The sequence below is a fragment of the Enterococcus florum genome (assembly GCF_004309355.1).
Classification (GTDB): domain Bacteria; phylum Bacillota; class Bacilli; order Lactobacillales; family Enterococcaceae; genus Enterococcus_A; species Enterococcus_A florum.
Genome location: NZ_BJCC01000021.1, coordinates 1 through 57,671, shown reverse-complemented (window position 1 = coordinate 57,671; position 57,671 = coordinate 1). Strand labels below are relative to the sequence as shown.

The 57,671-nt window shown below is 43.0% G+C and carries 52 protein-coding genes, 1 tRNA gene and 1 pseudogene (1 of these 54 running past the window's edge); 24 read left to right on the top strand and 30 right to left on the bottom strand.

Annotated elements, in window-relative coordinates; genetic code table 11:
* From NRIC_RS12575 to NRIC_RS12560, 5 genes and pseudogenes are all read left to right on the top strand, one after another.
* Positions 1 to 446 carry the 3' end of a GntR family transcriptional regulator gene (locus NRIC_RS12575; RefSeq protein ID WP_146623052.1) on the top strand. It extends 586 nt beyond the left edge of the window, so the window shows 446 of its 1,032 coding nt (coding positions 587-1,032); the start codon falls outside the window, past its left edge; the stop codon is at positions 444 to 446.
* Positions 447 to 515: 69 nt separating this feature from the next.
* Positions 516 to 1,625, top strand: coding sequence for an ABC transporter ATP-binding protein (locus NRIC_RS12570; protein WP_146623051.1), 1,110 nt, complete (start codon positions 516 to 518; stop codon positions 1,623 to 1,625).
* A gap of 106 nt (positions 1,626 to 1,731) precedes the next feature.
* Positions 1,732 to 1,884 (top strand): annotated as a pseudogene (locus NRIC_RS19870) (DUF5960 family protein); the annotation flags it as partial.
* Positions 1,885 to 2,012: 128 nt separating this feature from the next.
* A complete protein-coding gene (locus tag NRIC_RS12565; protein ID WP_146623050.1) occupies positions 2,013 to 3,188 on the top strand; it encodes an MFS transporter in 1,176 nt (391 codons plus the stop codon).
* Positions 3,189 to 3,412: 224 nt separating this feature from the next.
* Positions 3,413 to 3,739: a serine aminopeptidase domain-containing protein gene (locus NRIC_RS12560; protein ID WP_227873797.1), complete on the top strand. Its 327-nt coding sequence runs from the start codon at positions 3,413 to 3,415 to the stop codon at positions 3,737 to 3,739.
* 187 nt (positions 3,740 to 3,926) lie between these two features.
* On the opposite strand, the gene NRIC_RS19310 is transcribed toward NRIC_RS12560, so the two are convergent.
* The gene (locus NRIC_RS19310) at positions 3,927 to 4,148 is read right to left on the bottom strand and encodes an Rpn/YhgA-type helix-turn-helix domain-containing protein (RefSeq protein ID WP_175580082.1); all 222 of its coding nucleotides are present in this window, start codon (positions 4,146 to 4,148) and stop codon (positions 3,927 to 3,929) included.
* 191 nt (positions 4,149 to 4,339) lie between these two features.
* Positions 4,340 to 4,645, bottom strand: a complete 306-nt coding sequence (locus NRIC_RS19305; RefSeq protein WP_175580081.1) for a PD-(D/E)XK nuclease family transposase — start codon at positions 4,643 to 4,645, stop codon at positions 4,340 to 4,342.
* Between the two features lie 204 nt (positions 4,646 to 4,849).
* On the opposite strand from NRIC_RS19305, the gene NRIC_RS12550 reads away from it, so the two are divergent.
* From NRIC_RS12550 to NRIC_RS12535, 4 genes are read left to right on the top strand one after another with little or no spacing between them, the layout of a single operon-like run.
* Entirely contained in the window at positions 4,850 to 5,560 is a 711-nt protein-coding gene (locus NRIC_RS12550) for an ABC transporter ATP-binding protein (RefSeq protein ID WP_175580080.1), read from the top strand.
* 18 nt (positions 5,561 to 5,578) lie between these two features.
* Positions 5,579 to 6,358, top strand: coding sequence for a DUF2705 family protein (locus tag NRIC_RS12545; protein WP_146623047.1), 780 nt, complete (start codon positions 5,579 to 5,581; stop codon positions 6,356 to 6,358).
* Positions 6,359 to 6,408: 50 nt separating this feature from the next.
* Entirely contained in the window at positions 6,409 to 7,098 is a 690-nt protein-coding gene (locus tag NRIC_RS12540; protein WP_146623046.1) for a response regulator transcription factor, read from the top strand.
* Positions 7,095 to 8,549, top strand: coding sequence for a sensor histidine kinase (locus NRIC_RS12535; protein WP_146623045.1), 1,455 nt, complete (start codon positions 7,095 to 7,097; stop codon positions 8,547 to 8,549). Before NRIC_RS12540 ends, NRIC_RS12535 begins: the two co-directional genes overlap by 4 nt.
* An 87-nt stretch (positions 8,550 to 8,636) precedes the next feature.
* On the opposite strand, the gene NRIC_RS12530 is transcribed toward NRIC_RS12535, so the two are convergent.
* From NRIC_RS12530 to NRIC_RS12490, 9 genes are all read right to left on the bottom strand, one after another.
* Positions 8,637 to 8,909, bottom strand: coding sequence for a hypothetical protein (locus tag NRIC_RS12530; RefSeq protein ID WP_227873796.1), 273 nt, complete (start codon positions 8,907 to 8,909; stop codon positions 8,637 to 8,639).
* A 93-nt stretch (positions 8,910 to 9,002) separates the two neighbouring features.
* Positions 9,003 to 10,259 carry an RbtT/DalT/CsbX family MFS transporter gene (locus tag NRIC_RS12525; RefSeq protein ID WP_146623044.1) on the bottom strand — a complete coding sequence of 419 codons (1,257 nt, stop codon included), beginning with the start codon at positions 10,257 to 10,259 and terminating at the stop codon, positions 9,003 to 9,005.
* Positions 10,260 to 10,316: 57 nt separating this feature from the next.
* Complete coding sequence (locus NRIC_RS12520) at positions 10,317 to 12,914, bottom strand: alpha-mannosidase (protein ID WP_146623063.1); 2,598 nt, start codon at positions 12,912 to 12,914, stop codon at positions 10,317 to 10,319.
* Positions 12,914 to 14,029, bottom strand: coding sequence for a PTS fructose transporter subunit IIC (locus NRIC_RS12515; RefSeq protein ID WP_146623043.1), 1,116 nt, complete (start codon positions 14,027 to 14,029; stop codon positions 12,914 to 12,916). Before NRIC_RS12515 ends, NRIC_RS12520 begins: the two co-directional genes overlap by 1 nt.
* 12 nt (positions 14,030 to 14,041) lie before the next feature.
* A complete protein-coding gene (locus tag NRIC_RS12510) occupies positions 14,042 to 14,368 on the bottom strand; it encodes a PTS fructose transporter subunit IIB (protein WP_146623042.1) in 327 nt (108 codons plus the stop codon).
* 15 nt (positions 14,369 to 14,383) lie between these two features.
* Positions 14,384 to 14,830 (bottom strand): PTS sugar transporter subunit IIA, encoded by a 447-nt coding sequence (locus NRIC_RS12505; protein ID WP_146623041.1) that lies wholly within the window; start codon positions 14,828 to 14,830, stop codon positions 14,384 to 14,386.
* Entirely contained in the window at positions 14,831 to 16,738 is a 1,908-nt protein-coding gene (locus NRIC_RS12500) for a BglG family transcription antiterminator (RefSeq protein ID WP_146623040.1), read from the bottom strand.
* Positions 16,739 to 17,111: 373 nt separating this feature from the next.
* Entirely contained in the window at positions 17,112 to 17,723 is a 612-nt protein-coding gene (locus NRIC_RS12495) for a PepSY domain-containing protein (protein ID WP_146623039.1), read from the bottom strand.
* A gap of 179 nt (positions 17,724 to 17,902) precedes the next feature.
* Complete coding sequence (locus NRIC_RS12490) at positions 17,903 to 19,603, bottom strand: metallophosphoesterase family protein (protein WP_146623038.1); 1,701 nt, start codon at positions 19,601 to 19,603, stop codon at positions 17,903 to 17,905.
* Positions 19,604 to 19,816: 213 nt separating this feature from the next.
* On the opposite strand from NRIC_RS12490, the gene NRIC_RS12485 reads away from it, so the two are divergent.
* Positions 19,817 to 20,452 carry a hypothetical protein gene (locus NRIC_RS12485; RefSeq protein WP_146623037.1) on the top strand — a complete coding sequence of 212 codons (636 nt, stop codon included), beginning with the start codon at positions 19,817 to 19,819 and terminating at the stop codon, positions 20,450 to 20,452.
* A gap of 843 nt (positions 20,453 to 21,295) precedes the next feature.
* Here the strand turns inward: NRIC_RS12485 and NRIC_RS12480 are convergent.
* The 4 genes from NRIC_RS12480 to NRIC_RS12465 all read right to left on the bottom strand — a co-directional run bounded on the left by NRIC_RS12480 (position 21,296) and on the right by NRIC_RS12465 (position 24,729).
* Complete coding sequence (locus NRIC_RS12480) at positions 21,296 to 22,363, bottom strand: Fic family protein (RefSeq protein WP_175580079.1); 1,068 nt, start codon at positions 22,361 to 22,363, stop codon at positions 21,296 to 21,298.
* A gap of 191 nt (positions 22,364 to 22,554) precedes the next feature.
* The gene (gene hxlA / locus NRIC_RS12475; protein WP_146623035.1) at positions 22,555 to 23,184 is read right to left on the bottom strand and encodes a 3-hexulose-6-phosphate synthase; all 630 of its coding nucleotides are present in this window, start codon (positions 23,182 to 23,184) and stop codon (positions 22,555 to 22,557) included.
* A 10-nt stretch (positions 23,185 to 23,194) separates the two neighbouring features.
* Entirely contained in the window at positions 23,195 to 23,758 is a 564-nt protein-coding gene (gene hxlB, locus NRIC_RS12470; protein ID WP_146623034.1) for a 6-phospho-3-hexuloisomerase, read from the bottom strand.
* Positions 23,759 to 23,781: 23 nt separating this feature from the next.
* Positions 23,782 to 24,729, bottom strand: a complete 948-nt coding sequence (locus tag NRIC_RS12465; protein ID WP_146623033.1) for a class I mannose-6-phosphate isomerase — start codon at positions 24,727 to 24,729, stop codon at positions 23,782 to 23,784.
* A gap of 163 nt (positions 24,730 to 24,892) precedes the next feature.
* Here NRIC_RS12465 and NRIC_RS12460 point away from each other — a divergent pair, with 163 nt between their 5' ends.
* The gene (locus NRIC_RS12460; protein WP_146623032.1) at positions 24,893 to 25,654 is read left to right on the top strand and encodes a DeoR/GlpR family DNA-binding transcription regulator; all 762 of its coding nucleotides are present in this window, start codon (positions 24,893 to 24,895) and stop codon (positions 25,652 to 25,654) included.
* Positions 25,655 to 25,749: 95 nt separating this feature from the next.
* Here the strand turns inward: NRIC_RS12460 and NRIC_RS12455 are convergent, their stop codons facing one another.
* Positions 25,750 to 26,571: a helix-turn-helix domain-containing protein gene (locus NRIC_RS12455; RefSeq protein WP_227873795.1), complete on the bottom strand. Its 822-nt coding sequence runs from the start codon at positions 26,569 to 26,571 to the stop codon at positions 25,750 to 25,752.
* A gap of 218 nt (positions 26,572 to 26,789) precedes the next feature.
* On the opposite strand from NRIC_RS12455, the gene NRIC_RS12450 reads away from it, so the two are divergent.
* Both NRIC_RS12450 and NRIC_RS12445 read left to right on the top strand, forming a co-directional pair.
* Positions 26,790 to 27,080: a helix-turn-helix domain-containing protein gene (locus NRIC_RS12450; protein ID WP_146623031.1), complete on the top strand. Its 291-nt coding sequence runs from the start codon at positions 26,790 to 26,792 to the stop codon at positions 27,078 to 27,080.
* A gap of 119 nt (positions 27,081 to 27,199) precedes the next feature.
* Positions 27,200 to 28,315, top strand: coding sequence for a tyrosine-type recombinase/integrase (locus tag NRIC_RS12445; protein ID WP_227873794.1), 1,116 nt, complete (start codon positions 27,200 to 27,202; stop codon positions 28,313 to 28,315).
* 91 nt (positions 28,316 to 28,406) lie between these two features.
* Here NRIC_RS12445 and rpsI read toward each other — a convergent pair whose 3' ends face one another.
* Positions 28,407 to 28,799: a 30S ribosomal protein S9 gene (gene rpsI / locus NRIC_RS12440; RefSeq protein ID WP_146623029.1), complete on the bottom strand. Its 393-nt coding sequence runs from the start codon at positions 28,797 to 28,799 to the stop codon at positions 28,407 to 28,409.
* 13 nt (positions 28,800 to 28,812) lie between these two features.
* Entirely contained in the window at positions 28,813 to 29,259 is a 447-nt protein-coding gene (rplM, locus tag NRIC_RS12435) for a 50S ribosomal protein L13 (protein ID WP_307720543.1), read from the bottom strand.
* 312 nt (positions 29,260 to 29,571) lie between these two features.
* Between rplM and NRIC_RS12430 the strand changes: the two genes are divergently transcribed.
* Together NRIC_RS12430 and argH are read left to right on the top strand one after the other, a co-directional pair.
* The gene (locus NRIC_RS12430; RefSeq protein WP_146623027.1) at positions 29,572 to 30,780 is read left to right on the top strand and encodes an argininosuccinate synthase; all 1,209 of its coding nucleotides are present in this window, start codon (positions 29,572 to 29,574) and stop codon (positions 30,778 to 30,780) included.
* Positions 30,781 to 31,039: 259 nt separating this feature from the next.
* Complete coding sequence (gene argH / locus NRIC_RS12425; protein WP_146623061.1) at positions 31,040 to 32,419, top strand: argininosuccinate lyase; 1,380 nt, start codon at positions 31,040 to 31,042, stop codon at positions 32,417 to 32,419.
* An 18-nt stretch (positions 32,420 to 32,437) separates the two neighbouring features.
* Here the strand turns inward: argH and NRIC_RS12420 are convergent, their stop codons facing one another.
* Positions 32,438 to 32,905: a Dps family protein gene (locus NRIC_RS12420; protein WP_146623026.1), complete on the bottom strand. Its 468-nt coding sequence runs from the start codon at positions 32,903 to 32,905 to the stop codon at positions 32,438 to 32,440.
* A 116-nt stretch (positions 32,906 to 33,021) separates the two neighbouring features.
* On the opposite strand from NRIC_RS12420, the gene NRIC_RS12415 reads away from it, so the two are divergent.
* The gene (locus NRIC_RS12415) at positions 33,022 to 33,717 is read left to right on the top strand and encodes a prepilin peptidase (RefSeq protein WP_146623025.1); all 696 of its coding nucleotides are present in this window, start codon (positions 33,022 to 33,024) and stop codon (positions 33,715 to 33,717) included.
* A 24-nt stretch (positions 33,718 to 33,741) separates the two neighbouring features.
* Here the strand turns inward: NRIC_RS12415 and msrA are convergent, their stop codons facing one another.
* The 3 genes from msrA to rpoB form a co-directional block, all read right to left on the bottom strand.
* Positions 33,742 to 34,260: a peptide-methionine (S)-S-oxide reductase MsrA gene (gene msrA / locus NRIC_RS12410; protein WP_146623024.1), complete on the bottom strand. Its 519-nt coding sequence runs from the start codon at positions 34,258 to 34,260 to the stop codon at positions 33,742 to 33,744.
* 188 nt (positions 34,261 to 34,448) lie between these two features.
* Positions 34,449 to 38,105 carry a DNA-directed RNA polymerase subunit beta' gene (gene rpoC / locus NRIC_RS12405; protein ID WP_146623023.1) on the bottom strand — a complete coding sequence of 1,219 codons (3,657 nt, stop codon included), beginning with the start codon at positions 38,103 to 38,105 and terminating at the stop codon, positions 34,449 to 34,451.
* Between the two features lie 69 nt (positions 38,106 to 38,174).
* Positions 38,175 to 41,786: a DNA-directed RNA polymerase subunit beta gene (gene rpoB, locus NRIC_RS12400; protein WP_175580077.1), complete on the bottom strand. Its 3,612-nt coding sequence runs from the start codon at positions 41,784 to 41,786 to the stop codon at positions 38,175 to 38,177.
* Positions 41,787 to 42,483: 697 nt separating this feature from the next.
* Between rpoB and NRIC_RS12390 the strand changes: the two genes are divergently transcribed.
* From NRIC_RS12390 to NRIC_RS12375, 4 genes are all read left to right on the top strand, one after another.
* Positions 42,484 to 43,473 carry an ABC transporter substrate-binding protein gene (locus NRIC_RS12390; RefSeq protein WP_146623021.1) on the top strand — a complete coding sequence of 330 codons (990 nt, stop codon included), beginning with the start codon at positions 42,484 to 42,486 and terminating at the stop codon, positions 43,471 to 43,473.
* A gap of 31 nt (positions 43,474 to 43,504) precedes the next feature.
* On the top strand, positions 43,505 to 44,440 hold the full coding sequence (locus tag NRIC_RS12385) for an ABC transporter permease (protein ID WP_146623020.1): 936 nt from the start codon (positions 43,505 to 43,507) through the stop codon (positions 44,438 to 44,440).
* Positions 44,415 to 45,218 (top strand): ABC transporter ATP-binding protein, encoded by an 804-nt coding sequence (locus NRIC_RS12380; RefSeq protein WP_146623019.1) that lies wholly within the window; start codon positions 44,415 to 44,417, stop codon positions 45,216 to 45,218. Before NRIC_RS12385 ends, NRIC_RS12380 begins: the two co-directional genes overlap by 26 nt.
* Positions 45,219 to 45,318: 100 nt before the next feature.
* On the top strand, positions 45,319 to 46,275 hold the full coding sequence (locus NRIC_RS12375; protein ID WP_146623018.1) for a biotin--[acetyl-CoA-carboxylase] ligase: 957 nt from the start codon (positions 45,319 to 45,321) through the stop codon (positions 46,273 to 46,275).
* 45 nt (positions 46,276 to 46,320) lie between these two features.
* Here NRIC_RS12375 and NRIC_RS12370 read toward each other — a convergent pair whose 3' ends face one another.
* The gene (locus tag NRIC_RS12370; protein ID WP_146623017.1) at positions 46,321 to 47,511 is read right to left on the bottom strand and encodes an amidohydrolase family protein; all 1,191 of its coding nucleotides are present in this window, start codon (positions 47,509 to 47,511) and stop codon (positions 46,321 to 46,323) included.
* Between the two features lie 309 nt (positions 47,512 to 47,820).
* Here NRIC_RS12370 and NRIC_RS12365 point away from each other — a divergent pair, with 309 nt between their 5' ends.
* Both NRIC_RS12365 and NRIC_RS12360 read left to right on the top strand, forming a co-directional pair.
* Positions 47,821 to 48,339 carry a DUF2975 domain-containing protein gene (locus NRIC_RS12365; RefSeq protein WP_146623016.1) on the top strand — a complete coding sequence of 173 codons (519 nt, stop codon included), beginning with the start codon at positions 47,821 to 47,823 and terminating at the stop codon, positions 48,337 to 48,339.
* Between the two features lie 20 nt (positions 48,340 to 48,359).
* Positions 48,360 to 48,563: a helix-turn-helix domain-containing protein gene (locus NRIC_RS12360; protein ID WP_146623015.1), complete on the top strand. Its 204-nt coding sequence runs from the start codon at positions 48,360 to 48,362 to the stop codon at positions 48,561 to 48,563.
* A gap of 88 nt (positions 48,564 to 48,651) precedes the next feature.
* Here NRIC_RS12360 and NRIC_RS12355 read toward each other — a convergent pair whose 3' ends face one another.
* Positions 48,652 to 49,644 carry an FAD:protein FMN transferase gene (locus NRIC_RS12355; RefSeq protein ID WP_146623014.1) on the bottom strand — a complete coding sequence of 331 codons (993 nt, stop codon included), beginning with the start codon at positions 49,642 to 49,644 and terminating at the stop codon, positions 48,652 to 48,654.
* Between the two features lie 66 nt (positions 49,645 to 49,710).
* Between NRIC_RS12355 and NRIC_RS12350 the strand changes: the two genes are divergently transcribed.
* Together NRIC_RS12350 and NRIC_RS12345 are read left to right on the top strand one after the other, a co-directional pair.
* The gene (locus tag NRIC_RS12350; RefSeq protein WP_146623013.1) at positions 49,711 to 50,100 is read left to right on the top strand and encodes a NusG domain II-containing protein; all 390 of its coding nucleotides are present in this window, start codon (positions 49,711 to 49,713) and stop codon (positions 50,098 to 50,100) included.
* Positions 50,090 to 50,650, top strand: a complete 561-nt coding sequence (locus NRIC_RS12345) for a Gx transporter family protein (protein WP_146623012.1) — start codon at positions 50,090 to 50,092, stop codon at positions 50,648 to 50,650. Before NRIC_RS12350 ends, NRIC_RS12345 begins: the two co-directional genes overlap by 11 nt.
* Positions 50,651 to 50,684: 34 nt before the next feature.
* Here the strand turns inward: NRIC_RS12345 and gor are convergent, their stop codons facing one another.
* The 6 genes from gor to NRIC_RS12315 all read right to left on the bottom strand — a co-directional run bounded on the left by gor (position 50,685) and on the right by NRIC_RS12315 (position 57,600).
* Positions 50,685 to 52,034, bottom strand: a complete 1,350-nt coding sequence (gene gor / locus NRIC_RS12340) for a glutathione-disulfide reductase (protein WP_146623011.1) — start codon at positions 52,032 to 52,034, stop codon at positions 50,685 to 50,687.
* A gap of 61 nt (positions 52,035 to 52,095) precedes the next feature.
* The gene (locus NRIC_RS12335; protein WP_146623010.1) at positions 52,096 to 53,337 is read right to left on the bottom strand and encodes a peptidase U32 family protein; all 1,242 of its coding nucleotides are present in this window, start codon (positions 53,335 to 53,337) and stop codon (positions 52,096 to 52,098) included.
* A gap of 17 nt (positions 53,338 to 53,354) precedes the next feature.
* Complete coding sequence (locus NRIC_RS12330; RefSeq protein ID WP_146623009.1) at positions 53,355 to 54,275, bottom strand: peptidase U32 family protein; 921 nt, start codon at positions 54,273 to 54,275, stop codon at positions 53,355 to 53,357.
* A 157-nt stretch (positions 54,276 to 54,432) separates the two neighbouring features.
* The gene (locus tag NRIC_RS12325) at positions 54,433 to 56,922 is read right to left on the bottom strand and encodes an ATP-dependent Clp protease ATP-binding subunit (protein ID WP_146623008.1); all 2,490 of its coding nucleotides are present in this window, start codon (positions 56,920 to 56,922) and stop codon (positions 54,433 to 54,435) included.
* Between the two features lie 6 nt (positions 56,923 to 56,928).
* On the bottom strand, positions 56,929 to 57,393 hold the full coding sequence (locus NRIC_RS12320) for a CtsR family transcriptional regulator (RefSeq protein WP_146623007.1): 465 nt from the start codon (positions 57,391 to 57,393) through the stop codon (positions 56,929 to 56,931).
* Between the two features lie 133 nt (positions 57,394 to 57,526).
* A tRNA-Pro gene (locus tag NRIC_RS12315) sits at positions 57,527 to 57,600 on the bottom strand.
* Positions 57,601 to 57,671: the final 71 nt, after the last annotated feature.

The following is a 57,671-nucleotide window of genomic DNA, read 5'->3' as shown; positions in this document are numbered from 1 at the left end:
AGCAATTCAAGAAATTCGTTTTCATCACTACAATAGAAGAAAACTCTGCAACGATTGATCGAACGAAGGGAATTGAACACGCTTTCGTAACTAATCAAATTCCAATCGATAAAAATTTGTGGCTCTCTGTTCCTTCTACGATTGAATCCAATAGAACAATCATTGATTTTCTAGAGGAGCATCAGCCAGATGTCGTGATTACGGTAAATGCTCATCTGTCGAACCTGATCCATGAATATACAGCAGCAAATGATATTTTTCAGCTTTCCTTTGATAAGCCTTCTGGCTGTAATTTCTACATTGAACAAGATGTAGAAGAAATTGCCCGGCTAGTGGTCCACAATTTAAAAAGACTGTTAGACAAAAAAACTTGCGATCCTGTTATTACGTTTGTCCCGACCATGCTCTCAGCAGGTTCTCGAACGTTGAAAGAAAATACAGAATAGCTTCCTTTCTTCACCCAGAACAAAAGAATTTTTTATAAAAACAGAAAATGTAGGAAAAGAGGAAAAAACATGGCGGAATTAGCTTTACAGAACGTGTACAAAAAATATGATAACAGTGCGCACTACTCAGTGACTGACTTTAACCTGCAAATTAAAGACAAGGAATTTATCGTGTTCGTGGGACCGTCAGGGTGTGGTAAGTCAACCACTTTGCGAATGATTGCTGGCTTAGAAGATATTTCTGAAGGAGAATTTTTGATTGATGGAAAAGTGATGAATGATGTTGCTCCAAAAGACCGCGACATCGCGATGGTATTCCAAAACTACGCCCTTTATCCTCATATGACCGTTTTTGACAATATGGCTTTTGGACTGAAATTACGGAAGCTTGATCAGAGTGAGATCAGACAGCGCGTTGATCATGCTGCAGAGATACTAGGTCTTACAGAATTTCTAACACGCAAACCTGCGGCACTATCTGGCGGTCAAAGACAACGGGTCGCATTGGGTCGTGCAATCGTCAGAGATGCCAAAGTCTTTCTTATGGATGAACCCCTCTCAAACTTAGATGCCAAGCTGCGGGTAGCGATGCGAGCAGAGATCGCTAAGCTCCATCAACGTCTGGAAACAACGACGATCTACGTTACTCACGACCAGACAGAAGCGATGACGATGGCTGATCGTATCGTGATCATGAAGGATGGCATTGTCCAACAAATTGGGACACCGCATGAAGTCTATAATTCTCCGAAAAATATTTTTGTAGCGAGTTTTATTGGCTCACCCGCCATGAACTTTTTCAAAGTCACGCTCTCCAACGGGTACCTGATAAACGATTATGGCATCAAGCTAAAGGTACCAGACGGAAAAAATAGAAAACTCCTTGATAAAGGCTACGGAAATAAAGAATTTGTCTTTGGTATCCGCCCAGAGGATATTCATGCTGAGCAGGTTTTCCTTGATGCCACACCAGAATCAACGATCAAGGCAGAAGTTTTAGTTTCTGAATTGCTAGGAGCCGAAACGATGCTGTATGCACGCTCTGGTGATTCAGAATTTGTATCTAAAGTAGATGCTCGTGACTTCCATAAGCCAGGTTCAATCGTAGAATTAGGATTAGACCTAAATAATAGTCACTTTTTTGATAGTAAGAGTGAAGAGCTTATTCAACTGACTTAAACATGTTAGGGCTGATAGAAACTTCCTATCAGCCCTTTTACTATAAGTGATTCTAACAAAAATGAGCATCAATACAGCATTGGATTAGCCTACCGAAAACACTGAAAAAGTTACAAAAAACTTTTTAAACTATATTGTAGCCGATAGTCCGTTCTTTGCTGTTCAACCTGAACTACTATATATGATGCACCGACGAGAAAACACTCATTATGGAATACTGTCTATGGACAAGCAAGAGCATTCCTTTTCTAGTTGTTAAATACCCCCAACCGTGTCCGTAAAATCACCCTAACACCAGCAATTCACCCATACCGTCATCAAAATCATATATCCCTTCCCTTCTTTTTAGAGTACTATAAATTGACTGACTTCCAAGGAGGGCAAACAGTGAACCACTTTCATAAGTTAAGAACCAAACTGGCGATATTATCGGTCTCCTTAATCCTAACCAGTGCACCAGTAATCAATGGTGTTTTACCTAGTATGAAAAATGACTTGAACCTTACGCAGGCGCAAACGGAAATCTTAAGTACCTTGCCTAACCTATTTGTCGTGATTTCCATTTTGTTGTCTAGTTTTATGGCGGACAAAATTGGGATGAAGAGGACGGTTTCTTTGGGCTTATTGTTAGTGGGTATTGGCGGTAGTCTGCCGATCCTTATCAGTAGTTATCCGGCTGTCATTCTTTCTCGATTGATTTTAGGGGCTGGGTTAGGACTCTTTAATTCGCTGGCGATTAGTTTCATTAGTATTTTTTATGCGAGCCATGAGCGGGCTTCGCTGCTGGGGATTCGCAATGCGTTTGAGAATATTGGTCAGGCTTGCTTAACCTTGTTGGCAGGTTTGCTTTTAACCTTTGCCTGGCGCTATTCGTTCGCTGTTTACCTGCTGGCTTTTCCGTTGATCCTTATCCTTAATCTTTTTGTTCCTGAAACTAAGGGGCAAACGGTCGCCGCTGAGAAAGTAAAACCGCGTGCAGTTAAAGAGAAAATTGATCCTTCTATTTATGGCATCTTTTTGTTTGGGATTTTGATGATGATGAGTAATTCTGCTATTCTCGTTCGGTTTCCTTCGATGGCTGTATTGATTGAAGGGAATGCTGTGAATGCCAGTATCTATTTGGCGCTGATGCCGCTGTTTGGGATTATTGCCGGCCTGCTGTTCGGCACGGTCAATCGCATTTTTAGGAGTAAAACAATTTATCTGTATCTTACCTTGCTGCTTGTAGTGAATCTGCTGGTGAGCTTAGCGGCGAATCACTTTGTATTGCTGGTTTTAGCCTTATTTTTATCGGGAGTTCCCATAGCTTGGATGGTTCCTCATATTTTTAATTGTCTTGGCAATCTTTCTAAAACCGGGACTCAGTTGAACGTTTCGACTTCTTTAATGGTCGTGGGCTTTAATTTAGGCGGACTGCTGGCACCTTCCGGGATGCAGTTCCTTCAATTTGTTGCCGGGAGTAAAAGTTTGGCTGCGCCTTTTCCTTTCTTTACGATTCTCTATGGGTTACTTCTGGCAATCTTGGTGATTAGAAATGGGAAGGATTCGCATAACCAGACATGAATCTCCCCTTGACCTAGAATGCGTTCCAGAGGGTATCATTGTCTTATACATCTAAAGAAGTGAACAAAATGAGCGTGAAAATGATTACGGTAGATTCTGTATGCGAAGTTTTTTCTTGTATTTCATAAATTAGAATAAGATACATCCTCTCCAACGAGATAGCTTCAATAGTTTTAACGGAACTTACGCATTAGATTTTTTGGTAGCAGTTAGATCAGTTGACGATGCATACCTTTGCTGGGATTGAGCATTTCTATTTGTATAATTTCTTGAATAAGTTTAACGTGGAAACCTTGGATGAAGCGGCGGAAATTTCTCATCGGATGAATTTGGATGACGTCCTGAAAAATATCACCTGTCCTGTCTTGGTGGAGCATACTGAGGAAGATCCAGTGATCGGTGTGGGGGGTGCGAAGACGATTTATCGCAATGCTTCCAGCACCGACAAGGAATACTATGAGATTAAGGGCAATGTGCATTGTGGCAATAATGAAGCACAAAAGACGTGTACTTATGGTGTGGATTGGCTACTGGATCGTATGATGAAGTAGATCATTTTATAACAATCGAGAGAACAAAACCGTGTAACCCGTTGGGCAATTACACAGTTTTGTTTTTAATTTGAAATTATTCCACCGCCAGAACGATCCTTGTCCCGTTAGTTAACAATCGAATATGCAAACTTTCGAGGATTAAAATAACCCAGATGATAAGCCTCTGGGCATGAATATAGAAAGATTATTCTTGCAGATTTTTTATTTCTTGAAGGGTCAATCCAGTGATTTCAGAAATGAGATCATGGGGAAGTTCTTTTTCCAGCATGTTTCGCGCAAGTTCAATTGTTTTTTGTTTTGAACCAATTCCAATCCCTTTTGCGGTCCCAATACTGATTCCACGTCTTTCAGCGGTTGAAAGCTTGGCTTCATACGTGTCACGGTCTTTTGCCATTTGATCTAGCATTTCTTTCTCCTCCCTTTCCAGGTTTTGATAAGCTATGATTTCTGCTGCTTCCTGGATATAGTAAGGAGCACCAGGAAGGGCTTTGCCGGTTTTGAAAAACTGTTGCCAGTAATAAATCGGTGTTTTCTGCTCAATATTTTGATTCGATAAACTCAAAAAGATTAAGCGCAGCAGTTCTTCTCCACGATCGTTCAGAAAAGCTTCATTCGTTTGCTTGTCCAGTAATCCAAATTCTTTGAACGCAGCACTGTCTGCATCTCGATCGTTGTCATCAATCCATCTGCCGTTGTAGCTAGAATATCGACTTCGGTTCGTTGCAATTTGCCTTTTTTGAATGACTTTTGGTATTTTTTTATGTGGTAGTGTTCCTTGGGTATCAGCGTCCGAAAGCGTTGGCCTAAGAAATCTTCGATAAAGTGCTGCAGCAGATGTTTTGAGGCGGGTGATGTAAAAATCTTGCGAAAAAGCAGGTCGTTGGTTGGTAAATATCGTGTCATTTTTCTCCTCGTTTCCTGGATATATCTGACTCGATATACCCAAATTATAGCATGAAAGCCTATGTTCATCTATTGCATAGCTAAACGACGCATTTCTATACGAAAGCAGGAGAGAAAAATTGTAAGGTTATTTTAAGATTAACCCCGTTTCCCTTCAAGCTTAGCTTTCTATACTGTAGCCATACAGAACGAGGAGGAGAAATCATGACAGCGACTATTTTAACCATTAACGACCTGCGGAAAAGCTACGGCAGAACTGAAATATTAAAGGGTATTGATCTGGAGCTGCTCCCGGGCAAAATCACTGGCTTATTGGGGCGCAACGGCGCTGGGAAAACGACGTTGATGAAATGTGTGTTGGGCTTGACCAGCCATTATCAAGGGAGGCTGATTTTCTGCGGAAGTCCACTGGATACTTCGGACACGGCTTCTAAAAACAGAATCGGTTCGTTGGTAGATGTGCAGTTTTACGAAGACTTGAATGCCTATGACAACCTGATGCTCTCGATCCGTTTGATTCCTTCGATCCCGAAAAAAGAGCGGAAACGCAGAATCAAGGAGAGCTTGGCCTTCGTGGAATTGAGCAATGCCGCACGGAAAAAGGTCAAAAACTTTTCCTTTGGTATGAAGCAGCGGCTGGCTTTAGCCTTGGCATTGATTACAGAGCCGGAGCTGTTGATCTTGGATGAACCGTTTGTTGGGCTCGATCCGATCGGAGTGGAAGAGGTCAAGGAGCTGCTGAAAAAATTATGTCGGGAACGCGGAACAGCAATCTTGTTTTCCAGCCATCAGATGCAAGAGGTCTGCGACTTAACGGACCATATTCTGGTATTGAGCAACGGGGTCATCAGCTATGCGGATCAGAACTCGCATGTTGACGATCAGCAGGCGCAATTAATCGAATTAATGAAATAGAAAATGGAGGGGTTCATCATGGAAGTATGGGCAATTTATAAAATGGAATGGATTAAAACCTTGAAGCGGAAAAACAGTATGATTTTATTGATCCCTTCGATTCTAGCGGCGATCATGACGTTTGCGATCTCAACTGGCGGCTTGACGTTGTCAGGGGATGGGTTGGCCGACGGTGGAACACTTTCCTGCATGGAATTTGTGATGGCGTTGTGGGGCTTTTTCAGTGGACTGGGTATATGGGGTATTTTGCTGATTTTAGTGGCGGCATTCCAATTTTCCGGGGAAATCGCTGGCGGTCAGATCAAGATGACCCTGCTGCGGATCGGAAAAAGAGGACGGATCGTCCTAGCCAAGTTTTTGGCCCTGCTGACTTTGTGCCTTGGTGCATTTGGGCTGTTCAGTCTCGTTGTCGGCGGGAGCTACTATTTATTTTTAACGAATTCGAGTATTGGGAATGGGCAGTTTTCCGCGCCGGGATTTGAACTAGCCGATGCCATGCTGTTTATCCTGTTGATTTTTCTGCATCTGGCACTTTTTATGGCACTCACCTTTTTTGTAGGATTATTTTTATCTCCGTTCATCTCTTTCATCGCTGCTTTGGTAGGGCTGTTCGTCGTGAATTATTTGATTGGATCGGGCACCTTTTCGTTCTTGAAATATTCTGCGCTTTCTGTCAGCAATCACCTATTGGCTGGTGAGACAAAGCATTTGATTCCCGCACTGTTGTCTTCGGTCCTGCTGATTGCACTTGTTTTAGGTGCGGCTTCTCAGCTTTTTAAAAAGGTGGATATAAAATAGCTTGGCCTCGCGGTATAATAGGAAGAAATGAGTGCAAGGGGTGTTAACGCATGGGGTTTTCAATCTTGGTGGCAGACGATGAACAAGGCATCGTGGATTTTGTGAAACTGTATTTGGAAAAGGACGGCTATCAGGTGTTCACTGCTGCCGATGGCGAAGCGGCTTGGCATTGTCTCCAGCAGGAACAGATCGATCTGGCTATTTTAGATATCATGATGCCAAAGCTGGATGGGTATCAGCTAATCAAAAAGATTCGGACAGAGAAAAATATACCGATTATCTTTCTAACCGCTAAAGATACAAGTGCAGACAAAGTGCTGGGGCTGGGGGTTGGTGCAGATGATTATGTGACCAAGCCTTTTGATCCTTTGGAGCTGGTCGCTCGAGTAGAGGCTCAGCTGCGGCGTTTTTATTCCTTAGGTGCTCAGGAAATCGCTGAACCCGAGACGTTGGCCCTTCATGACCTGACGTTGGATCTGAATCAGTGTCTTTTGTATAAAGGGTCTGAGCCTGTCGCGCTGACTTCGATCGAATTTAAAATTTTGCGGCTGTTGATGGGCACACCAGGACGAGTATTTACCAAGAAGCAGATCTATGAAGCCGCTTGGGAGGATATTTACATCGTGGATGACAACAATATCATGGTCTACATCAGCCGACTGCGAGAAAAATTGGGTGACAGAGAGGGGGCTTCTTATATCCAGACCATCCGGGGGTTAGGGTATAAGCTGGTACCATGAGAAAAAGACCGAAAACATTAGCTCGTTTTTTGATCCGAAAATATTTGATGACATCGTTGCTGCTGTTGTCTTTGACGATCATTTTTATGTCAGTCATTCAATTTTTCATTTCGGGCACGAATCAAATAGCGGCTAAGCTATGCGCAGAGGAGATCGTCCGACCCGACTATCAAAACATCGATACGCAAACTTTAGAAGATGTTGGCGGCTGGCTAGAAATCCTGGATGAAACCAATCGAGTGATCTATACAAAGGGCGATGTTCAGGAAAAGCACAAGCAGTACACACAGAATCAATTGTTGGAGACTGAGGGACTTCGTGCGATGCTGAAAAAGGATATCTATCAGTTTGGTCCAATTTCCTTTGAAGTAAATCAAGAAGCTCCGAAATACATGGCGACCTTTGCTTCCTTTATCGGGGACGATGGCAACCACTATCTTTGTGTCACAAAAATGCCAAGCCGCAGCATTCGAGGAAATTTCACCCCTGTGTTTACAAATGTTCGTTCAGCCACCTTTTTTTCTATCTTCGGAAAAATAGTCTTACTGCTTATCCCGATCTTATTCATTTTTATTTTCTGTCTGTGGCGTTATTCTAAATCGGTCAGGGAGCATATCATTGCGCCAAATAATATACTTATCGATGGCTTTCGCTCGATCCGCAACGGCGATTATTCCAAAAAGATTCATTTGAACGCGGAATACGAATACGTGGAGATCGAAGAGACCTTCAATCACATGGCACACCAATTGAAAGAAGCTGAAGAGCTGCGGAAGGCCTATGAAAAGGAACGCCAGCTGATATTTGCTAATATGGCACACGATCTGCGTACCCCCATTACCACGATTAAGGGTTCGGCTAAAGCCGTGGAGGATGGGTTGGTGTCCCAAGAGGACCTGGGTCAGGTGATGGCAACGATTCTTTCGAAAACCGACCACATGAATGAGCTGGTGAATCGGCTGTTGATCTTTTCCAAGCTGGAAAGCCCTGAGTATCAGCTTCAGCTTCAGCCATTGGATCTCTCTGAACTGCTCCGTCAGGTGATTTTGGAGCAATGGGAGTGCGCAGAGGAAAACGGGATCACCTTCGAGATTGATCTTCCGGAGGCACCGATCGAGATTTCTGGCGACAGTGTGGAGCTAAGACGCGTCTTTGACAATTTGATCAGCAACAGCATTCACCATAATCCTGCAGGGACGACGGTCCATGTTCAGTTGACCGCTTCAGAGGATCATGTGGTCTTTACGATAACCGACGATGGCAGCAGAATTCCCAAGGACCTGCAGCCGCAGCTGTTCGATCCCTTTGTCAGCGGCGATCGCTCTCGCTCAACCAAAGGCGGCAGCGGCTTAGGCCTGGCAATCAGTAAAAAAATCGTGGAAAAACACGGCGGACGGATTTCGTTTAAGGAATTGAGTCCACATCAGAAGCTTTTTCAAGTGCGATTGTAGGAAAATAAGCTGTGACATCGCTGTCACAGCTTATTTCTATCAACTCTTTGTTTTTGCTTTAGCGAAACAGCCAAAAAAATCGTCTTTTTAGCTTGGCGGCTGGTACTCTTTGTCCATCACCACGACAGCCTTGATGACCTCGCCCCCTACAGAATCTGCTTCTGCCTGATTGATGTCCTCAAAATCATAGTATTTTACAAATTGGTCGAACGGGAACTCTCCACGTTGATAAAACGCGATCAAATTTGGCAAATGGTATTTGGCGATCGTGTCCCCGATCAGCACACCACGAATTTTCTTGTTGCCGAAAACCAATTCGAAGAAGGTATTCACTTCAAAATTATTTTTGGTCACAGCCAATGGGACGAAGGTTCCTGAAATGGCAACACTGCATTCAAAAAGTGTTTTTCCATCCTAAAAAAAGAAATCCTCACCCGAATCTCGCCCATCAATTCAGAGCACGCTTGCATCTCGCATTTGTTTAGAGTTTTCGCCGCCAAGCTCTGCTGGCGTCTTCAAAAATACCGCCAACCCGCTCGCCAGCAAGTACAATCCAGCAAAAACACCCAGTACTACAAACCCTCCAAATTTTTGAAAGAGGATCGTGATCAGCACAGGACCAAAGAAATTGCTCAGCCCTGAACCCAGATTCAAGACAGACAAGGCTGTTGCTTTTTTGTCAGGGACCATCGCTGGAATCAAGGCGGACAAGGGACCGAATGCCGCTATTCCAATGGAAAATCCGATGAACGATAGTGCTAATAAAAAAGTATTTCCTGGAAAATAAAAGATCGCTGCACCAATCAACAGACAAGATAACGCTGTGATCGTCCCCGAAAAATAGCAGACTGTTTTCCGCCAACCGTATCGATCGCCGATCCATCCAAAGGCAAGCCCTGCAATCGAATTAACCACGTACGTAAGTGCCCAAATGCTTCCCCATTGCGTCAGTGTATACCCATACTGAATGAGAAAAATAGGCATCATGATAACGAAGCCGAATTGTCCAATGTTGTTGATGGCCTTGACCAACAAGCCTAACGCCAACCTCGGACACTCAAAAAGAATGGTGATTCCTTCCGCTATCTGACTAGGCAGACTCTTTTTTCCTACTGCTGGCGGTTGTGAATCATCGTTAGTTTTCAGAGCAATGCTGCCTCCGACTAGCACGATAACAATCCCTAACAGAAGGATAGTAATTGGAGTGGCCACCTGCAGCAAGCTTGAAGCTATCAGCGGACTCAATATCGTCATGCCCAGATTGAAGCTGAACCAGAACCACGAAGTTGCTTTTCCCAAACTTTTCAACTCTGTTTTGAGTGTAATCAGCATTAAGAAGGCATAGGCAAACAATGGGTAGGCGGCGCCGCGAAGCATATACGCCCCTGCAATCAACGGGAAAAACTCAAAAATCAATGCCGATATCAAGAGTCCAGTGCTCAAGCAATACACGATCAAGCCAGTAAGCATGACTCTTCGAATTGAAAACAGGGTTGAAAGAAAACTCGTTAACCACGAAAAAACCGCCACAAAAAGACCATACAAACTAAACACCATGGAAATGAGCTGGACCTTGTACCCCGCTGAAGCTAAGTACGCAGAAAACCAGCTGGTTTCAATTCCTGCGCCAAGCATGAAAAACACCAGACCCACATACCCGTAAAACAAGCCTGTTGGAATTCCCAGCTTGTTCGAAATTTTTTCTACCATAGAATCCTCCTTTTAAGGCAAATGAAAGGCTAGATCGTCTGATCTAGCCGGAGATTGTTATTTAGATACGAGAAAGCTGCCTACGCCATAGGCTGGAATTTTCGCAGAAAACGGTTGAAGCTCTTCAAGTGCATTGACACGTTCAACCCGCCATTCTGGGAAAAGAGCAGCGATATCCAATTCGCTGGCGGTGTCTGTTGGATTTTCAATCCGGACAACAAAGCCCTCATGGTAATACGAATGATGAAGACCACTGACTAGCACCTCTGTGCCTTCTGCAAATGACAATATGCTGCATTCTTTTTCTGCTAACAGCAATTGATCGATCCTTTTTTGGATCTTATTGTCGATTCGGTAGACAAAGAAGTTCAACTGCTGCAGCTGGTAGCTGATGGCAGGCTGTTCCAACTGGGAACGCCAAGCGGCAATCTCAGCTTCTGTACGGTCGTTTCGATCATATTTTAAAACAAACGTACTGGAAAACGGCTTGCCCTTCAACTGTGCGAGCGGTGTTGCCATCATGATGTGGCCTTTCTTAGTCGTGTCGCCTGATGCACGGCCGGGTCGATACAACAGATCCGGTTTTCCTAATGTATCTGTCGTAGCCAAAAGAGTCACGAATAACTCGGATTCACAATATTCATATTCCCGACTGTCATGAGTAAATACCGATAAGGAGTCAGACTTGGTATAGACACTCACCGTTTTATCAAAAGGCTCACTATTGACCGGTTTTTCAGAGTACTGGGTTTCCCACTCGCTGATTTCCTGATTCTGCTTCGTAATGAAACCGTAAGGGATTGCCGAAAGAGCTTTGTCGATCTGCTGACCCACGTTCAGCTTCAAGCGAATTCGATGGTTCAGTACACTATTTTCAAAATGCAGCGTACCCTTGATCTCCCCTTTTTGATTCAGTTCCAGTTCAAGCTGATAAGCAAACTCCGTCGTTTTTTGCTGCTGCATTCGCTCGGATAGATCACACGGCAGCTTCGCAACTCCTGATACGGTCATTCGACTGATTTGTTTTGCCGATTCACATCGACATTCCTGAAACGTCAATTCAATGGGCTGATCGTTTGATACTGGAGAAAAATCATACGTGTCTCCCGCGTTTCCATCGTCCATAAACGAGAGAAAATTGGAAATCCTACGTTCAGAATCTTGGTAAATCAGCGCTTGATTTTCAAAGCGAATTTGATAGTCTCCGACAGTGATTTGCTGGTCCTTAACGGGTATAAAACGATCGGCTGCTTTTTCTACCTCCTCGAAGGCAAAAACCTTGTACCCCAAACCAGGCAGCTCGCACGTGAACTGAACCGTCAACTTGTAATAGCCAGGTTCGGTGATAAAGCGATTTCCCGCAGGTGTTTCCTCCAGAATATTTTCCCGGCTGTCCACGTACTCGGCGGCTAGGACGACGGACGCACAGCCTGCAACCTCGATCTCTTGCGTTTTGGATAAAAGTGTCACCGTTTTTTCACCTGAAAAGACGGTTGGAGAAGGGTTCATCACCAAAAACTCTTTATCTGTAAGAGCCAATGACTCAGAAATGCGTTTCAACACTATGTTTTCAATACTGTCGCAGATTTCGCCGGCTTCCTTTAGCCGATGAGCAATGTCCTCAGCTACTGCATCTGACACACAGCCAGCCAAACTGTCGTGCGCCTGACATTCTAGTAACTTTTTCCAAGCCTTGATGACTAAGCGGTTGCTTAAATCAATACCTAGTTGACGTGCAATTACCATCATTGGCTCAATTCGGCGAATCAGCTGATGCTCCAAATGGAAAATCTGCTTTTTCAGGTCCATTCGAACAGAGCCGATTGTTTTATGCACTCTTGCCAGAACAGGGGCTCTGAATTCTCCGCGGTACGTTTCCAAATCCATTTCCTTCATCAGTGACAAAAAATGCTGGTACGTGCTCACTTGGTAGTCGTACTTGCCCAGAGCATTGATCTGTTTGATTTTATGACTGAACTCTGAAATAATGCCTAATTGATCATTTCCAGAAGGGATCATGATCTCATCAGAATCTGTGTACTGTTTAATGAAATCAACGGCTTTGTCCAAGCGGCCTTCTACATAATCAAGGGTCGGCTCCAGCAGCATCCCTGTTCCATATCCTTGAGGAAAATTAAGCGCATAGACCTTGTTGTCCCCACCCAGACTTTCCCATTTGAAATAAGGGGATTGGACATGCTTGCCTAAATGCACCCCACGCCACAAAATAATATTCTCCAACCCGGCTTCATTTAACAGCACTGGAATTTGAGCGTTGAAGCCAAAGGTGTCTGGCAAATACCCGACCGACATCATCTCGCCATATTTCTTGCTTTCAAAGAAGCCAATCATTGCATTTCGCAAAACGGATTCTCCGGAAGTGAAGAAGGCATCCGTTTGAGTGAACCAAGGTCCGATGAACAGCTGCTGTCCCTCGATCAATGCGCGGATATCCTCTATTTTCTCTGGATACAGCTCTAAATAATCATCTAAAATTGAAAGCTGACCATCTAATACAAAACTGGCCTCTGGATGCCGCTGCAATTCGGTAATCACATCACTGAACAATTGATCACTCAAAACCAATGAATCCATGGATGTAAAGTACCATTCACGATCCCAATGGGTATGATTTACCACATGTACATTTGTCATTAACTTTGCCACTCTTCTTCCCAAGCTTCTTCATCAAACTCTTCGTCTAAATCAATGATCGTTGTATCGATTCCAGCGTCTTTATTTCTCAACAATGCGCTGGAGATTGCCACAAATAAGGCGCCGACTGCAATCGATAAGACGTAGATCGGCCATTTTTCAACAGTGAACCAACCATAAAAGCCGCTAATCGGTGCCTGATTCACGGCCCCTAATCCAACTGCCATCGCTGAGCCGATCGCTGAACCGATTACCGTAGTTGGAATGACCTTTAGCGGGCTCTCCACTGCAAATGGGATCGCACCTTCACTAATGCCGACTAAGCCCATGATGATTGCGGATTTACCAGCTTCCTGCAACTCGTTGTTGTATTTTTTCTTCGCAAAAAGGGTTGCTAGGCCTAAGCCGATCGGAGGAATGATGATTGCTACTTGTGCAGCTGTATTTGGTGCATAAACTCCACTTGTCAATAAAGCCATTGCCGTGGTAACAGCTGCTTTGTTGACAGGTCCGCCCAAGTCGAAGCCGACCATTCCGCCAACGATCGCTGCCATGATGATTTGATTGCCGCCGCTTAAGCCGTTCAACCAATTCTCAAGTCCCACGTTTAATGCTGCAAAAGGAACACCGACTACATAGTTAATTGCTAATACGGTACTCAACGTTCCCAATACAGGGATCAGGAAAACCGGCACCACAGAAGCCATTGATTTTGGCAATTTTACGTGATTGCGGATGAACAGACAAACGTATCCTGCAATCAACCCCGCTGCAATTGCGCCAAGGAAGCCTGCATTGATGTCCTTTACAAGCATCCCGCCAACTAATCCAGGGGCAATTCCCAATTTATCCACGACTGAATAAGCAATAAATGCTGAGATCACTGGGAACATCAACCCTAAAGCCGTTCCGCCAAACCCGTCAATACTATGCAGCAGACGGATCAGTGAGTTGCCGCTTTCCGCATGCGAAGCATCCCAAATGTCTGTAATTCCATACAGCGATCCACCTACCCGTGAGATTGCCATAATCACAGCTCCCGCAATTACCAGCGGGATCATATAAGAAATACCGGTCAGCACATGGTTCTTCATGTCATTAGCGATTGTTTTCATTGTTTTTTCCTCCTATTTGTTGTCTGTGTCTACTAAAGCCAGCGCCTCTTGGATCACCTTTTCTGCATCTTTCAACGGGGCAGCAACAGGTACCTTCAAAATCGTTTTGCCAGCGAAGCGTTCTTCATTTCTGACCTTCGTATCGACTGCAAAGATTACAACTTCCCCGATTTGAACATCTTTTTCGGTCAATTCATGCTCTATCCCTGTAGCGCCTTGCGTTTCTACCTTGATCATGTCTCCCAGAGATTTCGCGCCTTTTTTCAATGCCTGAGCAGCCATGTAGGTATGGGCTACTCCTGTGGCACAAGCAGTTACTGCAATAATTTTTCTTTTCATGTTCGTTTCCTCCATTTATCCTAATAGTGTTACAATATCGACTGGTCGAGTTTCTTCTTTTAACGCCTCTACGAAGTCGTCATCCATTAATTTCACAGCAATTTCTGACAGCAATCGTAAATGAGTATCGCCTTTCTCTGAATCTGGAATCGCCAGCATAATCACGATAGAGACTGGCTGTTCATCCAGTGATTGCCACTCGACTGGACTTTTTAATTTGGCAAAGGCAATCGCCGCTTCTGTCACGACCGGGCTCTTTCCATGAGGGATCGCGATCCCGTTTCCGACTCCTGTTGTGGCGTGTTGTTCTCTGTCCAACACTGCTTCAATGTAGCTGTGCTTGTCCGAAAGTACCCCCTTTTCTGCCAGCTTGACTGCTAAGGATTCAATCACGTCTTCTTTCGTAGAAACGTCTAAATCCATCACGATTTGTTCGATGTCTAATACTTCTGCAACGTTCATTTATGTTCCTTCTTTCAAATACCGTAATAGGTCTGTTTGCTTTCCTTTTGCGATAGGGCTTTGATCGCCTATATCGATAATCTCCAATAAATTGTCATAAATTTTTTCCAGCTCACTTGGGGTTTCATTCTTAATACAAATAAAGAAAAGATATTTGACCTTGGTTTGCCCCCACCGGATTTCCTCCGCCAGTCTTAGAAAAGCAATCGTAGAACGGTTGACAAATTCGGAAGACCCGTGCGGTGTGGCGAACTTTCCAAAGGAGGTAAAGGACAATTTCTCCCGGTCGATCGCAGATTGGACAATCCCTGCCCGCGTATAGTTCAATGAAGTCAGCTTGTCACCCATAAACTGAATGGCGGTCTCAACGTCAGCAAATTCTTTGTCCAGAAAAATCAAGTCTGGCTGAATCAATTGGGCAAATTCACGTGTTCTCGTCAGGTGCTGTTTGCTCTCTTCTAGGAATTTTTCAATTTTCCCCTGATCCGCTATGCTTAATACCGGAGAAACGTAGAGAATTTTGTGGTTTTGCATCTCTAAATTGATCGTAGAAAGGATCACATCCTCTTGAACTTCTGTTTTTGCCAATTCCTGAATAGATAAAATACGCGATACCTTGATACTTGGAAACTTCCGTCTGATTCTGGCTGCAAGCAGCTGTGACGTTCCTTTGCCGCTGCCGCAAACCAGAAGAGCTTTCAATTTGTGGGCATTTTCTTCCTTTTTCCGTTCCTTAAAAGCCTGTAGGTGAACCGCCAGATAGGCAACCTCATCCTCTGGGATCGAGATAACGAACATGTCTTCCAAGGCTTGCTTCAACTGAATCGCTTCTTCGAAAGAGACCGGAAAGCTTTGCTTCACATCCATAACGAAGGGATTGACCACTGGCAAGCCATTGCGTATCCGCTCAACAACGGATTTAATATGTGCAATAAGCCCTACTAATGAGATTTCATCGTATTCGTCAATCGTCTGATGGATGATTTCCCGAATGACATCGTCACTGGCATTGCTCCACAGCGGTTCTTTCTCTTTTTGTAAATCAATATTCAAATGTATTTGAAGAAACATCATTTCAGAGATCGGCAGCCGAATCTCGAAATGTTCCTCCAGCTCCTGCATGAATTCCAGCAGTTCACGATTAGCAGCCCCCTCGTCGTTTGGCTCCATCTCTTCTAAAAGCTGGCCTTCTTTCACTCGTTCAATCGCTATCAATAAATGCAAAAGCAATGAATGATAACTCATGTCGCTAAGTTTTTGTTTGGTTCGAGAGAGGTAGCTTTGCAGCAGCTGATCGATCTCCTTCAGCATGTCTAAATTGACAAATGCTCTAGCAAATTCGGGGATTCCTTCAATCGTATGAACATAGGAATGATCGATTCTGATCACCTGCCAATTGTGCCCCCAAAAATAGTAGATAAGATCGATGGCAAGCTTGCGTTTTTCCTGTTCCATCAGGTTGAGAAAGGAACCTTTTCCCGGAATCCATTCGATCGTGACATGAAACAAAGAAAAGATCTCATTGACCTTATTCATATCCTTTTCCAGCGTCGTCTTTCCGACGAATAGAGCCTCTTGTAAATCCTGCCGGGTAAAATAGCCTGATTTCTTTAGAATTTCAAAACAAAGGTATTGAACCCGTTCATCTTTGGTCGAAGGAACGGTACTTTGCTTTCCAGCTTGTATCAATTGATTGATTTTCGCGGTCTTTCCGACCAGCGAAATACCGACCTTCGGCTTGCGAATGAGGGAGACATCACTTCCTTCAAAATAGTCGTCAATTTTTTTTAAAGATTGTGAGACGGTTTTATTCGATAAATACATGGTTTTAGCAATCTGCGAAATCGTGATCCATTCATGATCCAGCAGGATACGTACGATTGCTTTTTCCCGACTATCCAATATCATATCGATTCACTATCCTCTCTGTAGGTATATAGTAAGTCTTCATCGCTTTTACGAAAACCCTTTCTTTTACCGGATATATTCGTGTAAAAAGTGGGAGATGTGGTAAACGCATAGATGCTAACAGCTTTTCCGTCACTGGTTTTCCTCAAAAAAGCCGCCCCACCAGAGAAGTACTCTCCGACAGGCCTATGATCCAGTCATATTATGTATGGTTTTTCCAGAATGCTTTTAGGGCATAGGGCTATTCTAATTTGATAACAGTTGTATTGAAAGGTGTTTAGGCATTTCTCTCTTGTTCAATAAAATGATCCAAGAAAAAAACGCTCCGCACTCGCGAAACGTTTTCTCCTACATTCATTTTCCACACACGATCTTAATCATCCAACTCCGTCTCCAGCACATCGCCCGTTTTGGCATCCAGCTTCACCGACGTTTCAGAGCGGCCGTCCAGCACCTTGACTTCCCAGTAAGTCGTGGACATTTCCTTTTCCAGCGACCATTCCTTGGCCTCGCCTTTTCCAACGGCTTTGACCGCTGCGTTAGCGGCTTCTTCGATCGATAAAATCCCGTCTATCGACAATTCTTCCTCTTGGCGTTCCACGCCGTTCTTTTCATCGTCGTCCAATGCTTCCTCACGTTCTTTTTTCAGATCGCCAGTTTCAGCATTGATTTTTACATCGTATTCCGTGTCATCGTCCATACCTTTTACTTCATAATAATAGGTGCCTAAAGAGGGTTCCAGTTCCAACGAAGTCACGGAAGTATCCGGATAAGCTTTGAGTGCATCCGAAGCGGAAACAGCGATGCCTTCAACATTCGTTTTTGTAGATTCTGTGTCCGAAACAGTGGAGCTGCTTGAATCCTGCACACGAGCAGAAGAACTGGCAGCGGTGCTGCTGCCTGCCGGAAGCTCATTTTCGTTTGAGGTACATCCGGCCAAGGCGATGCTTAAAAGAATGAATCCGGCAATACTGATTTTTTTCATAGTTCTCGATCCCTTCTGTTTTTTATCTTTTTATTGTCTTCATCGTATCAAAAACAATGAGTAAAATAGCCAAATCAACATAAAACTTGCGATAAAACTTAGATAAAGATATTTTCATTCTGCTTTATTCAGTAAATGCACGAGAAAACGGCCAAAACGAAAAGTGTGACATGTACGCTTTAGTTCTTCATCAGACTCATTAACTCAAACCCGGTATTGATTTTGGAATAGATCGAACATACCACGAAAAGTTTCTTTCCAGCAAATTCCGTATACTTGAAACGGCCAGAAGAGGCCGGCAAATGGTGATGACCATGGATCGCCCCCAGAATATTGTATTGCTCAAACAAAGCCTCGATTTCGGGTTCTGAACAGGTATAATCCTTGTTGTAGGCCTCGCTTTTCGGCGGAAGCAGACTCAGCTCATTGAATAAGGGTGCGTGAGAAACCAGGATCGTCGGGATATCACGATCCTCCTCCAGCACGGCCTGCAAGGTGTGAAGGATAAATTGCTGCTGCGCCTTTTTGCGATCGACCAAAGCTACCGGAATCGTCAACCCAACGTAGCGCACGCCGTCATGGATCAAGCTCTGATTATTCAACACGGCGACTTTCGGATACCGCTTAGCCAGCTCTGTTTGGACCACCCCATAATACGGATGATCTCCGGTAGGCAGCAGGAACCAAGAATCGTCGGGGTTTTTCACTAGCTCCTTAAACCATTTTTTTCTATAAAAAGGCCGCCACAAGTCCCATGCTTCATCAGTTTTATCTGAGGTTATCGGCAAAGTATCCAACAAATCATGATTCCCTATCACATAGATCCCTTTGATCGTTTCATCTTTGACATGAGAATCTGACAAATCCCCCGCCAAAATATTGAACTGTCGATTGACGAAAGGCAGTTTCCCATCCGTTGCATGCACATCAGAAATGACATTGAGTTGATTGGTATTTTCCGTGGAAAGAACATTTTCAAAATAAGAACCCAGTTCATCAGGATGAACGCTATGCGCCACATAACCCTTGCGAACCTCAGACAATTCTTTGCCAAATTCGGAACGCAGCAACGGCCGATTGTTGACAGGAAGAGGCTGCGTTGTCGGCACGATCGATCGTTCGATACTTTGCTTCACCTCCTGCGGCAGCAAATTCAGTCCGGGAGCAATGTCTGACTCAAAGGTCAAAGCCTGCTGCATCCCCTTGTTCGCCATCCGATTTTCCTGCTGGCCACTGCCAAGGAATTGCAGATTTTTTCCATCAGTCATGATCGGCAGCGATTGAGTCAGCTGAACGACAAAATTCAGGTATTCCGCAATGTAGCCCGCGATCCCCGTTTTGACATTTTCGCTAAACAAAAATTTCCCCGCAAGGTTAGCCGATAACGGTCCTGTCTCATCATGCTGCAGCAACCGTCCCAGTATTTGGATCTCCAGCAAAGGATTTTGAAAAATTGCCTCATAGGCCTGCTGTACCTCTGGAGACTGCTCATTCACTCGCTGATTCGTCACCTGATAAATGCTCAGCATCAGGTATTTTTCCAGTGTTGGTTTATGAAGCTCGATGTATTTGCGTACCTCTTCTGGATGCAGCAGGTACTGGATCGCCGCCCGCTGGATATAATTTCTAGCCGTATCATAAGGGATCGCCGAATAAACGATGTCTCCTCGAGACGAGATGTCCAACGAATAATCCCTAACATGATAAGTTAGTTGAAAGAATTCATTTTTAAACAACGTTTTATTGACGGGCCGTCGTTTGTTTTCTGGATACAGGTCCAGACGCGCAGCCAGCTCCGCAGGTAAGACCGTTTCCGCTTTTGCAGATGCCGAGAGTTCCTGTTTTTTATTGCTTTTCTCAATGGATAGATTGGATTTCATTGAAACACCTCGTTTTCCAAAACAGCCTGATCATCAACTACTAAAGAGGGCTGTCTGTTCTCCCACAGTATAAACAGTAATACTTGGGTCTTCAACTAAATCTTGATACAATGTTTTTAGAAACAGATGAATCCAAACTTTTTCGTTTAAAAGGCTTAGAGCACATTTATTTATTGTATAATAAAACAAAAAACAAGTGGTAGGTGATCAACAATGAAAAGAACGCAACATCAATCGTTTAAACGAAGCTCCCGAATGAAATGGGTCATTCTTATTTTATTCCTAGTAGCCTTAGGCCTTGCAGCAGTGATTTTTCTTTACATCAACAGATCGGACAATAACGACACCGCTTCTTCAGAAAGCACAAGTCAGGTAACGGGGTCAACACAAGCCAGTTCTTCAGAAGAGGGCGCTGAGACTGGAGAACCTTCCAGCGTGACATTTGAGAAGGGAAAAGTTTATACAGGCAGTGACGATCAATACGGGTACAGCATTACGACTTACCAAGACAGCGAGAATATCGTCGTCTCTCATGGTCCGCTTGGACAAGATGGTTCAGCCGCTCCTATGAGTGATGCTGCATCTCTCGTTCCTCAAACGGTCGACACGCAACCCATTCAAATCAATGAAAATGGCGAGATCAAAGAGGTGCAGGTCAACACCGAATTAGTGTTAAGCAACACGCCAAATGCTGCCAGTCTTGGTTTCTTCGTCCCATTCAACAGCAGCAATACTAAAATTTTTGCCTACAACACACCGTCCGGCAACATCGCCCTAGCTTTTACTTCACAAGGCACAATCGATCAATATCAAGTCGTGGAATTTACACTTTCTCACGATTCCGAATAGTTTCGTACGCTGACAGAGTTTCCTGTCAGCTTTTTTGTTGGGATCGCAAATTAGAACTCAAAGAATCTATTCTTATCTCAGTAAACGTCTTTCGAATAAAAAAGACACTCTCCAAAAAATGGAAAGTGTCTGAAATGTTGATATATAAGGATATATTAACGTTTTGAGAATTGTGAAGCTTTACGTGCTTTCTTAAGACCTGGTTGGCAGTTCAACTGTGTTATTTTAAATCAATGAATATCAAAAATGCTGATTTATCAGTATTTTTATCCTCAAAATTTGTACTGGATTTCAGTCGATTTTAGGTACTCGTAACCATGATTCGTAACCAATTTTGAACGTAAGACAATTTGGTTACGACAAATTCAGAGCATATCAGTATCTACTACACTCCTTTTAATCATTCCATTGAAGAAACTGCATGGTAAAACCATGTGGTCTTTTTAACGTTGCAAAGTCAATAATAAAAGAACAAATTCCCCAAACGTTAGGCGCTCTTTGCGGAGGGGTTCGCCTCAAGCGAATTCCCCTTCGTAAAGAGTTCGCCTTGAACACGAGTGGGCGCTAGCCCGCGAGTGTTGTTTCACCCCCCCTATCTAACAGGGGGGTACAAAAACACGAAAAACAATCGAAAAACTACGTACAAACACTGTTATACCAAGGAAATGGGCACTTATTGACAAGTGTTAACTAATTAAAAAAAGTTCACACTTTGTTTTCACTGGTTCTAACGAGTTTCAAATAGCGCATCAAACTGATCTTTTTAGCTATTCAACTTTCAATTAGCCTCATTGATTCTCAAACTACCGATTTTATACTTCTATTAATGGCCCATGAATAGTATTATGATTTGAATTCATTTATTAGCTGATACTTAGTCGCACGGCCTTGCCCGACTTTTTGAATCTTATTCTCTGTTTGTAACTCAGATAAAGCACGTTCTATCGTTCGCTGGCTAATATCCGGCAACAAACTCTCTATATCAGTTCTGCTTAGAGGTTCAAAAGACTTTTCTAGTTCTTCAACTACCCGCTCTGCTGGTGTTAACTCCTGATTGATAATAATCTCGAAGCGTTCTGAGAAGTTTTCATACGCTCGCAAAATGATTCCCACAAGATAGCGAACAAATGGCGTATAGTCCTGTTCATTTTCCAGCCATCCCACAGAGCTTGCCTGTAACGCTTCATAGTAAGTTTGCTTCGATTCTTCAATCAGCATCTCAATACTAATGTACTTGCCAACTAGATAGCCCGACTTGTACAGCAATAGCAATGTCAATAAACGAGACATCCGCCCATTTCCGTCACTAAATGGATGAATCGAGAGAAAGTCTAAAACAAAGCAAGGAATCAACAGTAACGGGTCAATCTCACCCTTTTGAATGGCTTGATTGTATTGGTAGCACAACTCATCAATTAAATCCGGTGTCAAATAGGCTGGAGCTGGGACAAACCGAACGCGCTCGTTACCATCTAAATCTTTTTCCGTAATAACATTATCGCCACTTTTAAACTTACCTTTGTAACTTTTAGCCGAGTAATTATATAGATTTTTGTGTAACGTTAAAATATCGTTGGGCACGACGCGAATATACTCGTAACTATCATGAATCAGTTTCAACACATCTCGATAACCGGCAATTTCTTCTTCATCCCGATTACGAGGTTTGACTTTTTCCGCTACGATTTGCTTCAAGCGGCCATCTGTTGTTGCAATTCCTTCAATCTTATTAGATGCCTCTGTACTTTGAATTAAAGCCAGATCCGTTAGCTTATTTAAAATCTCTGGTTTTGTGGCAATATAGAGCTCTTGCTTCCCCTTATACTCATGAATCTTGGTCAGCATATTCAGCAAATCATGACTAAGAGAGAGCTTTTTCAACTCCCGATAATCAAATTCTTTCACCGCCATCCACCTCTTTTCTCCGCCATTTTATCTTATTTGGCGGAGAAAAACAAATGATGGCGGAGAAAAATATATTTCATCATCACACTGTTTTTGCTGTTCAAACACAATAATATTAAAAAGCGTCTCACAAAACTAAATTGTAAAACGCTTAGAAGTCTCATTGGAAGAAGTTATTCAATAAATTAGGATTTAAGTTACTTAACTAATGCCTGCTTAATTAATTTAGCTTCTTTTACAGGACTATCAGCATTCAATATTCCACTGCCAACAATAATAATATCCGGATCCAAGGCCGTGTAATCATAGATAGTGTTGCTATTGATACCACCGGCAACAGCAATTTTTACATTTTTTGCATACTTTTTCATTTCCTTTAGGTCGTCAAGCGGTGTTCTGCCAGCGGCTTGCTGATCGGCCCCTGTATGAACCGCAATAACATCAACACCAAGACTTTCAATAATAGGAATTCTACTAGCCAAGTCAGAAACACAGATCATATCGACCATCACTTGGCGATTTTGTTTTTTAGCTTGTTTGACACAGCCTTTAATCGTCAAGTTATCAGTAATTCCTAAAACTGTCACATATTCAGCGCCAAAGTCATAAGCTAATTGTGCTTCATAAGCGCCAGCGTCCATAATTTTTGCATCACAAAGTACTTCTAAACTTGGAAACTTTTCACTGATTTGCTTCACTGCTTCCCTACCCGCGTCAATTAAAAATGGCGTCCCAACCTCAACAATATCAATATAGGGTTCTAAGGATTCCAATTTTTCCAAAGCTTGTTGCAAATTCAATTCATCAATAGCCAACTGTAATTTCATGTTCTCTCTCCTATTCCAAATTTGCGTGATTTTCAAATGCTTTGCTTGTATCTACTTTGTGCTCATTAGCCAATTCAACAATCAATGAATCACCTAATAATAAAACGGCTTCTTCAAACATACTTCCGCCTGGAAGGATACCTCTTTTATTTATATCACTCTCAGGAAGCTTATCTGTATATGCTGGAATTTTTACAACTTGATCAGCGATCTTACCAATAGTGGAATCCTCAAAAATCGTCAATGCAACCACTGAGCCACCATACTCTTTTGCTCTTGTTGAATTTGATACTAAGGATTTCGTTTCTCCAGATGCAGTTGCTACAATTAATAAATCATCAGCTAGAAACGCTGGTGTAGTTACCTCGCCTACAATAAAAACATCAAAACCGATATGCATTAATCTCATTGCAAAACCCTTTAGCATCAGTAAAGAGCGCCCTGCTCCTGTAACAAAAATACGTTTTTTCTCCTTAATCAATGATGTAAGTACTTTTACTTGTTCATCATCAATATTTGAAATTGTTCCCGCCAACTCAATAGCGGCCTGTTGGGCAACTTGAACTGAATTCATATTTTTACCTCCATAAGTTATTGTTATTGTTCAATATTTTTGTAACTTGCAACAAACATGTCTAACTCACCGGTAAATTTTAAACGTCCGAAGCTATCTGGAATAAAGAAGGATTCTCCTTTTGATACTTTCATTCCATTAATTTCACCTTGTCCTTCAACAATCGTAATAAAGTAAAATCTTTCCATCTCGTAATAACCAAAACCTTGTACCTTTATTCGACTCAATGTGTATAGACCTGGCTCGTCCCAATAATCAGTAATTTCACAACCCTCTTTTAAATAAGGTTCATACCAAACAAATCCCTTTGAGTTATCAGGAACGATTACATTATCAATCACTTTATCAATGTGAAGTTCGCGTTCTTCATTTGTATTTGGATCTACCCGATTATAATCATATACACGATACGTCAAGTCGGCATTTCTAGAAATGTTATAAGTAAGTACATCTCTACCGATTGCATGCAATGTGCCTGCCGGAATATCAATGAAATAATCCTTTTTCGCCGGCAAATATTTCAATAAGTTTGGCCAATCATGATTTTCGGCTAATTTCTTAAATTCTTCTTTTGTCTTAGCATGGTGTCCGAATTCAATCTTCCCATCAGCAGGAGTGTCTAAGATAACCCACGCCTCTGGTTTTCCCCTTGAATTATCGTGCTTCATGGCATACTCATCATCAGGATGTAGCTGAACAGAGAGGTCAGACAATGGATCCAAAAGATTAACTCGAATTGGTAATTGTTTTGTATCACATTTGAACCAATCCGGGTACTTTACATATAATTCAGATAGCGTCAAATTTGTACCCTCAACTGGACAATCCGCTTCTCCTGGTAATGCAACTACGTTATATACTTCGCCAACTGGAAATACATCTGTCTTGTAATTAAAAGTATCTAACATTCGCTGGCCGCCCCAAATCCTCGCTTCAAAATAAGGAGAAATCTTTAAAATTTGTTTTTCCACAAAAAACCAACTCCATTCGTTTGATATTATCTACATTTCAAATTATATATCTTTTATTATTTGTTTTCAAGCGATTTACAAAATTAAAATTTGGTTTTCAACCATTTTCCAAAAAATCAATAAATATGATATACTATGAAATGAGTTTCTAAGGAGGATTGAAATGAAATTAACCAGTGACGAAAGAAAAAATAAAATTTTACATGAAGTGATTACTAAGGGAACAGTCAGCATAAACGAATTAGCTGGTATGTTTGAGGTAACAACAGAAACAATAAGAAACGATGTGAAATTTTTACAAGATAAAAATTTACTAGCAAAAAAGCATGGTACCGTGACTACTCCTAATACTTTTTTTGAGAATGAATTTTCAGTAAAAGAAACCGATAATCTCGAAGAAAAGAAAGAAATAGCTGACTCTGCTCTTAAATTTATTCCTAGAAACTCAGCAATTTTTTTAGATACGAGTACCAGCGTCTTTCAATTAGCAAAATTATTAGTAATGAGGGACGACCTAACAATTTTTACAAATTCAATTCAAATAAATCAGGTTTTAGCAAATTCTGATAATCAAATCCTTTTGACTGGTGGCTTATTTAGAAAAAAAAGTGGATCTTACGTGGGAACTTGGGCCCTTAATGCCATTAAAGAGCTAAACGTTGATGTTGCTTTTATCGGTTGTGATGGCTTTTCGAAAAAGGGACCTACTATTCGTTCATATCATGAACTTGAGATAAAAAAGGCAATTTCCGAACATAGTAAGAAGAACTTTATACTCTGTGATACTTCTAAATTGGATAACGAAGGGTTATATTCGTTTATTGATTACAGTAATTTAGACATGGTAATCATGGAGCGACAATTAACTGAAATTGAAAGAAAAAAATTTCCAGATTCTTTGCTTTTTTATTCAAATGAAGGCTAGGCTAAATAAAGAAACGGGAATATCTTATGATATTCCCGTTTCTTTATTTAGATCATAATTTTAAGACAACTAGCCATTCTTATAGTTTCTTCTTACTATTTTATAGCTTTTAAATACGTTAGTATTTTTCTAGTTTCAATTTCAAATGGCTTATATAAATGCTTACTTTCATTGACATTACTTTCAAATATAAACACTTCTTTTCTATACACATACTCTATAGAATCTAAATTTTCGTTACTGCGATTAATCCCATAATAAACAATTTTCGACTTTTCCAAATCAATCCCCAACAATGGAAATGCTCGGGTAAAGAAGTCAATCGTCACTTGATTCGTTAAATCAGGCAAGTTGTGATACAAATACTTTTGTCGCTTCGCAAATGTATAGGGCAACAAATGAACTCGATTGTTTTTAACGTCTACATAGGCATAATAACGTGGTGATGAATCCAATGGATCATTGGCAGCGGCCGCAGTATAAAGTGACTCGGTTCCCTCAACTTTGGAATACGTTAGATATGGATCATTTCTCTCCACTAACATACCTGAGTCCATGATTCCTTGTAGAAATTCCATAATCGTCATTTCATCATAAACATCCACTTTTTGCTGTTTCAAAAATGCCAGCATTTGTTGTAGAAATGCTGGATTCACTTGTAACTGAAAATGATCCTTCAATAAATTGGTTAGCACTTCTTCTGGTCTCCCATACAATAGCTCTTCTACCGTCGTCTTACCCAGTAAGGCGATTTTTTTAAGTTTGTCTTCTTTAGGGAGATTGATCCCTCGCTCCCAATTATTAACTGTGGTTTTGGGAGAATTGCTGATTAGCTCACCAAACTGAGCCATACTGTATCCTAAATTCGTCCTTATTTCACGGATTTTTTTTGCTACTCTTTGTTGATCGACTTTCATAATCCTCATCACTCCGATAGTTTTCTACTTCAATCATATCAAACTTTCTTAATAATCGAAATACAAAAGTACTTATTTTCGAACTTTATTTTATTGACATTCTATCTAATTGGGTGTGCGATATACAAAAGTACTTTTATAAGTACTTTTGGCACGCCCTTTGAAAACTGAATAGCACCTTTCTTCTTTTCACTTCTAGATTGGAGGTAGATCAATCAATGGCAGTTGAAATTACACTTTCGCCTGATCAAGAGACGAGTTTAAGAGAATATATGTATACCTTAATGGTAGATGAAGTGAGAAATGCACGAATAGCCGTACATTTAGAGAATCGCTATTTATCAAAAAAAGAAACCTGTGAGTATTTAGGTATCGCCAACAACACGCTTGATAAATGGATTGATGCAGGGCTTCCCATGATACATCTTTGGGCTGTTGTACGATTCCAGCGAGAAGAGATCGATAAATGGCTAAGGGAGTATTCCAAAGCACAGCAAGGCGCTGTATGATGAGTGTGTAGTGATACTGATATGCCATTTTTGAAAGGAAGATAGAAATGGCAATTAGTCTAATGGAAAATGGCTCGTATAAAGTCAATGTTTATATGGGGGCGGATGCTTCTCGATATGTGGCTTATGCGGACAGCAAACATGAAGCAGAGATTTTAGAAACAGAAGCAAAACTAAAAAAATTGAAAGGAGAAGTGAAAAAGAAGAAAGGTTCTTATACATTCAAAGAGGTTTACCAAATGTGGTGGGATAAGAAATACACAGTTACACAACATCATGAGCAGTCTACCTTAGATCGAACCAAGACTTGCTTTGAGAAGCGAATTCTTCCTTACTTAGGGGATATTCCGATTAATAAGATTACCTATGACCTATTAGAAGATACCCAAATTTTGTGGGCATTTGGCAATGAGGAAAAAGGCATTAAACCTTATGCTAACTATAAACACTGTGTCTCCTACACCAAACAAGTATTACGCTATGCCCTAGTGAAAGGCTATATCCAAAAGAATCCCTATGATTTATTGGAGATGCCTGTAAATGCAGACCTAAAGAACAAAAAGGAAGAAAAACGTCAGCAAAAGTACTATTCTAAGGAACTCATCCAACAAGTGCTAACTTTAATGAAACCAGAATATGGGATGCGAGACTTTACGTTACTTTCTTTGGTTTATCAATTAGGAGCAGCTAAAGGGGAAATCTATCCTTTGGTCTGGTCAGATGTTGATTTCAAAAACAAGACGATTTCCCTCATGCATAAATTGGTGAAAAATAAAGCTACCGGAAAATACGAGCGTGTAAAAGGAATGAAAAACTCCTATCGCTTTCGAACGATTCCAGTAGCAGATTCCGTTATTGATTTATTAGCGAAATGGAAAAAGGTTCAATTTAATGAACTTCAACAAGTCAATATTTTTCCAACCGATGATCAATTTATCTTCACTTATACAACTCAAAAGGGAGAACTAAACCAACCTTTGCATCCAGACTATCTTAACAATAAACTTGATGCTCTTTCAAAGAAATTTGGTCTTCCCAAAATAACACCACACGGCTTGCGACACACCTTTGTCAGTGACCTTTTAAACAATGGTGTGGATGATTTAATAGTAAAATCTCTAGTCGGTCATGCGGAAACATCTGAAATTACACGAAATGTTTACGGGCATGTAAATCCAGAAGTTCAAAAAGAAACCGCCAAGCACTTGGAAGATTATCGGCAAAAAACAAGTTGAGAAAAATAGTCGTAACCAAGCTCGTAACCAAAATAAAAAAAGCACCTTCCAACTGAATGGAAAGTGCTTGAAATCGTTGGTATAACAACGATTAACGCTTAGAGAATTGAGATGCTTTACGAGCTTTCTTAAGACCTGGTTTCTTACGTTCAACCATACGTGAATCACGTGTAAGCAATCCAGCGCGTTTCAATGGTGCGCGGAAGTCAGGATCTACTTCTAGTAAAGCGCGAGAGATACCATGACGGATCGCTCCAGCTTGTCCTGCGTAGCCTCCACCGTTCACGTTGACCATTACGTCATATGAACCAGCTGTTTCAGTAACGCCAAAAGGTTGGTTGATCACCAAACGTAGGTCAGCGTGTGGAATATATTCTTCAACGTCTTTATTGTTAACAGTAATTTTACCAGTCCCTGGTACTAAGCGTACGCGAGCAACTGCATTTTTACGACGGCCTGTGCCGCTATATTGTACTTGTGCCAATGAATTTCCCTCCTTAGATTAAGTTTGTGATATCCAAAACTTCTGGTTGTTGTGCTGCGTGTGGATGTTCCGCTCCACCGTATACATGCAATTTCATGCCTTGTTTGCGGCCTAGAGTGTTCTTAGGCAACATGCCCTTAACAGAAGTTTCGATCAAACGGCGAGAATTTTTAGCACGTAATTCACCAGCAGAAACAGATTTCAATCCGCCTGGATACATTGAATGACGGTAATAAATCTTGTCTGTTGCTTTCTTACCTGTTAATTTCACCTTGTCAGCATTAATTACGATTACAAAATCTCCAGTATCTACATGTGGTGTGTATGTTGGTTTATTTTTTCCACGTAAGATAGAAGCAACAACTGTTGAAAGACGTCCCATAGGAACATCCGTTGCGTCTACTACGTACCATTTACGTTCTACTTCGCCTGGCTTAGCCATATATGTTGTACGCACGATTTCTTCCTCCAATTTCAATTTCGAATGTTTGACAAACACTTGAGTTTCCGGGGCTCTCGTGGGGCAAACAATACCATTTACCATAATACTTCCTAAAGCTTGCCATGTCAACGTTTTTCTCTAACTAAATCAATTTTTTCTCCTGATCGAGTATACAGTCCTTGCGTGGCGTTTTTGAATAAAAAGAGCATATTTCGAAATTATTTTGCATAAATATTTAAAAAGTGCTTGATTTTTGTATTTTATGATGCTAAGATGACTTCAACACAAAAATTAGAACTTACGAAAAACAGATAAAAGGGAGTCTTCAGGATGAAAGAAAAAGTGATTTTGGCCTATTCAGGCGGATTGGACACCTCGGTTTCCATCAAATGGTTAGTAGATGAAGGTTACGATGTCGTAGCTTGTTGTTTGGACATCGGCGAGGGTCGCGATACTGACTTCATCAAGCAAAAGGCTCTGCAGGTCGGGGCATCTGCCTCTTATGCGATTGATGCCCGTGAAGAATTTGCACAGGATTTCGTATTGGTTGCGCTGCAGGGAAATACCTTCTATGAAAACTCTTATCCTTTGGTCTCAGCCCTTTCTCGTCCGCTGATCTCGAAAAAATTAGTCGAGCTGGCCCACGAAACAGGCGCCACTACGATTGCCCATGGCTGTACCGGTAAAGGAAATGACCAAGTACGTTTTGAAGTTTCCATCGCAGCCCTTGATCCGAACTTGAAAGTGATCGCACCCGTTCGTGAATGGAAATGGTCTCGGGAAGAAGAGATTGCTTACGCTGCTGAAAAGGGTGTGCCGATCCCAGCGGATTTGGATAACCCTTACTCGATCGACCAAAATTTATGGGGACGTGCTTGTGAATGCGGCGTACTGGAAGACCCTTGGGCAACACCGCCTAAAGGAGCTTACGCGATCACTGCTGAATTGGAAGAGACTCCAGACACACCGACGATTATGGAGATCGCTTTTGAAAAAGGAGTTCCCGTTGCCTTAGATGGTCAGCACATGCAATTGGCTGACTTGATCATGACCTTGGATGCCGAAGCAGGCAAACATGGGATCGGCCGAATTGATCACATTGAAAATCGGTTGGTTGGGATTAAATCTCGTGAGGTCTACGAATGCCCGGCAGCAATCGTGCTGATGACGGCTCACAAAGAACTGGAGGATTTGACCTTCGTTCGTGAGATGGCGCATTTCAAACCGATCATTGAACAAAAATTAGGACAAATGATCTACGATGGTCTATGGTTCAATCCAACGATGGATGCTTTGATCGCTTTCTTGAAGGAATCACAGGAAGTCGTAAACGGCGTACTGCGTGTCAAATTGTTCAAAGGAAACGTGATCGTTGAAGGACGCAAGTCGAACAACAGCTTATACAATGAAAACTTGGCGACTTATACCTCAGCAGATACGTTTGATCAAGATGCAGCAGTCGGCTTCATCAAGCTTTGGGGCTTGCCGACAAAGGTCAATGCTGAAGTCCAATCGAGTTTAAAACAACCTAGTCTGTAAAGAATCCGCAAGATCGAACAGATGTGAGGCAGCTTTTACTTGCCGGTAAATAAGGCTGTCCGGTTCACATCTTGCCATTGCTCTTAGGAGAGTTTCTTTTCCCAGTGAGGAAATAAGGAAACCAGCAATGTTTCATCCTGAGGTATCTGAAAAGATGCCTCCTCCCAAGAAAATAAGCCTCACGATTGTTGTGAGGCTGGACATGAATAAAAAGACCGTTTCGGCGGTCTTTTTCTACTTTGAAAATGAGGTGTTGACGATGGCAAAGCTTTGGGGCGGCCGTTTTGATGGTAAAAATGAAGCATGGATTGATGCATTTGGCGCTTCGATCCCTTTTGATCAGCAATTAGCCAAACAGGATATTACAGGCAGTCTGGCCCATGTGAAGATGCTGGGCAGTACAGGAATCATTTCCCAAGAGGAAGCCGATCAGATCATCGCAGGGTTGAATACATTGGCAGAAAAATCAGCTGCCAATGCCCTGACCTTCACGATTGAAAATGAAGATATCCATTTGAATTTAGAGAAAATGCTGCACGACGAGATCGGTCCGGTTGCGGGAAAATTGCATACGGCCCGCAGTCGAAATGATCAAGTGGCAACAGATATGCATTTGTATCTGAAAGAGCATGTGCAGGACATCATTGAAAAAATCACGGCATTCCGTGAAGTATTGATCGCAAAAGCTGAGGAGCACGTGGAGACGATCATGCCTGGCTATACGCACCTGCAGCATGCACAGCCGATTTCTTTCGGGCATCATCTGATGGCTTATTACGGCATGCTGACACGAGATCAGGAGCGCTTGAGTGAAAGTGTGAAACGTATCGATCTATCCCCGTTAGGCTGCGCTGCATTGGCCGGAACAACCTTCCCGATCGATCGGCAGCAGACAGCGAAAGAATTAGGTTTTGGCGGGATTTACACCAACAGCTTGGACGGTGTCAGCGACCGAGATTTTATTTTGGAATTTTTGAGCAACAGCTCCATCTTGATGATGCATTTGTCACGTTTTTGCGAGGAGATTATTTTATGGTGCAGCCATGAATTTAAGTTCGTGGAATTGACTGACACTTTCTCCACCGGCAGCTCGATCATGCCGCAAAAGAAAAACCCGGATATGGCAGAACTAATCCGCGGTAAATCCGGCCGTGTATTTGGAGATCTGATGGGTTTGTTGACCGTAATGAAGGGCTTGCCGTTGGCTTACAACAAGGATCTGCAGGAAGACAAGGAAGGCATGTTCGACACCGTGCATACCGTAGCAACGAGTTTAGAGATCATGACTGGAATGATCCAGACAATGAACGTGCATACCCAGACGATGCACGATGCAACGGAAAAGGATTTTTCTAACGCGACAGAGCTGGCTGATTATCTAGCAACGAAGGGAATTCCCTTCCGTCAAGCCCATGAAATCGTTGGAAAATTGGTATTGGACTGCACTAAAAAAGGGATCTATCTACAAGATGTAGCTTTCAACGACTACCAAGCCATTTCTCCTTTGATCGAGGAAGATATTTACGACACACTGTCTTCAAAAACCGCAGTGACTCGCCGGAATTCTTTGGGCGGAACCGGCTTTGATCAAGTCATAGAACAAATTAAATTGGCCAAAGACGCACTAAACGCCAGCTGAGTTCAGCTGGCGTTGTTTTTATGCATCGATTTCTGGTGCTTTTCCTAAGTGTGCTTGGATCATCCAAATACGCTTTTCAGTCGCTGTTTTGAATTCGATAAAGATATCTTGTGTTGGATCATCGCCTTCTTCATCAGTTACTTCGATTCCTTTTTGGTACAGATCAGCTAAGTAACGATAGCCCTTCACTAAGATTTCTAGACGTTCTTCCATCGTACGATCCCAGCGTCCAACTTCATCAGGAATTTTTGTGTTGTCAGCCATTTCACGCAAGGTTGAGAATGGTGAGCCATCTAATGTGATTAAGCGTTCTGAAATTTCATCCAGTTGGTCGTTTACATCATCCATGAAGTCGTCCATCATTGGATGCAAGGTCAAGAAACCTGGTCCGCGCATGTACCAATGTGTTTGGTGGATCACCATAGACATTTGACTTAGGTCAGCAACAAGTTGATTCAATACTTCTTTGGTTTGTTCAAATTTCATGTTTAAATTCCTCCTATTTTTGTCCTTATTAAAAGCATAGTACATTTTCATCAAAAGCACAAAAGATAAGTAAAAAAAAATTGGTTTTCGTATCTTTTTTATGAGGAGGGATAGGAATGAAGCTTTTTTTATTTGTGATTGGAACGGTATTGGGGTCTTTTTTGTGTTTATGTGCGGAACGAGTGCCAAAAAAGGAATCCGTCATTTTCGGTCGTTCTCGGTGCTCCTACTGCCACCATCCTTTAAGTGTGAAGGAGTTGATCCCTTTGCTTTCGATCATACGCCAGCGATTTCGTTGTCTCCACTGCGGTCGGGCATTAGCCTTTCGCTACTTTTTTATCGAATTTCTCGTTGGCAGCTTGTTCGTCGTGTTTCTTTCAGAAAGGTCGCTGATTTTATTTTGGCAATTGTTTTGGCTGCTGAGTACTCTCGTGTTGGCCGTGATCGACTGCGATACCTATTTAGTTGAGGAACGAATTTTTCTAAGTACCAGCTTGTTCCTAGTCGCGGGAGGGCTGATCCTTCATCAGCCGATCTACTGGTGGCAGCCGTTGATTTTGCTCCTTTGTTCATCTGTCCTGCAACGGTATTTGCCTGACAGTTTAGGGATGGGGGATGTATGGTTGACAGCCGTGTGGAGTCTCTTGTTGACTGGGTATAAATTGCTGGTTTTATTGTTTATTGCCTCTGGTTCTGGACTGCTCTTTTTTATGATTCAACGCATTCGGCAAAAGCCGCTACGCGAGGTCCCATTTGTCCCCTTTTTATTCTGCGGGTTGTTAGTCGTGCTGTTAAGTTTAAAAAAAGCCTAGTGTCGGTCGACACTAGGCGAAGAGTTATTTCCACTTCTTACGCAGAAATCCTGCACGGCCCGAACCTTCACGGTAAGCGGCATAATGCAGCTTGTTCTTCTTGTAATAGTCTTGATGGTATTCTTCTGCCGGATAAAAAGGTTGTGCAGGTTCAATCTTGGTTACGATCGGTTGATCAAAACGGCCACTGGTTTGCAGTTTGGTTTTAGAGCGTTCCGCTGCTGCTTGTTGCTCAGGAGAATTGTAGAATATCACCGGGCGATAAGAATCTCCGCGATCGGCGAATTGGCCAAAGGCATCGGTTGGATCTGTTTGCTGCCAGTAGATCTCTACTAATTCGGTATATGAAATCACTTCTGAATCAAAGGTGATCTCAACTGCTTCTGTATGACCAGTCGTCCCAGTCGTTACTTCTTGGTATGTTGGATTGACCACGTGCCCACCTGTATAACCGGAAACCACCTTTTTGATGCCTGGCATTTGATCAAATGGTTTTACCATGCACCAAAAGCAGCCGCCTGCAAAAATCGCAGTTTCTTCCATAATTATCATCCCCTTTAGCTTTATCATACTCGCTTTTGACAAATCTCAAATCAATTTGCTCAGAGAGTTAAGAAAATGCAACCGAAGGACTCATCGGGTATTTCAACTGATTTTTCGATGTATTTTTCCCAAAATATCTGCATAAGAAAAGCCGCTCAGAATAGAGTCTGAGCGGCTTTTTCACGTCTTTAGCTTAAAGGATGATGATTCAATGCATCTTCAGCAGCTAATTGTGCCTCAATATCAGAGATACTGTAGACATTTTCGCTGGCAACGACCACTTCTTTTGGTTCCATGTTGCGGTAACGAGACATACCAGTACCGGCAGGAATGATCTTACCGATGATAACATTCTCTTTCAATCCAAGTAATGGATCTTTCTTCCCGCGAATTGCAGCATCGGTCAAGACACGAGTCGTTTCTTGGAAGGACGCAGCAGACAAGAAGCTGTTGGTTTCTAATGATGCCTTTGTGATTCCCAGTAAGACTGGACGAGAGGTGGCAGGTGTTCCACCCGCTACCAATGTATCGTAGTTGCGGTCTTTAAAGTCAGCGATGTCCAGCAAAGTACCTGGTAAGATATCTGTGTCGCCTGGATCCATTACACGGACTTTACGCAACATTTGACGTACCATTACTTCGATATGCTTATCGCCGATCTCAACCCCTTGCATCCGGTAAACGCGTTGAACTTCTCTTAACAGATAAGTTTCAACGGAGATCACATCACGGACCTGCAGCAAGTGTTTTGGATCGATTGACCCTTCTGTCAACTGTGTTCCACGATGGATGTAGTCTCCTTCTACAACCTTCATCCGAGCTGTATAAGGAACGGTATAGGTTCTAGTATCTGTTTCACCTTTGACGGTAACTTCTTTTGTACGTGTCGCAGCATCCTCAACGATCTCAGTGACTTCACCCGTTACTTCAGTGATGACAGCAAGACCTTTCGGATTCCGTGCTTCAAAGATTTCTTGGACACGAGGAAGACCTTGAGTGATATCGTCTCCGGCAACCCCACCCGTATGGAACGTACGCATGGTCAACTGAGTACCAGGTTCACCGATGGATTGGGCAGCGATTGTACCGACAGCTTCCCCAACTTCAACGTCGTCACCAGTAGCCAAGTTGCGGCCATAGCAGTGCTTACATACACCGTGCTTCGTATTGCAGGTGAAGACCGAACGAATTGTTAATTTTTCAACGCCTGCATCGATCAAGCGTTTCGCATCCAATTCAGTGATCAAAGTATCAGGACCTAACAACAATTCACCTGTTTCAGGATGGAACACGGATTTTTGGGTATAACGTCCAACTAGACGTTCTTCCAAAGATTCAATGATTTCATTGCCTTCGCGAATTGCAGAGATTTCCAGCCCGCGGTCAGTGCCACAATCGTCTTCACGAACGATAACATCTTGGGCAACGTCAACCAAACGACGAGTCAGGTAACCGGAATCGGCTGTCTTCAAGGCGGTATCGGTCATCCCTTTACGAGCCCCGTGAGTGGAGATAAACATTTCCAAGACGGACAAGCCTTCACGGAAGTTTGAGATGATCGGCAATTCCATAATTTGTCCATTCGGAGCGGCCATCAATCCACGCATCCCAGCAAGCTGAGTAAAGTTGGAGATATTCCCCCGAGCACCGGAATCGGACATCATGAAGATCGGGTTTTTCGCATCTAAGGATTCCATCAATTTCAATTGAATCGCATCTTTAGCAGCGTTCCAAACACCGATAACCCGTTCATAACGTTCATCGTCTGTGATCAACCCGCGGCGGAATTGCTTCGTGATTGTTGCCACTTGTTTGTGGGCATCGTCAATGATTTCTTGTTTTTCAGCCAAAGCCATGATATCAGCAATCCCAACAGTCATCCCGGCCATTGTTGAATGCTTGTATCCCAAGTCTTTCATGCGGTCCAACATCATAGACGTATCTGTGACCTTGAAACGTTTGAAGACTTCAGAAATGATATTTCCTAAGTTTTTCTTCTTGAACGGCAAGATGATCTCTTGTTCGCTGATCGCTGCCGGAATATCCGCACCGCGTTCAACAAAATACTTGTCAGGTGTGCGTTCGGTCAAGTTGAAATCTGTTGGTTCATTCAAGTAAGGGAACTCTTTGGGCATGATGTCATTAAAGATGATCTTCCCAACTGTAGTAATCATCATGCGTTCTTTTTGCCATTCCGTGAATGGTTTGTCACCTAAAGCGTTAGGGTCGACAGCTACACGGGAGTGCAAATGCACATAACCATTGCGCCATGCAAGAACAGCTTCGTTCATATCGCGGAAGACCATGCCTTCCCCTTCACGACCTTCTTCTTCCATTGTCAGGTAATAGTTCCCCAAGACCATATCTTGAGATGGAGTAACTACTGGTTTACCATCTTTCGGATTTAAAATGTGTGTCGCAGCTAGCATCAACAGGCGTGCTTCTGCTTGTGCCTCGTCTCCTAATGGCAAGTGAACCGCCATTTGGTCGCCATCGAAATCGGCATTGTAGGCTTCACAAACCAATGGGTGAAGACGAATCGCACGACCTTCAACTAAGATTGGTTCAAAAGCTTGGATCCCTAATCGGTGCAATGTAGGTGCCCGGTTCAGTAAAACGGGGTGTTCTTTGATTACTTCTTCCAAAACATCCCATACCACGTCTTCTTGTCGCTCGATCTTACGTTTTGCATTTTTGATGTTTGACGCAATTTCACGTTGAACCAATTCTTTCATGACGAAAGGCTTGAACAATTCGATCGCCATTTCCTTTGGCAATCCGCATTGATACATTTTTAAAAACGGTCCCACGACGATTACTGAACGTGCAGAGTAGTCCACCCGTTTCCCTAGCAAGTTTTGACGGAAACGACCTTGCTTCCCTTTCAACATGTGCGAAAGAGATTTCAATGGACGGTTCCCTGGTCCAGTGACCGGACGGCCGCGACGACCATTGTCGATCAACGCATCTACAGCTTCCTGCAGCATCCGTTTTTCGTTTTGCACGATGATGTTTGGTGCATTCAAATCCAATAAACGTTTCAAACGGTTGTTCCGGTTGATTACCCGGCGGTACAAGTCGTTCAAGTCAGAAGTCGCAAAACGACCCCCTTCTAATTGGACCATTGGACGCAAATCTGGAGGAATGACTGGAATGACATCCATGACCATCCAGCTTGGACGATTGCCAGAAGCTCGGAAAGCTTCTAGGACATCTAGACGACGGATCGCACGGGTCCGTTTTTGTCCTTGTGCTGATTTCAATTCTTCCTTCAATTCCGCAGATTCACCATCTAGATCTACTTGATCCAGCAATTGCTTGATGGCTTCTGCACCCATAGCGGCATGAAATTCTTGTCCGTATTGTTCGCGTTTTTCACGGTATTCGCGTTCCGTCAATAATTGTTTCTTTTCTAAGCTTGTGTTGCCGGCATCGATCACGACATAGGAAGCAAAATAAATGATTTCTTCCAACGCACGAGGACTCATGTCTAAAACAAGTCCCATACGAGAAGGAATGCCTTTAAAGTACCAAATATGTGTAACAGGTGCAGCCAATTCGATATGTCCCATCCGTTCGCGGCGAACTTTAGAACGAGTCACTTCAACGCCGCAACGGTCACAAACAATCCCTTTGTAACGGATCCGTTTGTATTTACCACAGGCACACTCCCAGTCTTTGGTCGGGCCGAAGATACGCTCATCGAACAACCCTTCACGTTCTGGTTTTAATGTACGATAGTTAATCGTTTCCGGTTTTTTTACTTCACCGTATGACCAGCTTCTGATTTTTTCAGGAGAAGCCAAACCTATTTGCATACTTTCGAATTTATTTACATCGATCAAAAGGGTTTCCCTCCATTTCATTTTGTCGCAAGTCCTCCGAAAAGAGGAAGACTTGCGGTAGACGGATTCTTATAAGTCTTCTGCTGTTTCAATTTCTTGGATCAGATCAGACGCTTGATTCTCACGTTCAGTTGCTGCTTTTTGTTCCAACTCTTTTGCGGATTGCTGCTCAGCAAACTTAGTCAGTGCATCCACTGTGATCAAATCATCATCGTCATCATCCATATCACGCAACTCGATTTCGCGGTTGTCGATATCCAAGACTTGCATATCCAGTCCTAAAGCCTGCAATTCTTTCACTAACACGCGGAAAGATTCTGGAACGCCCGGTTTTGGAATTGGTTCCCCTTTTACGATCGCTTCGTATGTTTTCACACGACCGACCACATCATCTGACTTGTAAGTCAAGATTTCTTGCAAGGTATATGCCGCACCGTATGCTTCCAGTGCCCAAACTTCCATTTCCCCAAAACGTTGTCCACCGAATTGTGCTTTACCACCTAATGGCTGTTGTGTAACAAGAGAGTAAGGTCCAATTGAACGAGCATGCAGCTTATCATCAACCATGTGGGCCAATTTGATCATGTACATCACACCAACAGAGATACGGTTGTCAAATGGTTCACCAGTACGACCATCGTAAAGAACTGTTTTCGCGTCGCCGGCCATGCCTGCTTCACGAACAGTTTCCCATACATCGGTATCGGCCGCTCCATCGAATACTGGCGTTGCTACATGGATACCTAATGAACGAGCAGCCATCCCTAAATGCAATTCCAATACTTGTCCGATGTTCATCCGAGAAGGTACCCCTAATGGGTTCAGCATGACATCAACCGGTGTGCCATCTGGCAAATAAGGCATGTCTTCTTCTGGCATGATGCGAGAAACGACCCCTTTGTTTCCGTGACGGCCGGCCATTTTGTCCCCTTCATGGATTTTACGTTTTTGAACGATATATACACGTACCAGCATGTTTACACCTGGTGATAATTCGTCACCGGCTTCACGAGTAAAGATTTTTACATCATGAACGATTCCACCGCCGCCGTGAGGCACACGCAAGGATGTATCACGTACTTCGCGGGCTTTTTCACCAAAGATCGCATGCAATAAACGTTCTTCTGCAGAAAGCTCAGTAACTCCTTTTGGTGTTACTTTACCAACTAATAGGTCGCCATCGTGAACTTCGGCACCAATGCGGATAATTCCCATTTCGTCCAAGTTCTTCAATGCGTCTTCCCCAACATTCGGGATTTCGCGAGTGATTTCTTCAGGTCCTAATTTAGTATCACGGGCCTCTGATTCATATTCTTCAATATGGATCGAGGTGTATACGTCATCTTTCACCAAACGACGGCTCATGATGATCGCATCTTCGTAGTTGTACCCTTCCCAAGTCATGAAGGCTACGACAACGTTTTGGCCTAGCGCCAACTCCCCGTTTTCCATAGAAGGTCCATCTGCCAATACATCACCGACATCGACTTTTTCACCTAGTTCAACCAAAGGACGTTGGTTATAGCTGGTTCCTGAGTTCGAACGACGGAATTTAGTGATATCGTATTTATCTAATGCGCCATTGTCACGACGAATGCGAATCTCTGTAGCATCAACGAATTCAACGACACCTTCGTTTTTACATAATAACGCAGCGCCTGAGTCATGGGCTGCTGTATATTCCATACCCGTCCCAACCCATGGAGAGCGAGGCTGGATCAACGGTACTGCTTGACGCTGCATGTTGGCACCCATCAAGGCACGGTTAGAGTCATCGTTTTCCAAGAAAGGAATACATGCTGTCGCTACCGCAACTACTTGTTTAGGTGATACGTCCATGTAGTCGACCTTATCGATCGTAACTTCCAAGTTCTCAGAAGTGGCCCGGGCCATTACTACCTCTTCAACGAAAGTACCATCGTCGTTTAGTTTGCTGTTGGCTTGGGCTACTACATAATGATCCTCGATATCAGCAGTAAGGTAATCGATTTGATCAGTTACTCGACCAGTGGCACGATCCACCCGACGGTAAGGTGTTTCAATGAAACCAAACTTGTTGACCTTGGCATATGATGCCAAACTGTTGATCAGCCCGATATTCGGACCTTCTGGGGTCTCGATCGGACACATCCGGCCATAGTGAGAATAGTGAACGTCCCGCACTTCGTAACCGGCACGGTCACGAGTCAAACCACCAGGTCCTAAGGCAGATAGACGACGTTTGTGGGTCAACTCACCCAACGGATTGGTTTGGTCCATGAACTGCGACAACTGAGAAGAACCAAAGAATTCTTTGATACTTGCAACAACTGGACGAATATTGATCAACTGTTGCGGTGTCAATGTTTCTTGGTCTTGGATCGACATCCGTTCACGAACGACACGTTCCATCCGAGCCAAACCGATACGGAATTGATTTTGCAGCAATTCCCCAACGGAACGAATACGACGATTTCCTAAATGGTCGATATCATCCACGTTGCCGATACCTTCCATTAAATTCAAGAAATAGCTCATGGAAGCAATGATATCCGCCGGACGAACCGTACGAATCGCAGGTTCTGGATACCCGTTTCCGATCACAATCACTTCACGTTCCGGATCTTTTGGTGAGTAAACTTTGATCGGTTGCACTGTCATTGGTTCCGTCACTACCGCATCTTCAGAAGGATAGTAGGTCACAGCGTTTAATCCATTCTCCAACTGAGGACCTAACTCTTCCATCACTTGGTGCGTTAAGACTGTACCTTTTTCCACGATGATCTCGCCCGTTTCAGGGTCAACCAATGTTTCAGCCAGTGTCAGATTCAATAAACGTGTTTTTAAGTCCAGTTTTTTATTTACTTTGTAACGACCTACGTTTGCCAAGTCGTAACGTTTCGGATCAAAGAAACGAGCAGTCAATAGGCTTCGAGAGCTGTCCGCCGTTTTTGGTTCGCCCGGACGAAGACGCTCGTAAACATCCTTCAAGCCTTCTTCTGTACGAGAATCGCTCGGGTTTTTATGCAAATCTTTTTCAATCGTGTTGCGTAAAGATTCACTTTCGCCGAAAATCTCCATAATAGTATCATCCGAACCAAAGCCTAACGCACGAACCAATGTCGTCAATGGGATTTTCCGGGTACGGTCGATCCTTACATAAGAAATGTCCTTTGCGTCTGTTTCCATTTCCAACCATGCACCACGGTTTGGAATAACGGTCGAGCCAAAGCCCTCTTTCCCGTTTTTGTCCACTTTGCCGTGGAAGTATACACCTGGTGAACGAACCAGCTGTGATACGATAACCCGTTCTGCCCCGTTGATGATGAATGTTCCTTGTTCCGTCATCAATGGGAAATCGCCAAAGAAGACTTCCTGAGATTTGATTTCGCCTGTTTCACGGTTTACTAATCGCAACACTACATGCAGCGGTGCTGAATAGTTGGCATCGTGTTGACGAGCCTCCGCTACGGTGTATTTAGGTTCTTTCAATTCATAGTCAACAAATTCAAGTGATAAGTTTCCATTAAAGTCATCGATTGGCAAAATGTCTTCAAACATCTCTCTTAGCCCCTCATCAAGGAACCATTGATACGAATCTGTTTGAATTTCGATCAAGTTCGGTAATTCCAACACTTCACTGATACGTGCGAAGCTTCTACGCTCTCGGTGTTTCCCGTATTTTACTACGTGTCCTGCCAAGTTCTTCACCCCTCTAAAAAGTCTGAAAACCGGTCCGAAGATTGATTGCATTTTTGTTACAACTATTAAATATAGGTAACAAAAGACATTTTTTGCGGCTTTTAGGCAAAAAAAAACCAAAAATAGAACGTTCTCTTGAAAAAATCTCGAGCTTCTATTTTTGTTTCCCTATTTTAAACCGAAACGGACAATATTTCGTTCCTGTCTTTAATCATTTCAGATAGTTTTTGCAACTTCAAATAATACAGCATAATTTCTCTTCTGTCAATAGCCTCTTGCCAAGAAGTCTCTTGATCTCAAGCATTTATTAATGATTCTCTGAAAATATGCTGGAAACTTTCTGACAAATTATCTGACAATTCAAAATTTTTTATTGACATCTCATTTTTCTTACCTTATACTAATGAACAACTAGAAGTTGGAGGTCATTCTTATGATGAAGAAGACAAACTCACAACTGAATAACCGCTTTTACTTTAGCTATTTTAGATAATGTTTGTATTCATCGGAAATGGATGCAAACAGAGCACAACGCAAGTTTGTATCTATGATGGCTAGAGCATTTTCACGTACCACAGCCACGTAGAGGAAATACTAAGTGGCTGAGGATAAAAGGATTCATTTTTTCCGTCTTTGCGATCATCCACTTAGAAATCTGAGTGGGTGATTTTTTATTACAAAAAAGGGGAGAACAACTATGAAAAAAAGTTTACTAGCAGGAATCGGAGTACTTAGTTTGTTGGCATTAGGCGCGTGCGGCAACGGAGGCGGGGGCACGAATGACAGCTCAGGCGGTGCAGCAGCCGATCCGGATGCAAAGCACGTTGGAGTTTTGCAATTGGTTCAACACGCATCACTAGACGGGGCTTACGAAGGGTTTAAAGAAGGCTTGGCAGAAGGCGGCTATAAAGAAGGCGAAAACCTAGTCATTGATTATCAAAATGCACAAAACAACCAAGACAACCTGAAAAGTATGAGCGACAAACTAGTCAAAGACGAAAACGACCTGTTGCTCGGAATCGCCACTCCATCCGCTCAGTCCTTGCTGAATGCGACAACGGATATTCCAATCGTTGTTACTGCAGTTACCGATCTAAAAGAAGCAAAATTGGTTGAAAGTGATGAAGCACCTGGTGGAAACGTTACTGGAACAACAGACATGGTTCCGATCGACAAACAAGTCGATTTGCTGCTTTCTATCGTTCCTGACGCGAAAAAGATCGGTATCATGTACAACGCTGGTGAAGCAAACTCGAAGATTCAAGCAGACCTAGCAGAAGAAGCACTGAAAAAAGCAGGGGTTGAAGTTTCCATCAAAACCGCCAACACGACAAACGATGTTCAGCAGGTGACAGAATCACTGGCAAAAGAAACCGACGGAATCTATGTACCAACCGACAATACCTTCGCCAGTGCAGCAGCTGTCATCGGTGACGTGGTGAAGGAACACAAAGTACCACTAGTTGCAGGTTCTACAGACCAAGTTGAAGGCGGCGGGTTAGCAACAGTCGGAATCAACTACAAATCATTAGGTGTTCAAACGGGTAAAATGGCTGCCAAAATCTTAGACGGCGATGCACAGCCAGCAGATATGCCTGTTGAAAAATCTGAAAACTTAGAATTAGTCGTCAATAAAGAAATGGCTGAAGCATTGGGGATCGACCCTGATAGTATCAAAGAGCCATAAATCGTCACATGTTCAGAAAGAAGGATGAAGGATGAATATACTCTCACTGTTTTTATCAGCTACGTCACAAGGCCTGTTATGGTCATTACTAGCCATTGGGGTTTTCTTGACCTACCGTATACTTGATATCGCCGATCTGACCGCCGAAGGGAGCTTTCCTTTGGGCGGCGGGATCGCCGCTGTAATGATCGTCAATGGCGCCAACCCGGTCATCGCCACGCTTGCTGCTTTTGTTGGCGGAATGGTTGCTGGGTTGGTCACTGGTATTCTGAATACCAAATTCCATGTTCCTGCACTTTTAGCCGGAATCATTACCATGACTGGTTTATACTCGATCACTTCTCGGGTAATGGGCGCACCGAATATTGCGCTGTTAGGTGAAGATACTGTCTTCACAGCCATTCAAAATATGGGGATGACAAAAAATAATGCCGTGATCATCATTGGTCTTCTTGTGGCAATATTAGTGATTTTATTGCTGGTATTATTTTTCCGCACGGAGATCGGTTTAGCGATTCGTGCCACCGGAGATAATCCAGACATGAGTGAAGCTAATGGTATCCGTACTGAAAACATGAAGCTGTTGGGTTACATGATCTCTAACGGCAGTATTGCTCTTTCCGGAGCCTTACTGGCACAAAACAACGGTTTTGCCGATTTAAACTCAGGAGTCGGAACGATCGTTATCGGGCTGGCTTCGATCATTATTGCAGAAGTTTTACTTCACAATCGACCAATTGCCACTCGTTTGATTACGATCGTCTGTGGTGCCGTCATCTACCGCTTCATTTTGGCATTGGTTTTCGAAATGAACGTACAGCCGACCGATTCAAAACTCGCTTCTGCAGTCGTGTTGGTCATCTGCTTATCTTTACCGCAGATTCGGCAAAAACTTGGCCTGAATCGCAACAAAAAGGAAACCAAGAAAGGAGCCAAATCCAATGCAACCAGTATTGAAAATCACTAATCTGCATCAATATTTTGAACGGGGAACCGTTAATGAAAATCACGTACTGCGCGGCATTGCGTTAACTCTTGAACCTGGAGAATTTGTAACGATTATCGGAGGAAACGGTGCGGGTAAATCGACGTTGTTAAACAGTGTCGCAGGGACTCTGCCGGTCGAAGAAGGTCAAATCTTTTTGAACGGCGAAGAGATCACGAAACACTCTGTGACCAGACGTTCCAAGAAGATTAGTCGGGTGTTTCAGGACCCTCGTATGGGTACAGCGGTTCGTTTGACTGTAGAGGAAAATCTGGCTCTAGCAATGAAGCGCGGTTTCAGAAGAGGCTTTAGTCTAGGGGTCAAAAATCGAGATCGTGATTTCTTCCGTGAACAGCTGGCTACCTTAGGATTAAATTTGGAAAACCGGTTAGAAGCGGAGATTGGCTTACTATCAGGTGGTCAGCGACAAGCAATCACCTTATTAATGGCTACTTTGCAACGGCCAGATCTGATTTTACTAGATGAGCATACCGCAGCACTCGATCCTAAGACCTCCATCACGGTAATGGAATTGACCGAAAAACTGATCGCTGATCATCAGTTAACAGCCTTTATGGTGACCCATGACATGCAGGATGCGATCCGTTATGGCAATCGATTGATTATGCTGCACCAAGGACAGATCGCTTTAGACTTGAAACAAGAAGAAAAGAAAAACATGACTGTGCCAAAATTAATGGAATTGTTCCACCAAAATTCCGGTGTCGAATTAAAAGACGACGCGCTATTGCTTCAATAATTTATCTAACGTTCATCCTTCTAAATGGGCTGCTTTTCGGCAGCCTGTTTTTTTGTTACACTGTCGGAGAAAGCGTAAAAAAGAAAGGAGGATTGTCGATTTGTCCACCAAAGAAAAAGTATTGGCTCAATTAAAAACCTCAACGGAGTTTCTCTCCGGCGAGCGTCTCGCAGAACAGCTTCAGGTATCTCGTACTGCCGTTTGGAAAGCTGTCAAAGAATTAGAGAAAAGCGGTTATCAAATCCAGCATGGTGCCAAGGGGTATCGATATCAGCAATCTGATATTCTCGATGCACAGGAAATTCAGACAGGTCTTCAACAAAACCTAACTGTAAAGGTCTTAAATACCTCATCTTCGACCATGAAAGATGCTCAACTAGCTGTCCTAGAGGGAGCCATATCACCGATTCTAGTCATCGCTGATATGCAGGAAGCCCCGCACGGCCGATTCAACCGACCATTTTTTGCGGTGGAGCGTTCTGGAATCTACATGAGTCTTTTGCTGCAGCCGGAAGAATTGTTGTCGGAGCTGCCTCAATACACTGTTTTGACTGCTGTGGCAGTTGCTGAAGCGATCGATCATTTAGTCGGAGTCGAGACAGCGATCAAATGGGTCAATGACATCTATTTAAATGGAAAAAAAGTTGTCGGGATACTCTCCGAAGCAATGACCGATGTGGAGACCAGCACATTGAAGCATGTTGTCATCGGAATGGGTATCAACTTCTCCATCCCGCAGGAAGCCTTCCCAGAGGAAATCCGTAAAAAGGCTACTTCGCTTTACCCGGATACCTCTCCTGCAATCACTCGCAACCAATTGATCATAGAGATCTGGAATCGTTTCTTTCAGTTGCTGGAAGCCAAAACGACTGATTTCCTAGTTGCTTATCGCCAAAAATCAAATGTGCTGGGTAAACAAGTGACCTTCGAACGCCAAGGAAAATCGTTTTCTGGAAAAGCAGTCGCCATTAATGAATTGGGAGAGCTAGTTGTAGCAATCGGTTCAAAAGAAATGATTCTATCGTCTGGCGAAATCAGCTTAAGCTCGATCCAATAAGAAAAAGCCGTATCCAGATAAGCTAAACTGGGTACGGCCTATTTTTTAAACGATCTTTCCAGCCAACACGACTTGCCTCACATTTCTAAGCTGTTCAATATCTTTTGTCACATCGCCATCAACAACCAAAATGTCCGCCTGCAGTCCAGCCCTTAGCTGCCCAGTTATTTCCGCTAATTCAAATACCTCTGCCGGATTTTGAGTTGCGGTTTGGATCGCCTCGACTGGAGTCAACCCATAACGGACCATCAACTCCAATTCTTCAACGATCGGCACACTCGGTGCTTCCAGCATGACCATATCGGTACCTGCCAAAATTTTAACACCTGCATCATAGATCGCTTTAAAATTCTCTGAGTATGCTTGGACTGAAGCTTCAAAAAAGTCTAAATGATGTGAGTAGGTTTCCGTAGATTGGTTGGAATGATCGATGCCAACCTCCTGAACCTTCTGATTGTATTCTGCCAAATAGTGATAAGCAAACATGGTAGGTGTCCATGATTGTTGATTGGATGCCATTTGTTTTCCTTGTTCGACGGTCAAAAAATTACCGTGTTCGATCGTATCAAAGCCTGCATCGATACACATTTGAATACCCGGTTGTGTACCTGAATGGACCACACATTTCATTCCTAAGCGATGAGCCTCTGCCACTCCCGCATCTAATTCCTCTTGGGTAAATTCACAAATGTCATCACGGTTAGTCGTCAACAGCTTGATCCAGTCAGCACCATCGCGTTTTTGCCGGCGAATCGTGTGACGAATATTCTCAGCGCCGTCAACCTCTTCAATCCCATCTTCATGTCCATGACCACCTGTGATGCATATCCCGCGATCCGTATGCAGAATTCTTGGCGCTTTGACAAAGCCTTTTTCAGCAGCCAAACGCAATGTTTCTAAAAGAAAACGCGGCCCACAGCAATCCCGAATCGTCGTCACGCCCTTTTCCAGACAAATCTCAGCCTGCTTCTGCGCATAATAGGCAATCATAAAATCGTTATAACGGTGGAGATCGGGCTGCGTCCAATAATACCCCAAATGAATATGGGCATCCATCAATCCTGGGAGGATCGTTCCTTCTGGATACTCCTGTACCTCGGCAGCTGGATACTCTTTCTCCAACTCTTCTGCCTTTCCTACCGCCACAATTTGCTCTCTTTGATAAACGACGCCGCCCTGCTCAATTACAGTCTTTCCATCCCCCGTAATCACCTTTTCTGCCTTCAATAAAAACATGCTATTCCTCCTTTTCCATCACTCAATGCTAGTATATTCACAATGATTACCGCTTACAACCACTCTTAGAAAGTTCACATTCTGTTTTATAAAAGTTAACGGTGACCGCCAGAAGAAGTATATAACTTCATTCTTTTCAGTTAAAACGTTAAATAAGTTCAGAATCTTTATATATCGATTATCTAAAACTATTTAAATAGTAACGATAATTTTTTATTGTTTTTCGATATATTTTTATTGACTTTATGATTTGGAAGGATTATAGTAGGTTCATAAGGAAATGCAAATTAGACAAAGGGAGTTTTGAAAATGAATGCAGAAAAAAATATTTACCGCGGATTAAAAATATTCTTTGGTTTCTTGGTGACGATGATGGGCGTTGCCGCAGCAGGTTTGATCGCCATTGTCGTTATTCTCAACAACTCAGCAGAACTGCAAAATGTGATAATGACCGCAGTTAAACAGATTCCTAACGGCATTAATGCAGTTGAGCTGGTCTCTTCACCGATTTTTATTGCGATGGTCCTAGCAAACATCTTTTTGTACGGCCTATTATTTTTCTTTACACGTCGCTTTTTCAAAAATCTACAATTAAATCGTATCTTCGTTGAAGAAAATGTTCATACAGCGAAAAAAATCAGTGTTGTTTTAGCATTACTCTCACTGACCGTTTATCTACCAAATGTTTATACGAATATAGCAGGTTTGACTTCTGATGCATCCATTATTGATCTAACCTATATTGTCGGAGCGGTAATCGTCTGGGCCTTAGCAAAAATTCTTGAAAAGGCCAACGCGATTGCCGAAGAAAATGAATTGACCGTTTAATACGAGAGGAGAATAAAACGATGATTCAAGTAAATTTGGATGTAATGTTGGCAAAACGAAAAATCTCGTCTGGCGAACTAGCCAAACGAGTTGGTATGACCAATGCTAATATTTCCATTCTAAAGACTGGAAAGGCCAAAGCAGTCCGTTTTTCTACACTAAACGAAATATGCAAAGTGCTGGAATGTCAGCCCGGAGACCTTTTGGAATATATCGAAGACTGATCCAGAGAGCAAATCCCTGGATTTTTTTACGAAAAAGGTGCAGCACCCCTCAAGAAACAACAAGTTTCAAGTGGATGGCTGCACTCTTTTACCTAGCTGTAAATTGTTCTTCCAATTTCGGTGTTACGTCGATCCTATTCTCATGATCAATAAATACTGCGCCAACCTCTTCCTCTGATTGCAGCTGTTCGTTCTCTCCTAAACCAAACAAGGTCGTTGATAGTGCATCCCCTTGCGTTGCGTTTGAAGCAACAACTGTGACACTCGCCACTCCCGACTCGAAGGGATAGCCGGTCTGAGGATTCATCAAATGATGGTATCGTTGACCCTCGAATTCACTGTACCGCTGGTAATTTCCCGAAGTAATAACCGCTTGGTCTGTCGCCTGAATCGTACCTATCACCTTGCTAGGCTCCTTGGGATCTTGAATCCCGACTGTCCAGGCCTTACCGGAAGGATTTTTACCGATAACAATAATATTTCCTCCAAAATCTAAAATAGCGCTCGTCACCTCTGCTTCTCGCAGCATCGCAGCAATTTGATCAGAAATAAATCCTTTTGCGATGCCTCCCAAGTCCAAAGACATGCCGCTTTCCTTCAAATAAACACTCTGCTCAGTCTCATTTAGTTGAACCTTTTGATAATCGACCTTGATCAATGCGGCATCGATCTCTTCCTGAGTTGGCTTTCGTGCTTCGTCCGTTCCCACACGCCACAGTTGAACGATCGGACCGATCGTCAAATCAAACAGCCCTTCCGATTGTTTCGAATACTCATAAGCAGTTTTGACCAATTCAAATGTTTTTTTAGATACTTTTACAGGCTTTTGACCTGCCGATTGATTGACTTGATCGATCTCGGAGCCAGCACGATAAGAAGACAATTGCTTATCCAACTTCTCCACCTGTTGAAACGCCTGCTCCAATACCGACCGCTTGTCACGATCGTAGATTTTTATTTGAATATATGTGTCTAAGAAAAATCCTTCCTGCTGTTCAGGAACGTCCAAATACTGACCTTGTGACCCACAACTGGTCAAAAAAAACAGCAGAAGAAAAAAGATACCCCATCGCTTTTTCATTGAGTTCTCCTTATCCCTTTTTATATGATAGACTTATCTATAAGTTTATCATGAAGGAAAAAGACAATGAAAGCATTCGCTGAAAAATTGAACAATTACTTTAAACCGATGGATTTGGTAATTTTGACAGGCCTAATGATAATAGCAGTCATCCCTTGGCTGATCGTTGGGAGAACTCCGGTTCATTCTGCTGTCCTGCGTGTCGACGGTCAAGAAATCCAGCAATTTACTCTTGCTGAGGGCGAACAGTATACCTACACCTATCGCGCAGAGGATGGGGATACAAATGTGATCGAGATAAAGGACCAACGGATCCGCATCCGTTCCGCCAGTTGTCCTGACCAGCGTTGTGTCCATCAGGGCTGGATCGAACAAAGCGGTGAGACTATCGTTTGCTTGCCGCATAAATTAGTGATCGAAATTCCTTTGGAAGGAGGAGACACCTTTGACCCATAAAAAATTGATATTTTTAGCTTTACTGATCGCTCAGGCAGTCGTACTGGGGTTATTGGAAAATTTGCTGCCCACTCCTTTTGCCTTTGCTCCTACGATCAAGCTAGGGTTGACCAATATTGTCACCCTGATCAGCTTGTTTACTCTAACAAAAAAAGAGACTGTTTTTGTCATCACCGCTCGTCTCTTGCTGGTGACCTTATTAGGAGGAACCGTGTCTATGCTGCTTTATAGTACGATCGGAGCCTTTTTGAGCTTCTTGGCAATGAGCCTGATGCAATTGCTGGGGCCAGCTCGTGTGACCGTTTTAGGCGTCAGCGGCTTAGGAGGCTTTATGCACAATTTCGGTCAATTGCTTGTCGCCGCATGGATTGCACAATCTCCAGCAGTCTTATTAACCTTGCCTTTGCTAGGATTTGCCGGAATTCTTGCAGGAAGTGGTATTGGACTTCTGGTGCGTATCTTGTTGAGACATCTCAACAAACTATCGCTTCCTCTGAAAGCGAACACTGCTTGGATCGAAAAAAAAGCCTCTAGTGAGCCTTTTAGATAGCTTTCTAAAAAGTCATACCAGAGGTTTATTTTTGTTATCTCATCGTGACAAATTCTTCACTGCCGGTTGGATGTATCGCTACAGTGTTGTCAAAATCTTTCTTGGTTGCGCCCATTTTTATAGCTACTGCAAAGCCTTGCAGCATTTCGTCCACACCGACGCCAATGCCATGCAGTCCGATGATTTTTTCTTCTTCACCTAAACAAACCAATTTCATATCGCACTTTTGACGATATTCGCCTAATGCAAAATACATTGGTGTAAACCGAGAATGGTAAATTTTGATTTCTTTGGTCCCATATCGTCGAATCGCCTGCTCTTCAGACAAACCGATCGTCGCGATCGTTGGATGGGTGAAGATGACAGTTGGAATATTATCATAATCCAAATATTCGTCCTTTTTACCATTAAACAATCGTTCAGACAATCGGCGACCTGCAGCAATGGCAACAGGTGTTAGATCAATCTTGCCGATAACATCACCAATAGCATAGATTCCATCTGCTGTAGTATTTTGAAATTTATCGACTTTAACAAAACCCTTTTCATCCAACGCAACAGCGGTATGTTCGATTCCTAATTTGTCGGTATTTGGTGTTCGTCCACCCGCAAAAATCACACAGTCCCCAGTCAGGGTCTCTCCATTTTCAAAGTAAACCGTGTAATCACCCTCAGCATCCTTCTCGATTTTTTCAGCAACATAGTATGGATGTAATTGCATGTGATTGTCTTTGTAGATATCCATTAAATTTTCTGCTAGCATTTTATCAAACGTACGAAGTGGCTGCCCATAGCGAAAAGCCCAATGAACTTGCGTCCCCATACCTTGCAGTACACCACTCAATTCAGCTGCAATGTAGCCGGCCCCCAACATGATGACTTTTCTAGGTTGTTTTTTCAAAGCAAAAAAGCCATTCGAATCGATCGCCAATTCACCGCCAGGAATCTGCATTTCTGTTGGTCGTCCGCCTGTAGCAATCAAAATATGCGGTGCTGTATAGTCCTGCTCATTGACAGTGACCACGTGATCCGTTTTGAAGGAAGCATATCCATAGACACGTTTTACTTGGTTACTATCTAGCCCGCGATTGTAAGCCCCGTGCAGAAAATCAATATACTTTTCTCTACGCTCGACCAATTGAGTAAAATCAAAGTCCTTCACCTCGGCTTGAATACCGTAGCTTTCAACATCACGCTCCAGCATTTCCAGCATACTGCTGGCTTGCCACATTACTTTTTTCGGTACACACCCTACATTTACACAAGTTCCGCCAATCTGATTTCCTTCGATCAACAGTACTTTGGCCCCATGCATCCCAGCACGATTGGCCGAAGCGATCCCGCCGCTTCCACCGCCGATGACGATGTAATCATATTGTTCCATCAAAATTCCTCCCTTTATGCTTTTCAGACGACTTCATATCTGCAAAAAAGACTGAGTACTCTCAGTCTTTCTTCTTGCGAATCATATCACCCGGTTTGACTGGTTGAGCGACTGGCATCGTTAAAACCATCATTGGATTTGGAGCACGATCAATCGTTTCGCCCTCATCATTCTTCATCTCAGCAACTGTTTGTTCAAAATGGTGGAAATTTGGACCGTAAAATTCGATTTCGTCACCAACTCTGAAATGGTTTCGTTGACGAATCGTCGCCGTCTTCGTTGCTTCATCATAGCTCAATACTTCTCCAATGAATTTGTAAACTGGAATTTTACGGCGAGCTCCGAATAATTGGTCGTCCTCCGTAGGTACATGATAATAGAAACCGGTCGATAATTCACGTTGCGCGACTTTCCAAAGCTCATCGATCCATTCTTGTTTGCACACGTAATTTTCTGGGTCCTCCATGTAACTATCGACTGCTGCTTTGTACACGTTGGAAACCGTGGAAACATAATGGATCGATTTCATCCGACCTTCGATCTTTAAGCTGTCAACGCCATTTTCAATCAAATCGGGAATATGCTCGATCATTGACATGTCCACTGCACTCATAGAAAACTCTTCTGTTACATCGCCATTTTCAGTCAATGAACGATGTTCTTTGGCAAACGGCATATCAAACAGTTCATATTTCCAGCGACAGGATTGAGAACAACCGCCTCGATTCGCATCGCGCATCGACATATGGTTGGACAAAGTACAGCGGCCAGAATAGGAAATACACATTGCGCCATGAACGAAGGCCTCAATTTGAATATCGGTATGCCGACGAATCTCTGCCAATTCCGCCATCGAAACTTCTCGTGCGAGTACGACGCGTTCCAAGCCCTCCTCTTTCCAAAACTCTAAAGTTTCATAATTGGTCGCAGAAGCTTGAGTAGAAAGATGAATCTCCAGCCCCGGTGCTTCCGCTGCACAAATCTCGATCAATGCAGGGTCCGAAATGATTACTGCGGAGATACCAATATCCCGCAATTTTCGGAAGAACGCTCCAGCTCCCTGCTCATTTCCCTCATGGGTTACCATGTTTGCAGCAACGTAAACTTTTGCATGGTGTTTCTTTGCAAAAGCAACGCCTTCTTCCATTTCTTCAAACGAAAAGTTTCCAGCACGCGACCGCAGTCCATACGCATCTCCGCCAATGTAGACAGCATCTGCACCGTAATGGATCGCTGTTTTCAGTTTTTCTAACGTTCCGGCTGGTGCCAAGACCTCTGGCCGTTTTAGACGTTTTTGTTCCATTGTTCTGTTTTGCTCCTTTATTTGATCGCCGTAGGATCCAAATGATAAAACCCAGTATCTAAGCCTCGAGCTGGCGGATGCAATGAACGAATTTTTTCCGCAGCCGCTTGTTGTTTTTCTTTCGTCCAAACATTTGCTGCCAAAGCTTCCTTGGCCGCCACAAACTGTTTAACAATCTCAACAAACTGTTCTCCGGGGGTGAACAACCCATCCAGTTTCCAAGTCGTAAAACCATGCTGGGATAGTTCTGCCAATTCCGCAATCAAATTTAGATCATTGTCCGCAAAAATATGGGTACCATGCTGGTCCTCATAGATAGAATAATGCGTTTCTGTTTTCTTTGGCTCTGAAAGAAACAATCCCCGTTCACGATCGATGGCTTCATCTTGATTCGTATACTTAAAATAGTTTTGCAGCAATGGACGCATTGATTGGTGAATACAGGTTGCTCCATAAACCAATATTTCTGTTGGAATCGAAATCTGCTGAGCCAAAATCTTCATTTCTTCAAATGGGACCTCTCTTGCTAACACCGCACCAGAAGCCCCTTTTTTCTGCCAAAAATTGATCTGACGAGCGTTGGTGACCAAAATCTCCGCATCATAAATAAATGGCAGCTGGTAATTGCCTTTTCGCAATAAATAAATGACCCCGGTGTCCCCAACTACCACACGGTCTGGTCGACACGCAGCTAAAAATTCTAGGTATTCAGGAATAGCCTTCATTTTATCCGGATGCATGATCCCATTGACAGCCACATTGATTTTTTTTCCCTTTTGATGGGCATCGTCAATCAATTCCTTTTGTTCTTCTCTTGAAAAAGAGTACGGCAGACGCAACCCGTAAGTTTCCTCTCCTATGTACAACGTATCTACACCCGCAGCCAGCAGGGACTTGGCCTGTGCCATCGACTCTGCTGTAGCAATGATCTCGATCATACGATTTGCTCCTTTTTTCTCTCACTAAACAGATCCATTCACATAACTTGAATTTTCTCCATCTTTATAACTGTTTCATACTATCACAGCTTCCAAAAGTTTCCAACTAGCTTTCTAAAAAAAAGAAGCTTTCCTAAATCGGAAAACTTCTAAATGATTAAACATTTTGAGGAATCTTCGTTTCTTTCGGTGCACGAACAGTCAAAGTGACTTTTCCTTTGCTGGCACCGATCGTAACCGCATCCCCTAGCTGAATCTGCCCTGAAAGCAATGCTTCAGCCAATCGATCCTCTACTTCTTTTTGCAGTGCTCGCCGAATTGGACGTGCCCCGTATTCAGGATCAAAACCAACCTTGCCGATAGCCTCAATCGCTGCCGATGTGATTTTAACTCGGATTTCATGTTCCTTCATCCGTTCCACGATCGAACGACTCATAATCTTGACGATCTCATGGATCTGTTCTTGGCTTAATGACTGGAAGACAACTGTCTCATCGATACGATTTAGAAATTCTGGACGAAATGCCTTTTTCAATTCTTCCAATATCCGTTTTTCCATCGCATCATGATCCTTCGTGATATCCTTAACGTTGAAACCAACATTTTTTTCTTCACGGATCTCAGTTGCTCCGATATTAGAAGTCATAATCAAGATCGTGTTTCTGAAATCCACCTTGCGGCCTTTAGAATCTGTCAAATGTCCATCATCCAGTACTTGCAGCAAAATATTAAAGACATCCGGATGGGCTTTCTCCACCTCATCCAATAAGATAACTGAGTAAGGTTTTTGACGAATTTTCTCCGTCAATTGTCCGCCCTCTTCATAACCGACATATCCTGGAGGCGAGCCGATCAATCGACTCGTACTGTATTTTTCCATGAATTCAGACATATCGACGCGAATCAAGGACTCCTCGCTGCCAAACATTGCTTCAGCCAAAGCCTTAGCCAATTCAGTCTTTCCGACACCAGTCGGACCTAAGAACATGAAGGAGCCGATTGGACGATTAGGGTCCTTCAACCCGCTTCTGGCTCTACGGATAGCTCGCGACACAGCTCGTACAGCCGTATCCTGGCCGACCACACGTTTATGAAGCAATGTTTCTAAATCCAGCAGACGCTGGCTTTCTTTTTTCTCCAGCTGCTGCAGCGGAACGCCCGTCCATTGAGAGACCACAGAAGCAACATCTTCATCCGTTACTTGATCAATATAGCCATTTTCTTGTTTCGCCTCTGTTATGGCTGCCTGTTCTAATTCCTGCATCAATTTCTTCTCTTTTAGTCTCAAACGCGCTGCAGACTCAAAGTCTTGGCTCTGAATCGCCTTTTCTTTTTCCTCTGTTAATGCATCTACTTGCTTTTGCAGTTCCGTCAACTCTGAAACTTCGTCTGTCGCATCCAAGCGCACTTTGGCTGCCGATTCATCCATCAGATCAATTGCTTTATCCGGCAACTGACGAGAATTAATGTATCGAACCGAAAGCGAAACGGCCGCATGAAGGGCCTCATTGGTGATCTCGACACCGTGATGCTCCTCATACCTTTGTCGCAGCCCTCTTAAAATTTGTTCTGCTTCTTCCGGAGTCGGCTCTTCGACTTGTACTCGCGCGAAACGCCGCTCGAGAGCAGAGTCTTTTTCAATGTATTTTTGGTACTCGTCTAATGTAGTTGCCCCGATCGTTTGTAATTCTCCCCGAGCCAATGCAGGCTTTAAGATATTTGAAGCATCGATCGCACCTTCTGCTCCGCCAGCACCAATTAGAGTATGCAGCTCATCAATAAACAAAATAATTTGTCCATCATGATAGATTTCATCGATGACTTTTTTTAAGCGGTCTTCAAATTCACCACGGTATTTCGTCCCGGCCACCAATGCTCCCATATCCAACATCATTAAACGTTTCCCACGCATGTCCTCAGGAACATCCTCTGAGATAATCCGTTGCGCCAATCCCTCCACGATCGCTGTTTTACCAACACCTGGCTCACCGACTAAAACAGGATTATTCTTCGTTCTGCGACTTAAAATTTGAACCACTCGACGCACTTCACTTTCACGGCCTACCACCGGATCCAGTCGTTTTTCTCTCGCTAACTTAGTAAGATCACGAGCAAGATTATCCAAAGTAGGGGTTCCCTGAGAGGTGTTCTGTGTAGCTTTGGCAGGCGCTTTCCGACGGTTTTGATTGTTCACTGCCGTTTCATTCACACCCATTTTTTTAAGCAATAATTGCCGCATTTTAGCTAAACTTAGACCCAAATTCACTAAAATATGGGATGCAAGAATTTCATCATCTCGTAGTAAACCTAATAAAATATGTTCTGTTCCAACCAATTTTGCATTGAAACGTTTAGCCTCATCATCAGCAAAAAATAAAATCTGTTTTGCTCTTGGAGAGTAAGGTAAATAGCTTCCTTCTGGGTAACTCTTCATAGAACCGTAACCGGTCATATGTTCAATTTCTTCGCGAATGTCATTTTCATTGGCGTTCATCTGTCTTAATGCCTTCCCGCCAATTCCTTGCTGTTCGATGACCAAAGCAAGCAGCAAATGTTCAGAACCCACAGAGCGGTGCTTGAAATATTTTGCTTCTTCTTGTGCAATAGCCAAAACAGCTTTTGCGCGTTCCGTATATAGCTGATCCATTTATCCTCACTCCTTTTTTTCATAACTCAAGCGTTCCAAGAATCCGTGCAAGATTCTGGCTCGCAACCTATTTTCAATTTGGCTGATCCCAAGCACATTTTTAGAAACCGCACTTAGCATCAAATTCCCTTCATTTTCTGTAACGATCTCTTCCTCAAAGAGCTTTTGAATGATACCAAACGCATTCGCTTCAGAGATCTCTTGACCAAAAGAATCCATCAACTGCTCCAAAAAGTAATGCTGATCAGAAATCTTAACTTTACTGATACGTATATAGCCACCACCGCCACGCTTACTCTCCACCAAATACCCGCGCTGAAAAGTAAACCGTGTGTTGATCACATAATTGATCTGAGAAGGAACACAGTTGAACAGCTGAGCCATCTCAGCTCGTCTGATTTCAATATTCTCATGACTTTCTAAGATCTTTTTCAAGTAAGATTCGATCAAATCAGAGGTGTTTCTGCTCATAAAAATCTCCTCCTGATTGACTATTTCTGACCTTAATTATATCGAATTTATAAAGCGAAAGAAAGGAGAAAGACCTAACATTCTGCAGCTTTAAAAAAGGATAAAAAAAAAGAAGGTCTGCACCTTCTTTTAATCGGGAAGACAGGATTCGAACCTGCGACACCTTGGTCCCAAACCAAGTACTCTACCAAGCTGAGCTACTTCCCGATAAAAATAAAAAAACTACGCGCCCAAGAGGAGTCGAACCCCTAACCTTTTGATCCGTAGTCAAACACTCT

Coding starts and splice junctions, on each gene's coding strand:
- NRIC_RS12570 (WP_146623051.1), top strand. CDS start 516: ATGGCGGAATTAGCTTTACAGAACGTGTACAAAAAATATGATAACAGT.
- NRIC_RS12560 (WP_227873797.1), top strand. CDS start 3,413: ATGCATACCTTTGCTGGGATTGAGCATTTCTATTTGTATAATTTCTTG.
- NRIC_RS19310 (WP_175580082.1), bottom strand. CDS start 4,148: ATGCTAGATCAAATGGCAAAAGACCGTGACACGTATGAAGCCAAGCTT.
- NRIC_RS19305 (WP_175580081.1), bottom strand. CDS start 4,645: ATGACACGATATTTACCAACCAACGACCTGCTTTTTCGCAAGATTTTT.
- NRIC_RS12550 (WP_175580080.1), top strand. CDS start 4,850: ATGACAGCGACTATTTTAACCATTAACGACCTGCGGAAAAGCTACGGC.
- NRIC_RS12545 (WP_146623047.1), top strand. CDS start 5,579: ATGGAAGTATGGGCAATTTATAAAATGGAATGGATTAAAACCTTGAAG.
- NRIC_RS12540 (WP_146623046.1), top strand. CDS start 6,409: ATGGGGTTTTCAATCTTGGTGGCAGACGATGAACAAGGCATCGTGGAT.
- NRIC_RS12535 (WP_146623045.1), top strand. CDS start 7,095: ATGAGAAAAAGACCGAAAACATTAGCTCGTTTTTTGATCCGAAAATAT.
- NRIC_RS12525 (WP_146623044.1), bottom strand. CDS start 10,259: ATGGTAGAAAAAATTTCGAACAAGCTGGGAATTCCAACAGGCTTGTTT.
- NRIC_RS12520 (WP_146623063.1), bottom strand. CDS start 12,914: ATGACAAATGTACATGTGGTAAATCATACCCATTGGGATCGTGAATGG.
- NRIC_RS12515 (WP_146623043.1), bottom strand. CDS start 14,029: ATGAAAACAATCGCTAATGACATGAAGAACCATGTGCTGACCGGTATT.
- NRIC_RS12510 (WP_146623042.1), bottom strand. CDS start 14,368: ATGAAAAGAAAAATTATTGCAGTAACTGCTTGTGCCACAGGAGTAGCC.
- NRIC_RS12505 (WP_146623041.1), bottom strand. CDS start 14,830: ATGAACGTTGCAGAAGTATTAGACATCGAACAAATCGTGATGGATTTA.
- NRIC_RS12500 (WP_146623040.1), bottom strand. CDS start 16,738: ATGATATTGGATAGTCGGGAAAAAGCAATCGTACGTATCCTGCTGGAT.
- NRIC_RS12495 (WP_146623039.1), bottom strand. CDS start 17,723: ATGAAAAAAATCAGTATTGCCGGATTCATTCTTTTAAGCATCGCCTTG.
- NRIC_RS12490 (WP_146623038.1), bottom strand. CDS start 19,603: ATGAAATCCAATCTATCCATTGAGAAAAGCAATAAAAAACAGGAACTC.
- NRIC_RS12485 (WP_146623037.1), top strand. CDS start 19,817: ATGAAAAGAACGCAACATCAATCGTTTAAACGAAGCTCCCGAATGAAA.
- NRIC_RS12480 (WP_175580079.1), bottom strand. CDS start 22,363: ATGGCGGTGAAAGAATTTGATTATCGGGAGTTGAAAAAGCTCTCTCTT.
- hxlA (WP_146623035.1), bottom strand. CDS start 23,184: ATGAAATTACAGTTGGCTATTGATGAATTGAATTTGCAACAAGCTTTG.
- hxlB (WP_146623034.1), bottom strand. CDS start 23,758: ATGAATTCAGTTCAAGTTGCCCAACAGGCCGCTATTGAGTTGGCGGGA.
- NRIC_RS12460 (WP_146623032.1), top strand. CDS start 24,893: ATGAAATTAACCAGTGACGAAAGAAAAAATAAAATTTTACATGAAGTG.
- NRIC_RS12455 (WP_227873795.1), bottom strand. CDS start 26,571: ATGAAAGTCGATCAACAAAGAGTAGCAAAAAAAATCCGTGAAATAAGG.
- NRIC_RS12450 (WP_146623031.1), top strand. CDS start 26,790: ATGGCAGTTGAAATTACACTTTCGCCTGATCAAGAGACGAGTTTAAGA.
- NRIC_RS12430 (WP_146623027.1), top strand. CDS start 29,572: ATGAAAGAAAAAGTGATTTTGGCCTATTCAGGCGGATTGGACACCTCG.
- argH (WP_146623061.1), top strand. CDS start 31,040: ATGGCAAAGCTTTGGGGCGGCCGTTTTGATGGTAAAAATGAAGCATGG.
- NRIC_RS12420 (WP_146623026.1), bottom strand. CDS start 32,905: ATGAAATTTGAACAAACCAAAGAAGTATTGAATCAACTTGTTGCTGAC.
- NRIC_RS12415 (WP_146623025.1), top strand. CDS start 33,022: ATGAAGCTTTTTTTATTTGTGATTGGAACGGTATTGGGGTCTTTTTTG.
- msrA (WP_146623024.1), bottom strand. CDS start 34,260: ATGGAAGAAACTGCGATTTTTGCAGGCGGCTGCTTTTGGTGCATGGTA.
- NRIC_RS12390 (WP_146623021.1), top strand. CDS start 42,484: ATGAAAAAAAGTTTACTAGCAGGAATCGGAGTACTTAGTTTGTTGGCA.
- NRIC_RS12385 (WP_146623020.1), top strand. CDS start 43,505: ATGAATATACTCTCACTGTTTTTATCAGCTACGTCACAAGGCCTGTTA.
- NRIC_RS12380 (WP_146623019.1), top strand. CDS start 44,415: ATGCAACCAGTATTGAAAATCACTAATCTGCATCAATATTTTGAACGG.
- NRIC_RS12370 (WP_146623017.1), bottom strand. CDS start 47,511: ATGTTTTTATTGAAGGCAGAAAAGGTGATTACGGGGGATGGAAAGACT.
- NRIC_RS12365 (WP_146623016.1), top strand. CDS start 47,821: ATGAATGCAGAAAAAAATATTTACCGCGGATTAAAAATATTCTTTGGT.
- NRIC_RS12360 (WP_146623015.1), top strand. CDS start 48,360: ATGATTCAAGTAAATTTGGATGTAATGTTGGCAAAACGAAAAATCTCG.
- NRIC_RS12355 (WP_146623014.1), bottom strand. CDS start 49,644: ATGAAAAAGCGATGGGGTATCTTTTTTCTTCTGCTGTTTTTTTTGACC.
- NRIC_RS12350 (WP_146623013.1), top strand. CDS start 49,711: ATGAAAGCATTCGCTGAAAAATTGAACAATTACTTTAAACCGATGGAT.
- gor (WP_146623011.1), bottom strand. CDS start 52,034: ATGGAACAATATGATTACATCGTCATCGGCGGTGGAAGCGGCGGGATC.
- NRIC_RS12335 (WP_146623010.1), bottom strand. CDS start 53,337: ATGGAACAAAAACGTCTAAAACGGCCAGAGGTCTTGGCACCAGCCGGA.
- NRIC_RS12330 (WP_146623009.1), bottom strand. CDS start 54,275: ATGATCGAGATCATTGCTACAGCAGAGTCGATGGCACAGGCCAAGTCC.
- NRIC_RS12325 (WP_146623008.1), bottom strand. CDS start 56,922: ATGGATCAGCTATATACGGAACGCGCAAAAGCTGTTTTGGCTATTGCA.
- NRIC_RS12320 (WP_146623007.1), bottom strand. CDS start 57,393: ATGAGCAGAAACACCTCTGATTTGATCGAATCTTACTTGAAAAAGATC.